This window comes from Streptomyces sp. NBC_00224 (assembly GCF_041435195.1).
In the GTDB taxonomy this organism is placed as follows: domain Bacteria; phylum Actinomycetota; class Actinomycetes; order Streptomycetales; family Streptomycetaceae; genus Streptomyces.
In genome coordinates, this window is record NZ_CP108106.1 from 4463874 (window position 1) to 4520191 (window position 56318).

54 protein-coding genes, 1 tRNA gene and 1 riboswitch (2 of these 56 cut by a window edge) are annotated in these 56318 nt (G+C 71.5%); of the genes, 24 read left to right on the plus strand and 31 right to left on the minus strand.

The window, feature by feature from the left end:
• The 4 genes from groL to thrC all read right to left on the minus strand — a co-directional run.
• Positions 1-65, minus strand: partial view of a chaperonin GroEL gene (groL, locus tag OG965_RS19705; protein ID WP_371653405.1) — the 5' portion only. The gene continues 1561 nt to the left of window position 1, outside the view; only the first 65 of its 1626 coding nucleotides appear in the window; it begins with the start codon at positions 63-65; its stop codon lies beyond the left edge, outside the window.
• Between the two features lie 328 nt (positions 66-393).
• Positions 394-597 carry a cold-shock protein gene (locus OG965_RS19710; protein WP_005315736.1) on the minus strand — a complete coding sequence of 68 codons (204 nt, stop codon included), beginning with the start codon at positions 595-597 and terminating at the stop codon, positions 394-396.
• Between the two features lie 423 nt (positions 598-1020).
• The gene (locus OG965_RS19715) at positions 1021-1296 is read right to left on the minus strand and encodes a MoaD/ThiS family protein (protein WP_371653406.1); all 276 of its coding nucleotides are present in this window, start codon (positions 1294-1296) and stop codon (positions 1021-1023) included.
• 34 nt (positions 1297-1330) lie between these two features.
• Positions 1331-2617: a threonine synthase gene (thrC, locus tag OG965_RS19720; protein WP_371653407.1), complete on the minus strand. Its 1287-nt coding sequence runs from the start codon at positions 2615-2617 to the stop codon at positions 1331-1333.
• 17 nt (positions 2618-2634) lie between these two features.
• A riboswitch (SAM riboswitch) is annotated at positions 2635-2762 on the minus strand.
• Positions 2763-2927: 165 nt separating this feature from the next.
• Between thrC and OG965_RS19725 the strand changes: the two genes are divergently transcribed.
• The gene (locus OG965_RS19725; RefSeq protein ID WP_371653408.1) at positions 2928-3875 is read left to right on the plus strand and encodes a glucosyl-3-phosphoglycerate synthase; all 948 of its coding nucleotides are present in this window, start codon (positions 2928-2930) and stop codon (positions 3873-3875) included.
• A gap of 75 nt (positions 3876-3950) precedes the next feature.
• Positions 3951-5351, plus strand: a complete 1401-nt coding sequence (locus OG965_RS19730) for a trehalose-6-phosphate synthase (RefSeq protein ID WP_371653409.1) — start codon at positions 3951-3953, stop codon at positions 5349-5351.
• A 114-nt stretch (positions 5352-5465) separates the two neighbouring features.
• Here OG965_RS19730 and otsB read toward each other — a convergent pair whose 3' ends face one another.
• The 3 genes from otsB to OG965_RS19745 form a co-directional block, all read right to left on the minus strand.
• On the minus strand, positions 5466-6308 hold the full coding sequence (gene otsB / locus OG965_RS19735) for a trehalose-phosphatase (protein ID WP_371653410.1): 843 nt from the start codon (positions 6306-6308) through the stop codon (positions 5466-5468).
• 49 nt (positions 6309-6357) lie between these two features.
• Positions 6358-6594, minus strand: coding sequence for a DUF3263 domain-containing protein (locus tag OG965_RS19740; protein ID WP_371653411.1), 237 nt, complete (start codon positions 6592-6594; stop codon positions 6358-6360).
• Between the two features lie 159 nt (positions 6595-6753).
• Positions 6754-7971, minus strand: coding sequence for an extracellular solute-binding protein (locus tag OG965_RS19745; protein ID WP_371656994.1), 1218 nt, complete (start codon positions 7969-7971; stop codon positions 6754-6756).
• A gap of 304 nt (positions 7972-8275) precedes the next feature.
• On the opposite strand from OG965_RS19745, the gene OG965_RS19750 reads away from it, so the two are divergent.
• The 3 genes from OG965_RS19750 to OG965_RS19760 all read left to right on the plus strand — a co-directional run bounded on the left by OG965_RS19750 (position 8276) and on the right by OG965_RS19760 (position 11404).
• The gene (locus OG965_RS19750; protein WP_371653412.1) at positions 8276-9259 is read left to right on the plus strand and encodes an ROK family protein; all 984 of its coding nucleotides are present in this window, start codon (positions 8276-8278) and stop codon (positions 9257-9259) included.
• On the plus strand, positions 9259-10404 hold the full coding sequence (gene nagA / locus OG965_RS19755) for an N-acetylglucosamine-6-phosphate deacetylase (protein WP_371653413.1): 1146 nt from the start codon (positions 9259-9261) through the stop codon (positions 10402-10404). Before OG965_RS19750 ends, nagA begins: the two co-directional genes overlap by 1 nt.
• A gap of 79 nt (positions 10405-10483) precedes the next feature.
• Positions 10484-11404 carry a 1-phosphofructokinase family hexose kinase gene (locus OG965_RS19760; RefSeq protein WP_371653414.1) on the plus strand — a complete coding sequence of 307 codons (921 nt, stop codon included), beginning with the start codon at positions 10484-10486 and terminating at the stop codon, positions 11402-11404.
• Between the two features lie 139 nt (positions 11405-11543).
• On the opposite strand, the gene OG965_RS19765 is transcribed toward OG965_RS19760, so the two are convergent.
• Positions 11544-12551, minus strand: coding sequence for a CBM35 domain-containing protein (locus OG965_RS19765; protein ID WP_371653415.1), 1008 nt, complete (start codon positions 12549-12551; stop codon positions 11544-11546).
• Positions 12552-12681: 130 nt separating this feature from the next.
• Entirely contained in the window at positions 12682-14352 is a 1671-nt protein-coding gene (gene cdgB / locus OG965_RS19770) for a diguanylate cyclase CdgB (RefSeq protein WP_371653416.1), read from the minus strand.
• A gap of 557 nt (positions 14353-14909) precedes the next feature.
• On the opposite strand from cdgB, the gene OG965_RS19775 reads away from it, so the two are divergent.
• A complete protein-coding gene (locus OG965_RS19775) occupies positions 14910-15383 on the plus strand; it encodes a flavin reductase family protein (RefSeq protein ID WP_371656995.1) in 474 nt (157 codons plus the stop codon).
• A gap of 236 nt (positions 15384-15619) precedes the next feature.
• On the opposite strand, the gene arfB is transcribed toward OG965_RS19775, so the two are convergent.
• The gene (gene arfB / locus OG965_RS19780) at positions 15620-16060 is read right to left on the minus strand and encodes an alternative ribosome rescue aminoacyl-tRNA hydrolase ArfB (protein WP_371653417.1); all 441 of its coding nucleotides are present in this window, start codon (positions 16058-16060) and stop codon (positions 15620-15622) included.
• Positions 16061-16271: 211 nt separating this feature from the next.
• Here arfB and OG965_RS19785 point away from each other — a divergent pair, with 211 nt between their 5' ends.
• Together OG965_RS19785 and OG965_RS19790 are read left to right on the plus strand one after the other, a co-directional pair.
• Positions 16272-16847 (plus strand): TerD family protein, encoded by a 576-nt coding sequence (locus OG965_RS19785; RefSeq protein ID WP_371653418.1) that lies wholly within the window; start codon positions 16272-16274, stop codon positions 16845-16847.
• A gap of 378 nt (positions 16848-17225) precedes the next feature.
• Positions 17226-18731, plus strand: coding sequence for a M4 family metallopeptidase (locus tag OG965_RS19790; RefSeq protein WP_371656996.1), 1506 nt, complete (start codon positions 17226-17228; stop codon positions 18729-18731).
• A 19-nt stretch (positions 18732-18750) separates the two neighbouring features.
• On the opposite strand, the gene OG965_RS19795 is transcribed toward OG965_RS19790, so the two are convergent.
• Complete coding sequence (locus OG965_RS19795) at positions 18751-20148, minus strand: M1 family metallopeptidase (protein ID WP_371653419.1); 1398 nt, start codon at positions 20146-20148, stop codon at positions 18751-18753.
• Positions 20149-20245: 97 nt separating this feature from the next.
• Positions 20246-20821 (minus strand): heme-binding protein, encoded by a 576-nt coding sequence (locus OG965_RS19800; protein WP_371653420.1) that lies wholly within the window; start codon positions 20819-20821, stop codon positions 20246-20248.
• Between the two features lie 289 nt (positions 20822-21110).
• Here OG965_RS19800 and OG965_RS19805 point away from each other — a divergent pair, with 289 nt between their 5' ends.
• The 3 genes from OG965_RS19805 (at position 21111) to OG965_RS19815 (ending at position 23790) form a co-directional block, all read left to right on the plus strand.
• The gene (locus OG965_RS19805; RefSeq protein ID WP_371656997.1) at positions 21111-22274 is read left to right on the plus strand and encodes a sensor histidine kinase; all 1164 of its coding nucleotides are present in this window, start codon (positions 21111-21113) and stop codon (positions 22272-22274) included.
• On the plus strand, positions 22271-22885 hold the full coding sequence (locus OG965_RS19810) for a response regulator (protein ID WP_371653421.1): 615 nt from the start codon (positions 22271-22273) through the stop codon (positions 22883-22885). The genes OG965_RS19805 and OG965_RS19810 overlap by 4 nt, the downstream gene beginning before the upstream one ends.
• 401 nt (positions 22886-23286) lie before the next feature.
• Positions 23287-23790, plus strand: a complete 504-nt coding sequence (locus OG965_RS19815; protein WP_371656998.1) for a hypothetical protein — start codon at positions 23287-23289, stop codon at positions 23788-23790.
• Positions 23791-23852: 62 nt separating this feature from the next.
• Here OG965_RS19815 and OG965_RS19820 read toward each other — a convergent pair whose 3' ends face one another.
• Positions 23853-24521: a pentapeptide repeat-containing protein gene (locus OG965_RS19820; protein ID WP_371653422.1), complete on the minus strand. Its 669-nt coding sequence runs from the start codon at positions 24519-24521 to the stop codon at positions 23853-23855.
• Between the two features lie 111 nt (positions 24522-24632).
• On the opposite strand from OG965_RS19820, the gene OG965_RS19825 reads away from it, so the two are divergent.
• Both OG965_RS19825 and OG965_RS19830 read left to right on the plus strand, forming a co-directional pair.
• The gene (locus OG965_RS19825) at positions 24633-25790 is read left to right on the plus strand and encodes an FAD-dependent oxidoreductase (protein WP_371653423.1); all 1158 of its coding nucleotides are present in this window, start codon (positions 24633-24635) and stop codon (positions 25788-25790) included.
• Between the two features lie 84 nt (positions 25791-25874).
• Positions 25875-26882, plus strand: coding sequence for a zinc-binding dehydrogenase (locus OG965_RS19830; RefSeq protein WP_371653424.1), 1008 nt, complete (start codon positions 25875-25877; stop codon positions 26880-26882).
• 20 nt (positions 26883-26902) lie between these two features.
• On the opposite strand, the gene OG965_RS19835 is transcribed toward OG965_RS19830, so the two are convergent.
• The 4 genes from OG965_RS19835 to OG965_RS19850 form a co-directional block, all read right to left on the minus strand.
• The gene (locus OG965_RS19835) at positions 26903-27751 is read right to left on the minus strand and encodes a helix-turn-helix domain-containing protein (RefSeq protein ID WP_371653425.1); all 849 of its coding nucleotides are present in this window, start codon (positions 27749-27751) and stop codon (positions 26903-26905) included.
• A gap of 13 nt (positions 27752-27764) precedes the next feature.
• Positions 27765-28280, minus strand: coding sequence for a DUF6879 family protein (locus OG965_RS19840; protein WP_371653426.1), 516 nt, complete (start codon positions 28278-28280; stop codon positions 27765-27767).
• A complete protein-coding gene (locus OG965_RS19845; protein WP_371653427.1) occupies positions 28252-28506 on the minus strand; it encodes a hypothetical protein in 255 nt (84 codons plus the stop codon). The genes OG965_RS19840 and OG965_RS19845 overlap by 29 nt, the downstream gene beginning before the upstream one ends.
• A 456-nt stretch (positions 28507-28962) precedes the next feature.
• Positions 28963-30360 carry an NAD(P)/FAD-dependent oxidoreductase gene (locus OG965_RS19850; protein WP_371653428.1) on the minus strand — a complete coding sequence of 466 codons (1398 nt, stop codon included), beginning with the start codon at positions 30358-30360 and terminating at the stop codon, positions 28963-28965.
• A gap of 209 nt (positions 30361-30569) precedes the next feature.
• Here OG965_RS19850 and OG965_RS19855 point away from each other — a divergent pair, with 209 nt between their 5' ends.
• Positions 30570-31307 (plus strand): DsbA family protein, encoded by a 738-nt coding sequence (locus OG965_RS19855; protein ID WP_371653429.1) that lies wholly within the window; start codon positions 30570-30572, stop codon positions 31305-31307.
• Here OG965_RS19855 and OG965_RS19860 read toward each other — a convergent pair.
• Entirely contained in the window at positions 31285-31971 is a 687-nt protein-coding gene (locus OG965_RS19860) for a rhomboid-like protein (RefSeq protein WP_371653430.1), read from the minus strand. The genes OG965_RS19855 and OG965_RS19860 overlap by 23 nt on opposite strands.
• On the opposite strand from OG965_RS19860, the gene OG965_RS19865 reads away from it, so the two are divergent.
• Together OG965_RS19865 and OG965_RS19870 are read left to right on the plus strand one after the other, a co-directional pair.
• Complete coding sequence (locus OG965_RS19865; RefSeq protein ID WP_371653431.1) at positions 31970-32890, plus strand: aminoglycoside phosphotransferase family protein; 921 nt, start codon at positions 31970-31972, stop codon at positions 32888-32890. The two genes, OG965_RS19860 and OG965_RS19865, sit on opposite strands and share 2 nt — an antisense overlap.
• 85 nt (positions 32891-32975) lie before the next feature.
• Positions 32976-33452, plus strand: a complete 477-nt coding sequence (locus OG965_RS19870) for an N-acetyltransferase family protein (RefSeq protein WP_371653432.1) — start codon at positions 32976-32978, stop codon at positions 33450-33452.
• Between the two features lie 30 nt (positions 33453-33482).
• Here the strand turns inward: OG965_RS19870 and OG965_RS19875 are convergent, their stop codons facing one another.
• Both OG965_RS19875 and OG965_RS19880 read right to left on the minus strand, forming a co-directional pair.
• Complete coding sequence (locus OG965_RS19875) at positions 33483-35630, minus strand: restriction endonuclease (protein WP_371653433.1); 2148 nt, start codon at positions 35628-35630, stop codon at positions 33483-33485.
• A gap of 91 nt (positions 35631-35721) precedes the next feature.
• A tRNA-Thr gene (locus OG965_RS19880) sits at positions 35722-35798 on the minus strand.
• A gap of 207 nt (positions 35799-36005) precedes the next feature.
• Here OG965_RS19880 and OG965_RS19885 point away from each other — a divergent pair.
• The 3 genes from OG965_RS19885 to OG965_RS19895 all read left to right on the plus strand — a co-directional run bounded on the left by OG965_RS19885 (position 36006) and on the right by OG965_RS19895 (position 38549).
• Positions 36006-37142: an ABC transporter ATP-binding protein gene (locus tag OG965_RS19885; RefSeq protein WP_371653434.1), complete on the plus strand. Its 1137-nt coding sequence runs from the start codon at positions 36006-36008 to the stop codon at positions 37140-37142.
• 220 nt (positions 37143-37362) lie between these two features.
• Positions 37363-37773 carry a hypothetical protein gene (locus tag OG965_RS19890; RefSeq protein WP_371653435.1) on the plus strand — a complete coding sequence of 137 codons (411 nt, stop codon included), beginning with the start codon at positions 37363-37365 and terminating at the stop codon, positions 37771-37773.
• A 38-nt stretch (positions 37774-37811) separates the two neighbouring features.
• Positions 37812-38549, plus strand: a complete 738-nt coding sequence (locus OG965_RS19895; RefSeq protein ID WP_371653436.1) for an NDP-sugar synthase — start codon at positions 37812-37814, stop codon at positions 38547-38549.
• Positions 38550-38855: 306 nt separating this feature from the next.
• On the opposite strand, the gene OG965_RS19900 is transcribed toward OG965_RS19895, so the two are convergent.
• The 6 genes from OG965_RS19900 to OG965_RS19925 form a co-directional block, all read right to left on the minus strand.
• Complete coding sequence (locus OG965_RS19900; protein WP_371653437.1) at positions 38856-40388, minus strand: DoxX family protein; 1533 nt, start codon at positions 40386-40388, stop codon at positions 38856-38858.
• Between the two features lie 103 nt (positions 40389-40491).
• Positions 40492-41451, minus strand: a complete 960-nt coding sequence (gene rlmB / locus OG965_RS19905; protein ID WP_371653438.1) for a 23S rRNA (guanosine(2251)-2'-O)-methyltransferase RlmB — start codon at positions 41449-41451, stop codon at positions 40492-40494.
• Between the two features lie 119 nt (positions 41452-41570).
• A complete protein-coding gene (gene cysS / locus OG965_RS19910; protein WP_371653439.1) occupies positions 41571-42968 on the minus strand; it encodes a cysteine--tRNA ligase in 1398 nt (465 codons plus the stop codon).
• 146 nt (positions 42969-43114) lie between these two features.
• Complete coding sequence (ispF, locus tag OG965_RS19915; RefSeq protein ID WP_371653440.1) at positions 43115-43633, minus strand: 2-C-methyl-D-erythritol 2,4-cyclodiphosphate synthase; 519 nt, start codon at positions 43631-43633, stop codon at positions 43115-43117.
• Positions 43623-44360, minus strand: coding sequence for a 2-C-methyl-D-erythritol 4-phosphate cytidylyltransferase (gene ispD, locus OG965_RS19920; protein WP_371653441.1), 738 nt, complete (start codon positions 44358-44360; stop codon positions 43623-43625). The genes ispF and ispD overlap by 11 nt, the downstream gene beginning before the upstream one ends.
• A gap of 246 nt (positions 44361-44606) precedes the next feature.
• Complete coding sequence (locus OG965_RS19925; RefSeq protein ID WP_003953493.1) at positions 44607-45089, minus strand: CarD family transcriptional regulator; 483 nt, start codon at positions 45087-45089, stop codon at positions 44607-44609.
• Between the two features lie 629 nt (positions 45090-45718).
• Between OG965_RS19925 and OG965_RS19930 the strand changes: the two genes are divergently transcribed.
• Positions 45719-46399: a DUF461 domain-containing protein gene (locus OG965_RS19930; RefSeq protein WP_371653442.1), complete on the plus strand. Its 681-nt coding sequence runs from the start codon at positions 45719-45721 to the stop codon at positions 46397-46399.
• 76 nt (positions 46400-46475) lie between these two features.
• Here the strand turns inward: OG965_RS19930 and OG965_RS19935 are convergent, their stop codons facing one another.
• Together OG965_RS19935 and OG965_RS19940 are read right to left on the minus strand one after the other, a co-directional pair.
• Positions 46476-47156, minus strand: a complete 681-nt coding sequence (locus OG965_RS19935) for a response regulator transcription factor (protein WP_017242433.1) — start codon at positions 47154-47156, stop codon at positions 46476-46478.
• Positions 47153-48430: a sensor histidine kinase gene (locus tag OG965_RS19940; RefSeq protein WP_371653443.1), complete on the minus strand. Its 1278-nt coding sequence runs from the start codon at positions 48428-48430 to the stop codon at positions 47153-47155. Before OG965_RS19940 ends, OG965_RS19935 begins: the two co-directional genes overlap by 4 nt.
• A gap of 225 nt (positions 48431-48655) precedes the next feature.
• Here OG965_RS19940 and phoU point away from each other — a divergent pair, with 225 nt between their 5' ends.
• A complete protein-coding gene (gene phoU, locus OG965_RS19945; RefSeq protein WP_371653444.1) occupies positions 48656-49333 on the plus strand; it encodes a phosphate signaling complex protein PhoU in 678 nt (225 codons plus the stop codon).
• A gap of 335 nt (positions 49334-49668) precedes the next feature.
• Here the strand turns inward: phoU and OG965_RS19950 are convergent, their stop codons facing one another.
• Positions 49669-50427: a phosphoglyceromutase gene (locus OG965_RS19950; RefSeq protein ID WP_371653445.1), complete on the minus strand. Its 759-nt coding sequence runs from the start codon at positions 50425-50427 to the stop codon at positions 49669-49671.
• Between the two features lie 221 nt (positions 50428-50648).
• Between OG965_RS19950 and OG965_RS19955 the strand changes: the two genes are divergently transcribed.
• Entirely contained in the window at positions 50649-51941 is a 1293-nt protein-coding gene (locus OG965_RS19955; protein ID WP_371653446.1) for an MDR family MFS transporter, read from the plus strand.
• 465 nt (positions 51942-52406) lie between these two features.
• Here the strand turns inward: OG965_RS19955 and OG965_RS19960 are convergent, their stop codons facing one another.
• Together OG965_RS19960 and mshA are read right to left on the minus strand one after the other, a co-directional pair.
• Entirely contained in the window at positions 52407-52901 is a 495-nt protein-coding gene (locus OG965_RS19960; protein ID WP_371653447.1) for a YbjN domain-containing protein, read from the minus strand.
• Positions 52894-54237: a D-inositol-3-phosphate glycosyltransferase gene (gene mshA / locus OG965_RS19965; protein WP_371653448.1), complete on the minus strand. Its 1344-nt coding sequence runs from the start codon at positions 54235-54237 to the stop codon at positions 52894-52896. Before mshA ends, OG965_RS19960 begins: the two co-directional genes overlap by 8 nt.
• A 171-nt stretch (positions 54238-54408) precedes the next feature.
• Here mshA and OG965_RS19970 point away from each other — a divergent pair, with 171 nt between their 5' ends.
• Positions 54409-55197 (plus strand): class I SAM-dependent methyltransferase, encoded by a 789-nt coding sequence (locus OG965_RS19970; protein ID WP_371653449.1) that lies wholly within the window; start codon positions 54409-54411, stop codon positions 55195-55197.
• 427 nt (positions 55198-55624) lie between these two features.
• Positions 55625-56318 carry the 5' portion of an NlpC/P60 family protein gene (locus OG965_RS19975; RefSeq protein WP_371656999.1) on the plus strand. The gene runs 323 nt beyond the window's last position, so 694 of the gene's 1017 nt are visible here — the first part of the coding sequence; its start codon is at positions 55625-55627; its stop codon lies beyond the right edge, outside the window.

Here is a 56318-nt window from a genome sequence, read left to right on the forward strand (position 1 = left end):
AGCTGGTTCATCCCGCGCTCGAGACCGCGCCGTGCCTCCTCGTCGAACGCGATGATCTTGGCCATGTGAAGTGGTCCTCCCGGACAGGGGTGGATTCTCCGGATCGAGCAAGCGCCCGCGACGGACGGCCTGCATGCCTTGTGGTTCCTTGCCCCACCCGGCTTGCGGACCTCACCGACCCGATCCTGGTTCTGTCACTCTCACTGGGAGAGTGCTAACGCCAATGATTAGCACTCGACCCAGGAGAGTGCAAGGCCGTCCCACCGCCCCGGCCGGGTCCCGGACACGTCCATGCCAGGCCCCGGGCCCGGACACGCACGTGGGGCCCGCATCCTTTTACAGAGGATGCGGGCCCCACGTGCGTGAGTGCGTCGGTGGCCGATCGCGCCGAGATCAGACGGCGAGCTTGACCATGTCCGCCTGCGGACCCTTCTGGCCCTGCGAGATCTCGAACTCGACTCGCTGACCTTCTTCAAGGGTGCGGTACCCGTCCATCTGGATCGCGCTGTAGTGGACGAAAACATCCGCACCACCGTCGACCGCGATGAAGCCGTACCCCTTCTCCGCGTTGAACCACTTGACGGTGCCCTGAGCCATGCCTAACTCCCCTATTACTGGCCCTTGCACGGGACCGCACTTCGCGGACCCGGGTCAGACCTCCACCCTCCGACAGGAGAGGGTGTGCGCCGGAACGCGTCGACCGCGGCTGAATGTATCTGCCCAACTGCCCTCTGCAACAGGTCAATCGGACGAGAATTCCGGGCAGGGGTGAAGAGCGGAATGCCGCGAAATTCAGCATTCCGGGGCAAGTCGGGCCGGGCAAAGCGCACTTAAGGAGCAATATGCTCGAACACTTTGACTGCTTCTCGACGCCGGTTCGTCGCGTTCTCATATGCATGCGGCACGCGCAACGAAGGGGACTTCCCCACTGTACCGCGCTCAACCACACTGAATTGCCCCCTCCGCTTAGCTTGCGGAGGGGGCAATTCAGGTAACTCAGCGTGGACTACGAACCTATGTTCAGCCTCCGGCGACGGCCGGAATGATCGAGACGCCCGCGCCGTCCGGCGTCGCCGTCTCCAGGCCCTGCTCGAAGCGGACGTCGTCGTCGTTGACGTACACGTTGACGAAGCGGCGCAGCTTGCCCTGGTCGTCCAGGACCCGGGCGGCGATCCCGGTGTGGTTCTTCTCCAGGTCGGCGATGACCTCGGCGAGGGTGGCACCCTCGGCCGCGACCTCGGACTTGCCGCCCGTGTACGTACGGAGAATGGTGGGGATGCGGACGTTGACGCTCATGGTGTTCTGCCTTCCGTCTTCCGAAGCGAGGTAGTCAGCCGGCCAGGCCGGCGTCGCGGAACGCGTCCAGGCTCGGGCGGATGGTCGCGGACGGTCCAGTGGTCGGCGCCACCGCGTCCAGGGTCTTGAGGCCGTCACCCGTGTTGAGGACGACAGTAGTCAGGGTCGGGTCCAGGAGCCCGTTCTCGATGAGCTTCCGTGTGACGCCGACCGTCACGCCGCCCGCCGTCTCGGCGAAGATGCCCTCGGTCCGGGCGAGCAGCTTGATCGCGTCCACGATCTGCTCGTCGTTCACGTCCTCCACCGCGCCGCCGGTGCGCCGGGCGATGTCCAGGACGTACGGGCCGTCCGCCGGGTTGCCGATGGCCAGCGACTTGGCGATGGTGTCCGGCTTCTGCGGCCGTACGACGTCGTGGCCCGCCTTGAAGGCGGTGGAGACCGGAGAGCAGCCCTCCGCCTGAGCACCGAAGATCTTGTACGGCTTGTCCTCGACGAGGCCCAGCTTGATCAGCTCCTGAAGACCCTTGTCGATCTTCGTGAGCTGGGAGCCCGAGGCGATCGGGATGACGATCTGGTCCGGCAGCCGCCAGCCGAGCTGCTCGCAGATCTCGTACGCCAGCGTCTTGGAGCCCTCGCCGTAGTACGGGCGCAGGTTCACGTTCACGAAGCCCCAGCCCTCGCCGAGCGGGTCCCCGATGAGCTCCGAGCAGAAGCGGTTGACGTCGTCGTAGTTGCCCTCGATGCCGACCAGCTCGCCGCCGTACACCGCGGCCATGACGACCTTGCCCTGCTCCAGGTCGTGCGGGATGAACACGCAGGAGCGGAATCCCGCCCGGGCGGCGGCCGCGCCGACCGCGCCCGCGAGGTTGCCGGTGGAGGAGCAGGAGAGCGTGGTGAAGCCGAAGGCGCGGGCGGCCTCGACGGCGATGGCGACGACGCGGTCCTTGAAGGAGTGCGTCGGGTTGCCGGAGTCGTCCTTGACGTAGAGGCCACCGGTGACGCCCAGCTCACGGGCGAGATTGTCGGCCTTGACGAGCTTGGTGAATCCCGGATTCAGGTTCGGCTTTTCAGCCACATTGGCTGGAACAGGCAGCAGGGGCGCATAGCGCCAGATGTTCTCCGGGCCCGCTTCGATACGCTTGCGCAGCGCCTCGGGGTCACCCGTCGGAAGGTCGTACGCGACTTCGAGCGGACCGAAACACAGGGCGCAGGCGAAGATCGGGCCGAGGTCGAACCGCTCGCCGCATTCCCGGCAGGAAAGCGCGACGGCGGGACCGAGGTTCACAGTGTTGGCGGCATTGGCGACGGTGTGCACAGCCATGATGGCGAGGCCCTTTCTCCTCATCTTCCCCATGGCGCATTTCGCCATGAGACGGAATTGGCACCTTCCCCACCGTGACCTCGCGGTCGGCAGGAGGGTTGCCGGGACTTCAACGGGCCGTTCCCTCAGTCCCTCTGGATGAGCGCTGTGGCACTGGGTCCAGGACCCAGGCATTTGTTCGCGCGACGACCCCCGACATGCGACGGTCATCCGCGTTGTTCAAGACTGTAACCGAAGGCCCGGACGGTTGAGATAGTCGTCCGAACCGCGAGATGGATCACACGACGACCGCACAAGGAGGCTTCCGATCGTGCTGGAAGAGGTGGAACGCTGGCTGAGCAGGCGTTCCTGGTCGGCGGCCGACCGCCCGCTGGACGGGATCCTGGCCGCCAAGCGCCGCGGCACCACCACGGTCAGCGTCGTCCTGCCGGCGCTCGACGAGGAGGCCACGGTCGGGCAGATCGTCGCCGCGATCCGGCGTGATCTGATGACCGCCGCCGTACCGCTGGTGGACGAGCTGGTGGTGATCGACTCCGGCTCCACCGACCGTACGGCCGAGGTCGCCGCCGCCGCGGGCGCCCGGGTGGTGCACCGGGACGCGATCCTGCCCCGGATACCGGCCCTGCCCGGCAAGGGCGAGGTCCTGTGGCGCTCCCTGCTGGTCACCACGGGTGACATCGTCTGCTTCATCGACGCGGACCTGAGGGACTTCGACCCCGCCTTCGTCTCCGGGATCGTCGGCCCACTCCTGACCGACCCGGACGTGGACTTCGTCAAGGCGATGTACGACCGGCCGTTCGGCGACGCCCCAGGTCAGGGCGGTCGGGTCACCGAACTCGTGGCCCGGCCCCTGCTCAACCTCCACTGGCCGCAGCTGGCCGGGTTCGTCCAGCCGCTGGGCGGCGAGTACGCGGCCCGGCGCACGCTCCTGGAGCGGCTGCCGTTCCCCGTCGGTTACGGAGTGGAGCTGGGGCTGCTCGTCGACGCGCTGCACACGGTGGGCCTGGACGCGCTGGCCCAGGTCGACGTGGGCGTACGCAAACACCGCCACCAGGACGGCCAGGCCCTCGGCCGGATGGCGGCGGCGATCTACCGCACCGCCCAACTCCGCCTCTCCCGGGCCCACTTGGTGCGCCCGTCCCTGACGCAGTTCGAGCGGGGCGAGGACGGATTCGTCCCGCGTACGTACGCGGTGGACACCGAGGAGCGGCCGCCGATGCGTGAAATCGGCGAGTACGCGGTGCATCGGGCGGCGTAAGCGGGCGCGACCATCGGGGGTCCGCGCCTCCATTCGTACGTTTGAGGCAATCCGCTACGGGCTAGGTTCGTCTCCATGGTCTCCGCGCGCGCTGCCCAGGTCGCTGCCCAGGTCCTCGTCGCCTCCAACCGCGGCCCGGTCTCGTACGCCCTGGACGCCGACGGGACGCTCACGCCCCGCCGCGGCGGGGGCGGCCTCGTCTCGGGCCTCTCCGCGATCGGGTCCGAGGCGGACACCCTGTGGGTGTGCTCGGCGCTCGGCGACGGCGACCGGGAAGCCGTGCGGCGCGGGGTGGGCGAGGCGGGCGTACGGATGCTCGACATCGACGCGGGGGTGCACGCGGACGCGTACAACGGCATCGCGAACTCGGTGCTGTGGTTCGTCCACCACATGCTGTACCAGACGCCTCTGGAGCCGGTCTTCGACGCGGAGTTCCGCCGCCAGTGGGGTGCGTACGAGGCGTACAACCGGTCCTTCGCGCAGGCGCTCGCGGAGGAGGCGGCGGACGGGGCCTCGGTGGTGGTTCAGGACTACCACCTGGCGCTGGTGCCGGGCATGCTCCGGGAGCTCCGCCCCGACCTGCGGATCGGCCACTTCTCGCACACGCCGTGGGCGCCGCCGGAGTACTTCCGGATGCTCCCGGACGACGTGGCCCGGCAACTGCTGCGCGGGATGCTCGGCGCGGACCGTCTCGGCTTCCTGACGCACCGCTGGGCGGACGCGTTCACGCGCTGCTGCGACGAGGTGGTCGGCGGGCTCGGCTCCACCCGGATCGGGGTGCACGGCCTGGGCGCGGACGCGGAGTTCCTGCGGCGGCGCGCGCACGAGCCGGACGTGGAGGAGCGTCTGGGTGTGTTGCGGGAGCAGATCGGTGCGGGCCGGAAGGCGATCGTGCGGGTCGACCGGACGGAGCTCTCGAAGAACATCGTGCGGGGTCTGCTGGCGTACCGGCAGCTGCTCGCCGACCACCCGGAGTGGCGGGAGCGGGTGGTGCACGTGGCGTTCGCGTACCCGTCGCGGCAGGACCTGACGGTGTACCGGGACTACACGGCGGAGGTGGCCCGGACGGCCGCCGCCATCAACTCGACGTACGGCACGCCCGGTTGGACCCCCGTGCTCCTCCACGTCGAGGACGACTTCGCGCGCTCGCTGGCGGCGTACCGGCTGGCGGACGTGGCCCTGGTGAACCCGATCCGGGACGGCATGAACCTGGTGGCCAAGGAGGTCCCCGTGGTGTCGGACGAGGGCTGCGCGCTGGTCCTGTCCCGGGAGGCGGGGGCGTACGAGGAGCTGCGCGAGGATGCGGTGTCGGTGAACCCGTACGACGTGATGGGCACGGCGGCCGCGCTGCACGAGGCGCTGTCGATGCCGCGGTCGGAGCGGGCGGAACGCACGAAGCGGCTCGCCGCGGCGGCGACGGCGCTGCCGCCCCAGCAGTGGTTCCTGGCCCAGCTGACGGCTCTGCGCGAGGGGTGATCCCCCACCCCGCCCCTTCCCGAAAGCCCTCTGGCGGGCGGCCTGGTTCTTCGGCTGCGGGCCGGTGGGGGCTGGTCGCGCAGTTCCCCGCGCCCCTAGGTCGTTAGGGGGGCTCTACAGGCAGGCCGCCAAGGCCGTCAGGAGCGACACCACGCCCGCCGGGCCCGCCACCGCCACATCCGCGCGCTCCGACACCTCCGGCACCTCCGACGACCCGCTGCACACCAGCAGCCCCGGCACCCCGTCCGAGCGGAGTTTTTCGACGGCGGCGAACGCGGGCAGGTCACCCAAGTCGTCACCCGCGTACAAAACAGAACCCGCCCCCACCTCCCGCAGGTACTCCGCCAGCGCCACCCCCTTGTCCATGCCGGGAGGACGCAGCTCCAGGACCAGGCGGCCGGGCTCAAGGATGAGGCCGTGGCGGGTGGCGAGGGCGGCGAGGGGGTCCCGCAGCGCGGCGTACGCGGCCGAAGGGTCCGTGGCGCGCCGGGTGTGGACCGCGACCGCCTGGCCCTTCTCCTCGATCCAGGTACCCCGCCAGGCGCCGTGCGCATCCAGCACCCCCGGCAGCTCGGCCCGCGCGGCGGTGACGCCGGGGTGCGGCGCGGGGGCGGCCACGGTCCCGGTCACCGCGTCCCAGCGCTCGGCCCCGTAGTGGCCGAGGACCACCAGGTGCTCCAGGCCGGGAACGCCCGCGAAGCCCCCGTACCGTACGGCCACTCCCGCCGGGCGCCCCGTGATCACCGCGACCGAGGCGACCTTCGGGGCGAGGGCGGCGAGGGCGGGGACGGCGCCGGGGTGGGCGCGCGCCAGCTCGGGGTCGGGGACGATCTCGGCGAGCGTGCCGTCGAAGTCGAGGGCGATCACGGCCCGCTCGGGCGCGGCCAGGATCGCGGCCAGCGCTTCGCGTCCGGCGGAGGTGGCAGGGGTCGGCAGGGGGTGCGGTTGGCTGCCCATGGCACGACCCTAGCGGCGCGGACCGGATCACAGCCATGGCGGGGGACGGTCAACCTCGGCGTTCGCGCCGGCCCTCGCGTATCCGTCGGAGGCGGTTCACCGTGACGGGGTCGTGGGCCAGCGCCCGCTCGTCGTCGAGCAGGGCGTTGAGGAGCTGGTAGTAGTGCGTCGGCGAGATCCCCAGCTGCTCGCGCACGGCCCGCTCCTTGGCCCCGGGCCCGGCCCAGGACCGCCGCTCCAGCGCGAGCACGGCCCGCGCCCGCTCCCCGAGGTCGTCGTCAGTCATACAAGCCAACGTATCGTCGGGGCGCGGGGTTCGTCTGCGGGTGGGTGGGTGGCATGCCGCTGCGCGGCAACCCCCTGGGCGCCCCGAAGGGGCGCATTCAGGGGCGCGGGGAACTGCGCGACCAGCCACCCACCGGCCCGCAGACGAACCCCGGGCCAACTACTCCGCGTTCTCCGCCTCCGTCGCGACCTTCGCGATCCCCTCCAGCACCGACCGCGGGTCCCCCTCCGGGGACACCGCCCCGCCGATCCGCTTCTTGATCGTCTCGCTCACCTTCGGCCACGACGTCTTGCCGACGGGCGGCAGCTCCGACGTCGGCAGCGCGGCCAGGAACTCCTTGAGCTCCGGGTGCTTGCCGTTGTTCTGCATGGCCTGCGACGCCGTACGGGTCGTGGGCAGCAGGTCGTACTTGTCCGCGAAGGCCAGCACGTTCTCGTCGTTGAACGCGAAGTCGAGGAACTTCCCGATCTGCTCGCGGTGGCCGTTCTGCTTGAAGCCCATGATCCAGTCGGCCACGCCCATCGACGCCTTGGCCTTGCCCTCGGTGCCGGGCAGCGGGACCATCCCGTACTTCACGCCCTTCTTCTTGGCCTGCTCCATCAGCGACGGGTGCCCGTTGAGCATGCCGACCTCGCCCTTGGCGAACGAGTCGAAGGCCGCCTGCCGGTTCAGCTTCCCCGGTGCGACGGGCCCGGTCAGGCCCTCCTCGACCAGGTTCTTCTTCAGCCAGTTCAGGGTCTTGATGTTCTCGGGCGAGTCGATGTCGTACCCGGAGATCTGGTTGACGTACGAGCCGCCGCCACTCAGCAGCCACATCATCGTCTCGGCCTGGGCCTCCTCGCTGCCCAGCGGCAGCGCGAAGGGAGTCTTGACCCCCTTGGCCTTCAGCGCCTTCGCGTCGGCCTCCAGCTGCGCCCAGGTCTGCGGCGGCTTGATGTGCGCCTTGTCGAAGAGCGACTGGTTGTAGAACAGCAGGCGCGTGGAGGCGACGAAGGGGATGCCGTACTGGACGCGCTTCATCTCGCCCGCGTCCGCCAGCGGCCCCAGGAAGTTCGCCTGGACGGGGATGGAGAGCACCTGGTCGACGGAGTAGAGCTTGCCGGCCGCCGCGTAGTCGGAGTACGCGCCGATCTGCGCGATGTCGGGGGCGTTGCCCGCCTTCACCATCTCGGCGACCTTGGCGTCGACGACGTCCCACGAGTAGACGGAGACGTCGACCTTGATGCCGGGGTTCTTCTTCTCGAAGTCGTCGGCGACGTCGTGCCAGTACGCCTTCGTGCTGCTGCCGCCCGCGATGTCGTAGTCGGCGGCGACCAGCTTGAGGGTGACGCTGCCGGAGCCGCTGTCGCTGCCGCAGCCGGTGAGACCCGCCGCCATGCCGAGTGCGGCCACAGCCGCCGTCAGACCGATGAAGCGCCGCTGCACGTGCTCTGTCCCACCCTCGTTGTTCGCCAGTCGGTCCCCCGTGAACGTCCTGTTCGCAACGTCCTGTCTACATGAGCTGCGATCTTCCCTTGCGGCCGGGGCTGAGGTCTACACCAATTGGGTATCACTTCCGCAACTTCTGCCGCCGCTGCCCCACCCGTACGGCCGTAATCCGGGCGGCACTTGGGAAAACGCTTACCCGCCGCCCGGTGAGTGGACTAGACCTTTCATGGGTGAACGCGCGAGACTGTCCCCCGTGAGACACGTCATCGCCCTGGATGTGGGCGGCACCGGGATGAAAGCCGCCCTCATCGGGGTGGACGGCGGGCTGCTGTACGAGGCGCGCAGGCCCACCGGCCGCGAGCGCGGCCCCGAGGCCGTCGTCGAGACCATCCTCGACTTCGCCGCCGAGCTGCGCGCGTACGGCGAGGAGCACCTCGGCGAGAGCGCCGTCGCGGCCGGAGTCGCCGTGCCCGGCATCGTCGACGCCGAGAACGGCATCGCGGTCTACGCGGCCAACCTGGGCTGGCGCGACGTCCCCATGCGGCGGCTGCTGAGCGAGCGGCTCGACGGCGTGCCCGTCGCCCTCGGCCACGACGTGCGCACCGGCGGCCTCGCCGAGGGCCGGATCGGCGCGGGCAAGGGCGCCGACCGCTTCCTGTTCATCCCGCTCGGCACCGGCATCGCCGGGGCCATCGGCATCGACGGCCGCATCGAACCCGGCGCCCACGGCTACGCGGGCGAGATCGGCCACATCGTGGTGCGCCCCGGCGGCATCCCCTGCGGCTGCGGCCAGCGCGGCTGCCTGGAGCGCCTCGCCTCCGCGTCCGCCGTCACCCAGGCGTGGGCCGAGGCCAGCGGCGACCCGGACGCGGACGCGGCCGACTGCGCCAAGGCCGTCGAGTCCGGCGACCCCGAGGCGGCCGCCGTGTGGCAGAACGCCGTCGACGCGCTCGCGGACGGCCTGGTCACCGCGCTCACCCTGCTCGACCCCCGCACGCTGATCATCGGTGGCGGACTCGCCGAAGCCGGGGAAACCTTGTTCGTACCGCTGCGGGCGGCCGTCGAGGAGCGCGTCACGTTCCAGAAGCTGCCCGCGATCGTCCCGGCGGCCCTCGGCGACACGGCGGGCTGCCTGGGCGCGGGCCTGCTCGCCTGGGACCTGCTCGACACCACCGGCACCCGCTCCTCTCCCGGCACCGACGCCGGCACCACCCACTCCACGGAGGTAACCGCCTGATGGCCACCAGCAAGGTTCTCTCCGGCGCCCGCGTCGTCCTGCCGACCGGGGTCGTCGAGAACGGACGCGTGATCGTCGAGGGCGGGAAGATCGCCGGAAGCGCGCCCGAGGCCGCCGAGCGCGTCGACCTGACCGGCCACTGGGTCGTACCCGGCTTCGTCGACATGCACGTGCACGGCGGCGGCGGCGCCTCCTTCACCAACGGCACGGTCGACGACGTCCTCAAGGGCGTCCACACCCACCGTCTGCACGGCACCACCACGATGGTCGCCTCCACCGTCACCGGCGAGATGGACTTCCTGGCCCAGCGGGCCGGGCTGCTCTCCGAGCTGGTCGAGCAGGGCGACCTGGCGGGCATCCACTTCGAGGGCCCGTTCATCTCGCCGTGCCGCAAGGGCGCCCACAGCGAGGACCTGCTGCGCCACCCGGACCCGGCCGAGGTCCGCAAGCTGATGGACGCGGCCCGGGGCACCGCCAAGATGTTCACGCTCGCCACCGAGCTCCCCGGCGGCCTCGACTCCGTACGCCTGCTCGCCGAGCACGGTGTGATCGCCGCCATCGGACACACCGACGCCACGTACGAGCAGACCGTCGAGGCGATCGACGCGGGCGCCACCGTCGCCACCCACCTCTACAACGCGATGCCCGCGCTCGGCCACCGCGCGCCCGGCCCGATCGCCGCCCTCCTGGAGGACGAGCGGATCACCGTCGAGCTGATCAACGACGGCACGCATCTGCACCCCGCCTCGCTCGAACTCGCCTTCCACCACAAGGGCGCCGACCGGGTCGCGTTCATCACGGACGCCATGGACGCGGCCGGGTTCGGGGACGGGCTGTACCACCTCGGGCCGCTGGAGGTCGAGGTCAAGGAGGGTGTCGCCCGGCTCGTCGAGGGCGGCTCGATCGCTGGCTCGACCCTGACCCTGGACCGCGCCTTCCGACGCGCGGTGACCGTCGACGGCCTCTCCGTCGAGGACACCGTCCGCGCGCTCAGCGCCAACCCGGCGCGGCTGCTCGGCGTGTACGACAAGGTCGGCTCGCTGGAGCCGGGCAAGGACGCGGACCTGGTGGTCCTGGACGAGCGGTTCGTGCTCAAGGGCGTGATGCGGCGCGGCGAATGGATCGTGGCGCCCGCGCTGAGCTGAACCCCGATGACGGGACGGTGTCCGGATTCCGGGGCTGTGGGGTCTGGGCCGGCCGCCGTCCGTTTGGCATGATCACCTCGTGATCCTGACCGTCACGCTGAACACGGCACTCGACATCACCTACCGGGTCCCCGAGCTCGTCCCGCACGCCGGCCACCGCGTGGACGAGGTCACCGAGCGCCCCGGAGGCAAGGGCCTCAACGTCGCCCGGGTGCTGGCCGCGCTCGGCCACGAGAGCGTCGTCACGGGCTTCGTCGGCGGCCGCACCGGCGCGGTCCTGCGCGAACTGCTCGCCCCGCTCGCGCCCGTCGACGCGCTGGTCCCGGTCGCCGGGACCACCCGCCGTACGATCGCGGTCGTCGACACGGCCACCGGTGACACCACCCAGCTCAACGAGCCCGGCCCGCAGATCACGGCCGACGAGTGGGAGGCGTTCCTCACGGCGTACGAGCCGCTGCTGCGCCAGGCGGACGCGGTGGCGCTCTGCGGCAGCCTGCCGCCCGGGGTCCCGGTCGGCGCGTACGCGGACCTCGTACGCCGAGCCCGCGCGGCGGACGTCCCCGTGCTCCTGGACACCAGCGGCGAGCCCCTGCGGCGCGGCCTGGCGGCCCGCCCCGACCTGATCAAGCCCAACCTCGACGAACTGGCCCGCCTCACCGGCTCCCGCGAGCCCCTGCGCGCGGCCCGCGACGCCCGCCGCCGGGGCGCGCACGCGGTGGTCGCCTCACTGGGCCCCGAGGGCATGGTCGCGATCACCCCGGACGGCACCTGGCAGGCGACCCCACCGGCCCCGGTCCGCGGCAACCCCACGGGCGCGGGCGACTCGGCGGTGGCGGCCCTGCTGTCGTCCCTGGTGGAGGGCGCACCGTGGCCGTCCCGGCTGAGGCGGGCGGTGGCCCTGTCGACAGCTACGGTGCTGGCGCCGGTGGCGGGGGAGTACGACGGGGTGGCGTACGAGGACCTACTGCCCCGGGTCCGGGTGAGCGCTCTGCCGACCTGAGACGTCATCCGCGGACCGTGCTGGGTTGCTCGCGCCCGCGCGGCGGAGCCGCAAAATGTCAGAGCCCCGCGCCCCTAGGCAGTTAGGGGCGCGGGGAACTGCGCGCTCAGCCACAGACGGCCCGCACCCAAAGACGCGCCTAGTACGACTTCTTCGTCTTGCTGATCTCGACCCAGTCGAACACCGCGTCGCACTGGTTCCCCTGCTCACAGGAGAACTTGATGGTGTTCTGCCCCTGCTTGAGCGTGACCTGGGTCCAGGTGGTCTGCCAGTTCTTCTCCAGGTTGGGGTCCGAGGACCCTATGAAGTTCCCCAGGCGGACCGGCTGCGCGTTCGGCTTGCCGTTGACCGTGACCGTGGCGTTCGCTTCCTTCGCCGGGGTGGCGTACCGCACATAGAGGTAGTAGCCCCCGGACGACGGCAGGTCGGCCTGCCACGTCAGCGACGCGCCGATCTGGTTGAAGCCACTGACGTACGCGCCGTCCGTCCCCTGCGCACCCTTGACGTCCTTGGCCAGTACCGAGCTCCCGCCCAGCTTCAGCGTCGCCGCGTCCTGCTTGGGGAGCTCCGCCGCCGGGGAGGGCGTCGAGTCGGAGGGCTTGTTCGACGGCTGCTGCGAGGCACCCGTGGAGCCGCCGCCCGCGGGCTTGCCCGCGTCGTCGTCCTTCTTGCCGTCACCGTTGCTGAGCAGCGCCACGCCGATGCCGATGACGACCGCCGCGACCACCGCGACCGCGCCGATCAGCAGGCCCTTGGTGTTGGGGCCACGGCTGCCGCGCCCGCCGCCGCCGTCGGCCGGGGGGCCGGGCCGGTTGGGGGCGCCGCCGTAGGTCTCGGGCGCCGCGTACTGGGCGGCGGGCTGCCCGTACTGCTGCTGTCCGTACTGCTGCGGCTGCTGTCCGTAAGGGGCCTGCGGCGGCTGACCGTACTGCTGCTGCGGGACCTGCCCGTACTGGCGCTCGCCGACCGTCCGCACCTGGTTGTACGAGGTTCTGGGCACGCCGGGCTGCTGCGGGGCGCTCGGGCCCGGGTAGCCGTAGCCGCCGGAGCGGGGCGGGGTGGCGCCGGAGGCCTGCCCGTCCTCGTACAGATAGCCGAACGGATCGTCGTCCTCGGGCGTGCTCGCGCCGTTGTTGCCGGGCGTCATCCGGGGTCACTCCTCACTGTTCGCCAGCCGTCGCCGACCGGCCGAGCCTACCCCGAACGGCCGACACCATGGCCGCGACCTCGTCCCGGAGCCCGGGAGCCGGCCGGGGCGCACAGGAGTGGGCGGGGGGCTATCCGGCCCGCCGGTGGACCTTCGCACGCGACCGCTTCTCGATGTACATCCGCTGGTCGGCGGAGCGCAGGACCTCTTCGACGGACATCCCGCAGCTGGCCCAGCTGATACCGAAACTCGCCCCCACCCGGACCGCCCGGCCGTCCACCCGGATCGGCGGGATGATCGCGTTGCGCAGCCGGACCGCGAGATCGGCCGCGTCGGCCGCGCCCAGGCCGTCGGCGAGGACGACGAACTCGTCGCCGCCGAGCCGGGCGACCGTGTCCCCGTCCCGTACGCCGGTGGTGAGCCGGCGCGCGACCTCGATGAGGACGGCGTCGCCGGTGTTGTGGCCGAACCGGTCGTTGATCGACTTGAAGCCGTCGAGGTCGCAGAAGAGGACCGCGAGGCCCTTGGTGCCGTCGTCGACGTCGCCCTCGGGGGCGACCATGTGCACGTGGTGGTCGAAGGGGCCGCCGCCCGGCACCGGGTCGAAGTCGAAGCCGCCGGGGGCGCAGACCGCGTGCCCCGGGGTCTCGCCGCGCCCGTCGTGCGCCCCTCCGTACGCCGCGTCCAGCGCCTCCACGGCGCTCGGGCCCACCGCGTACGGCCGCTGACAGAGCCGGGCGGAGAGCCGGGCGCGCAGCTCGGCGCTGTTGGGCAGGCCGGTGAGCGAGTCGTGCGAAGCGCGGTGGGCGAGCTGGAGCTCGTGCCGCTTGCGCTCCTCTATGTCCTCGACATGGGTGAGCAGAAAACGGGGACCGTCGGCGGTATCGGCGACGACGGAGTTGCGCAGGGACACCCATACGTACGAGCCGTCGCGCCGCCCTAGCCGCAGCTCAGCGCGGCCGCCCTCGGCCGAGGTGCGCAACAGGAGCCCGATGTCCTCGGGGTGGACGAGGTCCGCGAACGAGTAGCGCCGCATCACGGCGGCGGGCCGGCCGAGCAGCCGGCAGAGCGCGTCATTGGTGCGCAGCAGGCGTCCGTGCTGGTCACCGCCCATTTCGGCGATGGCCATGCCGGACGGCGCGTACTCGAAGGCCTGCCGAAAGCTCTCCTCGCTGGCCCGCAGCGCCTGCTGCTCCCGCTCCAGGCGGACGAGCGCGCGCTGCATGTTTGCGCGAAGCCGGGCGTTGCTGATCGCAATGGCCGACTGCGAGGCGTACATCTGAAGCGCTTCGCGCCCCCACGCGCCGGGGCGCCGCCCGTTGCGCGGCTTGTCGACGGAAATGACGCCGAGGAGCTCCCGCCCGCCGCCCGAGGCGTACATCGGCGCGTAGAGGCGGTCCTGGGGGTGCCACTCGTCCTCGAAGCGCGGCTCGGGCCCCTCGGTGTACCACTGCGGGACGTCGTCCTCCAGGAGCACCCAGCCCTCGGTGTGCGGGATGAACCGCAGGTCGCCCCAGCCCTCGCCCATGGTGAGCCGACGCTCCCAGGAGGCGCGGGAGCCGACGCGCCCGGTGATGAGGGCCTCGGCGGCGGCGTTCCCGGCGAAGGCGGCGACCACGAGATCGCCGTCAGGGCGTACGAGATTGACGCAGGCCAGTTCGTAGCCGAGCCCGGCGATGACGCCGTCGGCGACGGTCTGCAGCGTGTCCGCCAGGCTGCGGGCCGTGTTCAGGTCGGTGACCACCTGATGCAGCTGCCGCAGGGTCGCAAGACGGACGTACGGCTCCGACTCGGTCTCCATTGCTCGCTCTCCCCGAGACCTCGACAGCAACTCCAGGATCCTGATTCGGCGCGCTTCTTCTCCGGCTTCCGGCCCGGCTTCTGGCTTCCATGTGGACGCTTTTTGTGCAGCGTCCCCGTCACTGAATCACAGCGAGCTGCTCACTCGGTACACAGGGTCAACAATTACTGCGCTCTGTGACTCAAGTCACACGGGGTGATGATAGGCAGTCCACAGGGGGTGGGAGCGCTCCGCGAAATTACGGAATGCAAACAGGCATTAATGCCGGTTTTTCGGCCGGGTGGGGGGTGGTCCGGCGAGGGAGTTTGCAGTGCGTCCGGTGTGGCCGGACGGGCCGCGTCGGCGCGGGAAACGGGACGCGGACCCTGATCACGGCCCCGGACCCGCCACCTGCCCCGGTCCTAGGACCTTTCTGGTCCCAGGGCCCGATGTACGGCGTTGTCCCGGAGACTAGCGTTCTGTACGTGTTGCAGACAGACGTTCTCCGAGCTCTCCCATCCCTGCCGTCGCAGACCCCCCATGCTGAGGGGGTGAGCAATGACGAATTCCGCGCCGCGATGTCCCGGCTGGCCGGCGGGGTGGTGCTGGTGACCGCCCACGACGAGGACGCCGGCCCGCGCGGTGAGGACGTCGGCATGACGGCCACGGCATTCCTGTCCGTCTCCATCGACCCGCCCCTGGTCCTGGTGAGTGTGCGCAACGGCTCCCGCATGGACGACCTGCTCGCCGAGCAGCCCCTGTGGGCGGTGTCGGTCCTCTCGGAGAGCCAGCGCCACATCGCGGGCCGCTTCGCGATGAAGGGCCGCATCAGCGACCGCCTACTCTTCGACGACATCCCCTACAAGAGGGGCCCCCGCAGCGGCGCCCCCTTGGTGGGCGGCGCCCTGTCGACCCTGGAATGCCGCACGGAACAGCGGGTGGAGGCGGGCGACCACACACTGGTGATCGCCCGAGTGCTGGGGGTGGACCTGCCGAGCGCGGAGGGCGGACCGCTGACGTACTTCCGGGGGCGGTACAGGCAGGTGGGGTGAGGGGGGCCCCGGTGAAGACGGCTTTCCCGGGGGCCGCACCCCCGGACGCCCCGGGTTCGGCTGCGTTGTCGGGCGCGGGCCGGTGGGGGCTGGCCGCGCAGTTCCCCGCGCCCCTAAAGGCGGATGCCGCGCAGCGGCACTTGAGGGGCGCGGGGAACTGCGCGAGCAACCACAGACGGCCCGCAGCCAAACAGGGGTCTGGGGCGAAGCCCCAGTAGCCCGACCACCTCACCCCACTACCAGTCCCGCCCCGCGCGCCCGCGACCCCGCTTCGTCTCCGCCCGCGCCTTCTTCTCCCGCAGCCGCCGCTCATTGATCCCGCGAGGGATCTTCGTCGCCCGCCGCGGCTTCGGCGGCGGCGCTGTGGCCTCCGCGAGCAGCGCCGCGAGCCGCACCGCCGCCGTCTCCCGGTTCCGCCACTGCGACCGGTGCTCCGACGCCCGTACGGTCACGACCCCGCCCACCAGCCGCGACGCGAGCCGCTCCAGTGCCCGCGCCTTCCAGACCTCCGGCAGCGCCTCCGTACGCCCCAGGTCGAACCGGAGCTCCACCTGTGAGTCGCTGGTGTTGACGTGCTGCCCGCCGGGCCCGGAGGACCGCGAGAAACGCCACATGAGCTCGGCCTCCGGGAGGGAGACGGAGCCGCGGATGAAGTAAGGCCCGGACATGCGCTCCATGGTCCCCTGCGCGAGGGACGACGTCACCCGCTTTTGCACACGCCTGTGCACACACCTGTGCCCACACCCGCTGACACAGGCCGGGCGAAGAAAGTGCCGGGCAAAGAAAGTAAAGCCAACTGGAACCCGCCGTCCCCTGCCGACGTTATGAGGGGTGACGGTAGCTTCGGGAACGGCCGTAGCCCGCAGATCACGATGAAAGGCACTTCCCATGGCTGTAAGCCTGTCCAAGGGTGGCAACGTCTCGCTCACCAAGGAGGCCCCGGGCCTGACCGCCGTCACGGTGGGCCTCGGCTGGGACGTCCGCACGACCACCGGCACCGACTTCGACCTCGACGCCTCCGCGATCGCCGTCAACCCGGCGGGCAAGGTCTACTCGGACGCCCACTTCGTCTTCTTCAACAACAAGGCGACCCCGGACCAGACCATCGTCCACACCGGTGACAACGTCACGGGCCAGGGCGAGGGCGACGACGAGCAGATCAACGTCAACCTGGCCGGCCTCCCCGCCGACGTCGACAAGATCGTCTTCCCGGTCTCGATCTACGACGCGGAGAACCGCTCGCAGAACTTCGGCCAGGTCCGCAACGCGTTCATCCGCATCATCAACCAGGCCGGCGGCGCCGAGATCGCCCGCTACGACCTGAGCGAGGACGCCGCCACCGAGACCGCGATGGTCTTCGGCGAGCTGTACCGCAACGGCGCGGAGTGGAAGTTCCGCGCGGTCGGCCAGGGCTACGCCTCGGGCCTGGTCGGCATCGCCCAGGACTTCGGCGTCAACGTCTGAGTCCTCGGCACCTGCTGCCAAGACCACCCGAAGCCCCCGGCGCTCCAGCGCCGGGGGCTTCGGCGTGCCCGCACGAGCACAGCCCGCTTCACGCCAACCCGCCCACCCCGCAGGGCGATTCGCATCGCTTACCGGACACCCAGCACCCCCTGACGGACACATTCCAGTCAAATACTTGTCGGTACCCTGTCAAAAAGTAGTCATCTGCTGGCACGCTCCCCCCACGCACCCCACGCAGATGCACCCCACGCACCTGTACGGGCGCCACCCACTCGCACCACCCCCCACCGCGCACCCCCACCGCGCAACGGATCGAGTGAAGGAGACCCATCAGTGACAACTTCCCTGCGTGCTGCCGCTCTTGTCGCCACCGCCGCCATGGTCGTCGTCGGCGTTCAGTCCGGCACCAGTGCCGGTGCCGCCGACCGCGAGGCGGGCGCGAGCGCCCGCGTGCTCGGTGTGGCCGAGCGCGCCGGCGCCGTCCAGGAGGCCCAGGCCGCCGCCCCCGCGGCCGCCCGCCAGATCGGGCTCGGCGCCAAGGAGGCGCTGGTCGTACGCGATGTCGTCAAGGACGTGGACGGCACCGTGCACACGCGGTACGAGCGTACGTACGACGGTCTGCCCGTCCTCGGCGGCGACCTCGTCGTCCACACCAAGAAGGACGGCGGTCTGAAGGGCGTCAGCAAGGGCACCGAGGCCCGCATAGCCGTCGCCACCTCCGGCGTCTCGCTCAAGGGCGCCCCCGCCCACGCCCGCAAGGTCGTCTGGGCCGCCAGCGGCACGCCCGTCCTGGCGTACGAGGCCGTCCTCAAGGGGACCCAGCGCGACGGCACCCCCAGCGAGCGCCACGTCATCACCGACGCCGCGACCGGGGCCGAGCTCTACTCGTACGAGGCCATCGACACCGGGACCGGCACCAGCGAGTACTCGGGCAAGGTCACCCTCGGAACGTCCAAGTCCGGCTCCACGTACAGCCTCACGGACGCCGGCCGCGGCGGGCACAAGACGTACGACCTCAAGCACGGCTCCTCCGGCACCGGCACCCTCTTCACCAAGGCCACCGACACCTGGGGCGACGGCACCCCGCAGAACCGCGAGACCGCCGGTGTCGACGCGCACTACGGCGCCGCCGTGACCTGGGACTTCTACAAGGCCGAGCTCAACCGCAACGGCATCGCGGGCAATGGCAAGGCCGCGTACTCCCGCGTCCACTACGGCAACGCGTACGTCAACGCGTTCTGGGACGACAGCTGCTTCTGCATGACGTACGGCGACGGCGAGAACAACCTCAAGCCGCTCACCGCGCTCGACGTCGCGGGCCACGAGATGAGCCACGGCCTCACCGCCGCCACCGCCAAGCTCAACTACAGCAAGGAGTCCGGCGGTCTCAACGAGGGCACCAGCGACATCTTCGGCACGTCGGTGGAGTTCTTCGCGAACAACGCCAACGACGTCGGTGACTACCTCATCGGCGAGAAGATCGACATCCGCGGCAACGGCACCCCGCTGCGCTACATGGACAAGCCGAGCAAGGACGGCCAGTCGGCCGACTACTGGTCGAGCACGGTCGGCAACAAGGACGTGCACTACTCGTCCGGCGTCGCCAACCACTTCTTCTACCTGCTGTCCGAGGGCAGCGGCGCGAAGGTCATCAACGGCGTCAGCTACAACTCGCCGACGTCCGACGGCTCCAAGGTCACCGGCATCGGGCGGGCCAAGGCGTACAAGATCTGGTACAAGGCCCTGTCCACGTACATGACGTCGACGACCAACTACGCGAAGGCGCGCACCACGACCCTCCAGGCCGCGGCCGACCTGTACGGGGCGAGCAGCACCGAATACAAGACGGTGGCGGCCGCCTGGACCGCCGTCAACGTGAAGTAACCGGCCACCGAGCGGTGCTCTACGGGGACTTGGGCTTGCCGTCCCCGTAGAGCCAGGTGTCCCACAGATCCGTCAGGTCCTTGCCGGACTCCTCCTCCACGAACCGGGTGAAGTCCTCGGTGGAGGCGTTCGCGTGCCGGTGCTCCTTCGTCCAGCCCTGCACGATGTCGTAGAACATGTCGTCCCCGACGGCCCGGCGGATCTTGTGGACCACCATCGCACCGCGGTCGTACACCGGCTTGTCCGAGATCTCGGCGGCCGACGGCGGCTCGGCGGGCGGGAACGCCCAGAGCTCGGCGTCGGCCGCCTTGGCGTACTCCTCGTCGAAGTGCGCCTGCGCCGACTTGCCGCCGTGGTCCTCGCTCCAGAGCCACTCCGCGTACATCGCGAAGCCCTCGTTGAGCCACATGTCCTTCCAGCGCTTCGGCGTGACCGAGTCCCCGAACCACTGGTGGGCGAGCTCGTGGACGAGGGTCTCCTCGTCGAGCTGGTCGGCGGGGATCACCGGGCGGTTCTGGGTCTCCAGGGCGTACTCGGCGGAGCCCTCGGGGGCGACGATCACGCCGGTGGAGGAGAAGGGGTAGGGCCCGAAGTTCTCCTTCTCCCACTCGACGATCTCCGGAAGCCTGCCGACCACATCGGCGGTCTCCTTCCGGGCGGCGGGGTCGACTGCCGTGTAAACAGGCAGTCCTGACGGTGTCTTGGCTTCCTTGACGATGTCGTACTTGCCGATCGCCACCGTCGCCGCATAGCTCGCCATCGGCTCGCCGGTGTGCCAGGTGAAGGTGGTGCGCCCGCCCGCCGTGACCGTCGACTTCAGCTCGCCGTTGGAGACCGCCGTCAGCCCCCGGGGCACGGTGATCCTGATGTCGTACGTGGCCTTGTCGCTGGGGTGGTTGTTGGAGGGGAACCACGCCATCGACCCGGCGGGCTCGCCGAGCGCGAGCGCGCCGCCGTCGGCGGTCCGCAGCCAGCCCTCGTGCGAGTCGTCCTGGTCGGTGAGGGTCTTCGGGGTCCCGGAGTAGGCCACGCTCGTACGGAACCGGGCGCCCTTCTCGATCTCGTCCGCCGGACGCAGGGTCAGCTCGTCGCCCGCCCGGTTGGCGTCCGCGCGCTCGCCCCCGACCGTCGCGGAGGTCACGTCCATCCCCGCGAAGTCGAGGTTGAAGGCGCTGAGGTCGCGGGTGGCGCGGGCGGTGAGGGTGGCGGTGCCGGTGAGGTGGTTGCGGGCCGGGTCGTAGTCGAGGGCGAGGCTGTAGTGCTCGACGTCGTAGCCGCCGTTGCCCAGCTTGGGGAAGAGCCCGTCCCGCAGCCCCGCCGCCCCGGGCTTGCCCTCCACGCCGCCGGTGCAGCCACCGAGGGCCAGCAGGACGGCCCCGGGGAGGGCGAGTCGGCGTATCGCGCTGCGATGATCCACAGGGCGATCCTACGGGCGGGGCGCGCGGGGGGCCCGGGGATGCGGGGGCGAGGCCGGAAACAGCCACCGCGCCGGCGCCGCCGCCCTCGGACAGGCGTTACTTCGTCAGCGCTGCCACGCCCGCCTGCGCGAACTTCTCGTCGAGGTCGCCGCTCGGGGCGCCGGCGACACCGATGCCCGCGATCGGGGCGCCCTGGGCCTGGACGGGCGCGCCGCCCGCGAGGAAGAGGGTGCCGGGGATGTCCTTGAGGTTGGGCGCCTGGGCGAGGCGGCCGGCCAGTACGGACGTGGGGGCGTTCCAGGAGACGGCCGTGTACGCCTTGCGCTCCGCCGACTCGTACGACTGCGGGCCCGCGCCGTCGCCGCGCAGGGTGACCACGGTGTTGCCGTTGCGGTCGACGACGGCGACCGAGACGCGCTGGTTCTCCTTGCGGGCGGCCTCCAGGGCGGCGGTGGCGGCCTTGGTCGCGGCGGCGACGGTGAGGTGGGTGGAGTGGGTGAGGGTGCGGTCGGCGGCGTCCGCCTGCTGGGCGGCGGGCTTGGCGGCCGGGGCGGCCGCGCTGGCGCCGACCGCGCCGAAGGTGCCGGCGGCGAGGGCGGCCGCGGCGACGGCGCCGATGACGATCTTCTTGGTGCGGCGGGTGGCCGTGGGGCGGTGCGTGTTCGTGTCCATGACTCGATCGTGGGCCCGCCCGCGCCCTCGTAGGGTCGGCGCACCGGCTGCTCCCCGCGCCCGGACCGGTGGACCCGGCCGTCATCCGATCGGCTGATGCGGGGGTGGGCGGGCCGGGTGAGGATGAGTACGGAGACGTACGTACGCGCAGGTCAGGAGCTGGACAGTGGAAGCGGAGGAGGCAGGGGAGGCAGCGGCAGGGCGGCCCGCCGGGCGGCCCGCGGCGGAGACAGGGGCAGGGCATCCCGCCGAGCGGCCCGCGGCCGACGAGCGGTGGCTGCCCGTCGTGATGCACGCCGCCTTCTTCCTGCTGCTCGGCGCCTCCCTCGCGCGATTCCTGATCCGCCACCCCGGCGACGGCCGCACCCCGTGGATCGTCGCGCTCTCGGCCGCCCTCGCCCTGCTGTACGTACTCGGCCCCGCCCTGGGATCGCGGCCCACCCCCCGCCGGCTCGGCTGGCTCGGGGTGGTGGTGGCGGTGTGGATGGTGCTCGTGGTGCTCGCGCCGAGCTTCGCGTGGTGCGCGGTGCCGCTGTTCTACACCGGGCTGCGGACACTGCCGACGCGGGCCGCGCTGGTGCTCGTCGCCCTGCTGACCGCGTTCGTGGTGGCCGCGCAGCTGATGCTGGCCGAGGGGATCGACCCGAACCTGGTGGTCGCGCCGCCCGCCGTCGCGGCTGTCGCCACCGCCGTCTTCGTCCATATGCAGCGCCAGGCGGACCGGCAGCGCCACCTCATCGACGACCTCATCCGCACCCGGCGCGAACTGGCCGCCACCGAGCGGCGCGAGGGCACGCTCGCGGAGCGCCAGCGCCTCTCCATGGAGATCCACGACACGCTCGCACAGGGCCTGTCCAGCCAGCAGATGCTGCTCCAGGCGTCCGAGCGGCTGTGGGAGTCCGACCCGGCGGCGGCCCGCCGCCACGTCCGTACGGCCGAGTCGATCGCGGAGCGCAACCTGGCCGAGGCCCGCCGCTTCGTCCACGATCTCGCGCCCGCGGAGCTGGCGGCGGGCGGCAGCCTGGCGGAGGCGCTGCGGGCGCTGGCGGCCCGGGCGTCGGCGGAGTCCTCCCTGGACGTACGGCTGCACGTGGACGGGGTGCCCGTCGCCCTGCCCGACCGGGTCGAGTCGGCGCTGCTGCGGATCGCGCAGGGGGCGCTCGCGAACGTACGCGAGCACGCCGGGGCGCGCACGGCGGCGCTCACCCTCACCTATCTGGGTGACCAGATCGTGCTGGACGTCGCGGACGACGGGCGCGGGTTCGCGGTCGCGGAGGCGGGTGTACGAGCCCGGGGCGGCCGGGGCCACGGGCTGCCCGCGATGCGGGCGCGGGTGCGGCAGCTCGGCGGAACGCTGACGGTGGAGTCGGCGCCCGGGGAGGGTGCGGTGCTGACGGCGGCGGTTCCGTTGGATTCGTTGGATCCGTTGGATTCGTTGGAGGAAGTCCGATGAAGGTGCTGTTGTGCGACGACCACGCGGTCGTACGGGCCGGACTGCTCGCGCTGCTCGGCAGCGAGCCCGACATCGAGGTGGTCGGGGAGGCGGGCACCGGCGAGGAGGCGGTCGCGGCGGCGGCCAAGGTACGGCCCGACGTCGTGCTGATGGACCTCCAGCTCGGCCCGGGCATCGACGGGGTCGAGGCGACCCGGCGGATCGCGGGGACGGGGGTGCGGGTGCTCGTCCTGACCACGTACGACACGGACGCGGACATCACACGGGCGATCGCCGCCGGAGCGACGGGGTACCTGCTGAAGGCCGAGCGCCCGGAGGAACTCTTCGCGGCGATCCGCGCGGCCGCCCAGGGCCGCACCGCCCTGTCGCCCCCCGTGGCGAGCCGCGTCATGGAACGCATGCGGGGCACCGGCCGCCCCACGCTCACCGACCGCGAACTGGACATCCTGGCGCAGCTCTCCCGCGGCCTGGGCAACCGCGAGATCGCACGGGCGCTGTTCATCAGCGAGGCGACGGTGAAGACGCATCTGGGCCGGATCTACGAGAAGTTGGGGGTGGAGACGCGGGCGGGGGCGGTGGCGGAGGGGAAGGAGCGCCGCCTGCTCCCGTGAGGTTCAGCCCCCACCCCGCCCCTTCGCCTAAACCCTCCGGGGGTGGGTGGGGGTAGAGGTGGCTTCCCGGGGGCTACGCCCCCGGACCCTGTTCGTCTGCGGGCCGCCTGTGGCTGGTCGCGCAGTTCCCCGCGCCCCTGAAGGGGCCCGCCCGTCGCACGCCGGAGGGACTGACCTTCGTGCCGCCTGGGCTGGAGTTACCTAAGGGGCGCGGGGAACGGCGCGAGCAACCACAGCCGACCCGCAGACAAACACCGGGCCAAAAAGGGGCGCGGGGAACGGCGCGACCAGCCCCCACCGAACCCGCAGACAAACACGGGGTCTGGGGGCAACGTGCGGCCCGGACCCGATGACCGGGGGCTCAGGACCCGCCCCCCGCCCCCGCCATGGGACCATCGAGCGTGCTCGACATCGGCTACTCCCTCTCCAACCGCTTCCCCGACCCCCCACAAACCGACTACCGCCGCGCGGACGTACACGCCCTCCGCCACGACCTCTTCTGCGGAGACGTCTACCTCGCCGACACCAAGGCGGACCGCGAAGTGTCCACAGCCTGGGGATGGGTGCCGGTGCTCGACTTCGCGTGGGCGCTCTGCGACACCGTGGAGGCGCTCGACCGCGACCCGCGCGGCAGCCGCTCCTCCCGGAGCCAGTACGCCGAGATCGACTTCACCGAGTCGACCGACCGCATGCTCTTCGAGCGCCGTTTCGGCTGGGTGGACGTCGAGGCCGACTGGATGCCCGGCGACGAGGCCCCGCTCACCTTCAGCCACCGGCTGCTGCGCCGCGAGGCCCGCGACTTCCTGCACGACGTGATCGCCGACCTCAGCGACATGCACGACGACCTCGCCGAGAACCCGGTCGTCTGGACCCTCCAGTCCCGCTTCCCCCGCTTGACGGACTAAAGGGACCCGGGGGCCAGGGGGCCAAGGGGGTCCGGCCCCCGGCGGTCGCGGCCGGCGCCCCCTCACGTCACCACCCGCACCCCCACCTGCGCCGCGAACGCCGGCGCCAGGTCCACCAGCTGGGACGGCGTGATCACCGCCCCCGCCAGGCGGTCCACGCCCCGCGCGATGTCCAGGAGCGCCGCGCCCCGCAGGTCCACGTCCTTCATACGGGCGCCCGTGAAGTCCGCCCCCCGCAGCTCGCAGCCCGCGAACGCCACCCGGTCCAGGCGCGCCGCCGCGAAGTCCGGTTCGGCCAGGACGACGTTCTCGAAGACCACGTCACGTAGATCCGTATCGCGCAGATTGAGGTAGTCGATCTTGCCGCCGCGGATCAGGACCCGCTCCAGGACCGCGCCGTGGAGCTGCACGCCGCCCATGCGTACGTCGTGGATCTCCACATCGCGCAGGGACGCGCGCGACAGGTCCGTGCCCACGCCCCGTACGCCCGAGAGCACCGTGTCGATGAAACGGGTGCCGGGCAGGCGGGTCTCGTCCAGCACGCAGCCGTACACCCCGCAGTCCATGAAGCGGGCGCCGGTGCCCTCCTGGCCGGACAGGTCCAGGTTCCGGAACTCCAGACCGTCGTAGTCGCCCTCCGGTTCCAGTTCCGCCGGTCCGTGTGGTGCCAGCGGGGGCAGCCGCACCTCCGGACGCCGCACCGTCGTCACTTCGCTCGCCCTCTTCGCCATGACTCCATGCTGGACCACGCCACTGACAACCGCCCCACCCCTACCTGTCACATTCCACCCTCCTTACTCCGTCTCTAACGATGAGTGCCCGTACAGCGACAGGAGAGCAGCATGGACCGGATCACCGTCATCGGCGGCGGCCTCGCCGGGCTCACCGCGGCCATCACCGCCGCCGAGTCCGGCGCCCAGGTGAACCTGTACGAGTCGCACCACACGCTGGGCGGACGCGCGCGTACGGCCGAGGGTCCGTACCTCACCAACGACGGTCCGCACGTGCTCTACAACGGCGGCCCGCACTGGGCCTGGCTCAAACGCCGCGGGCTGCTCGGGCAGGTCGTCTCCGTACAGCCGCTCGAAGCCGCCCGGTTCCGCTTCCACTGGGACGGCTCGCTGCGCCACACTCCGCCTCTGGCCCTGCTCAAGCTGGCCCGGCAGAGTCCGGAAACCGCCCCGGCGGACCGTGACTTCGCCTCCTGGGCCGCCGGTGTCGTCGGCCCCAAGGCCGCGCGCGCCGCCGCCAACTACGCCGCCGTCGTGCTCTTCCACCACGACCCGGGCTCGCTCTCCGCCGCGTTCGTCCAGGAGCGGCTGCACCGCGCCCTCGCGCTGCCGCCCGAGGCCCGCTATCCGGTGGGCGGGTGGGGGGCGCTCGTCGACCGGATGGCCACGCGCGCGTGGGAGCTGGGGGTGCACGTGGAGACCACCGCGCGCGTGGACGCGCTCCCCGAGGACCACGGGCCCGTCGTCGTCGCCACCTCCCTGGACGCCGCCCGGCGTCTGCTCGGCGACGACTCGCTGCGCTGGACCAGCGGCCGCACGGCCCTGCTCGACCTGGGGCTCCGTACGCGCCGTGGCGACCCGTTCGTCGTCTCCGACCTGGAGACACCGGGCTGGATCGAACGTTTCACCGCCGCCGGCCGCACCCTCGCCCCGGCCGGGCACCAGCTGCTCCAGGCGCAGTTCCCGATCGCCCCGCACGAGTCGAAGGCCGACGGCGTCGCGCGCGGGGAGCGGCTGCTCGACGCCGCGTTCGCGGGCTGGCGCCAGCGGGTCGCCTGGCGCCGCGACGCGCTCGCGGCCGGGCGTACGGGGGCGGTGGACCTGCCCGGCACCACCTGGCGCGACCGCCCGGCGGTCGACCGGGGCCAGGGCGTGTTCCTCGCGGGCGACCAGGTGGCGGCGCCGGGCGTGCTGTCGGAGGTCGCGTTCGCGAGCGGGATCGAGGCGGCGTCACTGGCGGTACGGAGCCTGCGGCTGACCCGGGCTTGACCTCAAGGGAACTTGAGGTCGGAGGCTGACGGCACGACCGGGACGCACCCGGTACCCGCGACGCCGCAAGGAGCTGCCGCCACCATGCACGCCATCCGCCTCCACGCCTTCGGCCCCGCCGAGAACCTCACGTACGAGAAGACCGAGGACCCCGTGCCCGGCCCCGGCCAGGTGCGGATCGCCGTCGCCGCGGCCGGGGTGCACCTGCTCGACACGGCCCTGCGGGAGGGCCTGACGGGCCCGTACCCGGCCCCGGCCGTACTGCCCACGATCCCCGGCCGCGAGGTCGCGGGCACGGTCGACGCGCTCGGCGAGGGCACCGACCCCGGCTGGCTCGGCAAGCGGGTGGTGACCCACCTGGGCATGGCCCCCGGCGGTTACGCCGAACTGGCCGTCGCGGACGCCACCCGCCTCCACGAGATCCCGCCGTCCCTCGACCCGGCCGAGGCGGTCGCGATGATCGGCACCGGCCGTACGACGATGGGCATCCTCCAGTTCACCGACCTCGGCCCCGACACGGTGGCCCTGGTCCCGGCCGCCGCGGGCGGCATCGGCACACTGCTGGTGCAGTACGTGAAGAACGCCGGCGGCACGGTCGTCGGCCTCGCCGGCGGCCCCGCCAAGACCGCCCGCGTCCACGAGAACGGCGCGGACCTGGCCGTCGACTACCTGCGCCCCGACTGGCCCGACGCCGTACGGGAGTTCCTCGGCGCCGACCGCCGCGCCACGGTCGTCTTCGACTCGGTCGGCGGCACCACCGGCCGCGTCGCGGTCGACCTCCTCGCCCCCGGCGGCCAACACGTCGTCTTCGGCTGGTCGGAGTCGGGCCTGCACGACGGCGAACCGCTGACGTTCACGGCGGAGTACCTGCGGGAGCGCGGCATCACGTCGAAGAACGTCCTGGGCCCGGTGATGCTGTCCCGCGCCGAGGGCCCCGATCCCCTGCGCACACTGGAAACCCGCGCCCTGGAGGAGGCGGCAACAGGCCGCCTCCGCCCGGCGGTCCAGCGTTTCCCCCTGGCCGAGGCGGCCGCGGCGCATCGCGCGCTGGAGACTCGGGGGACTGTGGGGAAGGTGGTGCTGGTTCCTTGAGGGGGCGGGGCCGCGCCCGCTCAGTCGAGGGCTGCCAGCGCATCCGTCACGAGGATGCGCGCCGCAGCACCCCGTACGGCCTCCTGGGAAAGCCGCTCGAACGCCCGGGCGTACAGCTCGACCTGGCTGGGCTGCGTGAGCGTGGAGGCGGATTCCAGCGTGTCCGCGTGCACCCTGTTGCCGTCGAAAATGGTGAAGGTCGGCATGGGCCAGAGAGTCCGCTGGGCGGCGAGCGGGATGACGCCCACGGCGACATGTGCGAGATCCATGGCCCCCAGCACGTGGCCCAGTTGTGCGGCCATGGCCTCGGCGGTACACAGCCGATGGCGCAGGACCGACTCCTCCAGGACGAACGAGAACCGGCGCGCGCCGGTCGTCAGCACCGCATTCCGCCTCATACGGGCCGCGACCGCGTCCTTCACGTCATCCCGCGTCCCCCGGAATTCCACGATGGAGGACAAGAGGGCGGTGGCGTATCCGGGCGTCTGGAGAAAACCGGGAATCACGTCGGACACATAGACCCGGAACACCTTGGTCCGTCGATACAGGTGCTCTGTGGATTCCTGCAGTTGGCGCAGACCGGTCCGCTGGAGCCGTCGCCACTGGACATGGGCATCGGCGGACTGCCGATTGGCCGCGATCAGGTCAGGAGCTTGATCGTCGGCTCCGCAGGCCCTGCACCACGCCCGGAGGTCCGCGTCGGACGGTGGGGTCCTGGCATTCTCGATCCGGGACGACTTCGACTCCGACCAGCCGCACCTGGCGGCCAGCTCCCGACCGCTGATCTCCGCGTCCCTCCGAATGTCGCGCAGGCGGCCGGCGAGGGATTCGCGGGCCGCCTGAACGCTCGACGAGGGGTGCGGGGGCACAGAACAGGCCTCGTCAGACTCTGTATTGGTGGTGCGGGACCGCTCGTTCCCAGACGGCGTCGAAGGTGGTGGAGCACAGCTTCACGATGTCCGGGTCCTCCGTGATCTCGTCCTCCACCACCACGCCTTCACCCGAGAAGTGGTGCACCCGGAGCGCAAGCCCGTCGAACAGCCAGAAGTCGTTCCCCGGCAGCGGGATGCCCGTGGCGCGTCGCCGTGGCAGCCAGCGGACCTCTTCGCCCGCCGTGACGTTGGCATGGGTGACGTAGTGCTCCCACCGGATGTACTCCGACACGGGCTCGGATACGACTCGGGCCTGGCGAACCACTACGCCCCGGGCCACCGTGTCCGAGATCAGCTGGTCATAGGGATGCCACCAGGAATCCCGGTCCGCCCAATCGATCCGCTCACCACGTTTCCAGGCATAAAACCGCTCCGTGGGGGCATAGGCGTCCCGCAACTCCAGGTGGGCAGCGGACCGTTCGCACTTTCGAAGCAGGTCAGCGAAGCTGGGCACGCTCGACGGCATCACACGCCTCCCTGATCATCGGGATCATCCGAGCCGGAATCCTGACGATGGCTTCACTCGCGGGGACCGGGCCGTGCGCGGGGCTGCTTCCCTCGCACCATGCCTGGGTGTCGGCATCCGGCTTCCAGCCCTGCAACAAGATCTTTTGAGCCGCTGCGTCCGCCCACACGGTGGGGCAGTGGTCCCGGTCCGTGTCGGGGTCGATGCCGACGAATTCGACAGCCATGGCTGGCTCCCTTGTGTAGACGCTGGCACGCGTTTGCACGAGCTTCGCTGACCGGTGATGAAGGCGTCAATACCGCCATCAACTCTACGAATCAATGTGCAAGCCAGTGCAAGTTCGTAGAGATCCGACGGAGTCGGCTCCTAGCGTCGGCATCCGTCAACAGCGGCAAAACAGCGGAAGGGGACTCGCTCCTCATGTGCACAACTCCAGTGGTGACGATCTGATGTGGGCGCTCCAACCCGGCATGCCACACGTGGCCCAGCCCCCTCACCCCCTCGACCTGACACCCGCCGCCCACCCCAAGTAGTCGGCAAAGGAGGGCCCCTCATGGGCAAGGACGAAGCGAACGGGTATGACCTGGGCGAGAACCAGACCGTCAGCCCGGCCGATCCGTGAGGGCAACCACCCCTGAGCCGGGGCGCGGGGGCTCAGCCCCCGCCTGGGGCGGGCTCCCCCTCAGTGCCGCCCCGACACCCGGTCCGCCACCACCGCGATCCGATGGGTCGTCGCCGAGTGGGTGGACAGTTCGCGGCGGTCCGCCTCGCGGTACGCCGCGTACATCCCCTGTACGCCCAGCCAGCGGAAAGGTTCCGGCTCCCAGCGGCGGACCTTGTGGTTGACCCAGGGGAGGGTGGTCAGGTCGGTGGGGCCGGACTGGCCGGAGTCCTGTTGGACCAGGTCGCGCAGGGTGCGGGCGGCGAGGTTGGCGGTGGCCACGCCCGAGCCGACGTAGCCGCCCGCCCAGCCGAGCCCCGTCGAGCGGTCCAGGGTGACGGTGGCGCACCAGTCGCGCGGCACCCCGAGCACCCCCGACCAGGCGTGCGTGACCGCGACCCCGGCGAGCTGGGGGAAGAAGCGGATCAGGATCTCGCGCAGGGCCTCGATCGTCTCCGGCTGCGTACGGCCGTCGTTGTCGGTGCGGGAGCCGAAGCGGTACGGCACGCCGCGTCCGCCGAGCGCGATCCGGCCGTCGGCGGTGCGCTGCGCGTACATGTACGCGTGCGCCATGTCGCCCAGCGTCTCGCGGCCCTCCCAGCCGATCGTCTCCCACAGATCAGCCGGCAGCGGCTCGGTGGCGATCATGGACGAGTTCATCGGCAGCCAGGCGCGGCGCCGGCCCTTCAGGGACGCGGTGAACCCCTCGGTGCAGCGCAGGACGTACGGGGCGCGGACCGTGCCGTACGGAGTGACCGCGTGCTTGGGACGGATCTCCGTCACCGGGGTCGACTCGTGGACGGTCACGCCCAGCGCCTCGACGGCCGCCGCCAGGCCCTTGACCAGCTTGACGGGGTGGATGCGGGCGCCGTGCGGGGTCCAGGCGGAGCCGACGGCCCCGGCGACCCGGATGCGCTCGGCTGTCTCGCGGGCCCCGAGCAGCAGCCGGTCCTTCTCGCCGAATTCGAGCTCGGTGGCATGGAAGGCTTTCAACCGCCCCAACTGGGCCGGGGTGTAGGCCACTTCGAGCACACCGCCCTGGTGGACGTCCGCGTCGATCGACTCCTCGGTGGCGGCCCGCACCACCTCGTCGACGGTGTCGTTCATGGCCCGCTGGAGGCGTACGGCGGCCTCGTGGCCGTGCAGCTTCGTGTACCGGTCGCGGCCCGCTATGCCGTTGTAGAGCCAGCCGCCGTTGCGGCCGGAGGCGCCGTAGCCGCAGAAGCGGGCCTCCAGGACGGTGATGTTGAGGAAGGGGACGGCCTTCTTGAGGTAGTACGCCGTCCACAGCCCCGTGTAGCCGCCGCCCACGATGACGACGTCCGCCGTCGCGTCGCCGGTCAGGGGCTCGCGGGGGGCGGGGATGCCGTCCTGCGCGTACCAGAAGGAGATACCGCCGTTGATCGTGCGCGTGCTCATGGGGCTTGTTGGTACACCGCCGGATGAGACCTGTCCAGATGCGGAATCCGCAGGTACGGAATCCGAAGGCGGGGAGCGGGGTCGCGCGGGACCTTCGGCCCTGCCGATCGGGACCTTCGGCGGGTCGGGCCGCCCGGTGGGGCAATTAGCTTCAATATGAACAGGTTTGGTACGGCATCGAAATCGACATCATGGGAGAGCTGGCTCGTATGACGGGACGTACGTCCGCACGCAAGGTCCGTCGCGCGGCGGTGGCGCTCGCCCTCGCCGGGGCGCTCGGCGTCTCGGTCGCCGCGTGTTCCTCGGGGTCCGGTTCGAGCTCGTCCGCCCCGGCGGAGCTGGACGTGAAGGCCGCACCGCACGCGGCGACGCTCGCCAAGCTCCCGGCGAAGGCGGAGGGTGCGGAAATCGTCGTGGGCAGCCCGTCGGCCGTGCACACCGTGACCGTGTACGAGGACCCGCGCTGCCCGTACTGCGCCAAGTTCGAGGCGTCCGGCGCGGTGCCGCTCGCGGAGCTCGCCGCGCAGGGCAAAGTCAAGATCCGCTACACGCTCGCCTCCTTCCTCGACCGCAACCTCGGCGGCGGCGGTTCGGCGCGGGCGGCGGGCGCGCTGCGGGCGGCGGTGGACGCGGGCAAGTTCGCCGAGTACCACGCGGCCGTCTTCGCCAGCCAGCCCGAGGACGAGGGCAGCGACGGCTACACCGCGGACAATCTGCTCAGGATCGCGGACAAGGTGCCGGGCCTGCGCGGCGCCGCCTTCGACAAGGCGGTGCGCGAGAACACGTACAAGAGCTGGGTGGCGTCCGCCGAGAAGGCCTTCGAGGACTCCGGCGTGAACTCCAGCCCGACCGTCCTGATCGACGGCAAGCGCCCGCCGGGCGACGGCTCGGCCATCCTCGACGCGGACGCCTTCGCGAAGGTGCTCAAGGACGCCGGTATCTCCTGACGGCCGTCGCCGCCTCCGTCACCGGATTCCAGGGCGCGCCCCGCCCCCGTACGAGCGGGTAGCAGGCGAGCCCGACGAGTACGGACGTGAAGTGGCCCAGGTCCGTGAAGGTGCGGCCGGTCAGGAGCGGGGTCCCGTACAGGACGAGGACACAGGCGGCGTACGCGTATCGCCAGGGAGCCGCGATCCGATAGGTCAGCACACCGACGACCCCCGCCAGGGCGTAACTGACGCCCACATCAAGGGTGTTGACGGCCGAATGCGGGGCGACGCCGTGGTGCACCGCCCACAGCAGCGCGCCCTCGCTGAAGTAGGTGGCGAGCACGTGCGCGAGGACGACGACCGCGAGCCAGCGGCGGGTGCCGAGCCAGCGCTCGGCCTGCGCGTGGAAGACGGAGTAGAGGACGGCGTACGGGAGCCAGTGGCCGCCGTCGATCCACAGGGCGCTGGTGATCAGGACCCGGACGGGGTTGGTCGACAGCTCGTGGATGTTGGTGGAGCGCTGCCGCAGGAAGTCCTCCTCGAACTCCGGCGACATGTGGTGCAGGGCGATGGTGGTGACGAACAGGACCGCCAGCCAGAGGTACGTGCCGGGGGCGCTGCGGACGTAACGCCGCACGGCACGTGCCGCTTGCCGGGGGCGCGTCCGAAGGAATCGGCTCATGGACCGATTCACGCACGCGGGTAGGGTCGGGCGGGTGATCGACATCCCGGACGAGCTGATCGCGACGCAGACGGAGTTCAACGGCGAGGCGGGCCGCGCCTTCGCGGCCGCGCTGCCCGGCCGGGCGGAGGAGTTCCTGGATCGCTGGGGGCTGCGGCCGGATGCCGGGCCCGCGATGTACGGGATGTGCGCGCTGGTGCTGCCGGTGACGGCGGACGACGGCACCCCGGCGGTCCTCAAACTCCAACTCCTCGACGAGGAGAACGCGGGCGAGCCGGTGGCGCTGCGGGTGTGGGACGGTTCGGGCGCGGCACGCCTGCTGCGCCACGACGCGGCGACGGGCACGATGCTGCTGGAACGCCTGGACTCCTCCCGCGAGTTGACGACCATGCCCTCCCGGTCGGCGGTCCTGGTGATCGCGGACCTCCTGTCCCGGCTCACGTCCGTACCGGCCCCGCCGGAGATGCGCCGGCTGGCCGATATCGCCGCCGGGATGCTGGAGGAGACACCCCGGGCGGTACGCGAACTCCGCGACCCGGCCGACCGGCGGCTCCTGGAGGACTGCGCGGCGGCCGTCCGCGAGGTGGCCGCCGAGCCGGGCGACCGGCTGCTGCACTGGGACCTCCACTACGAGAACGTGCTCGCCGCCGACCGCGAGCCGTGGCTCGCCATCGACCCCAAACCGCTGGCGGGCGACCCGGGCTTCGAGCTGCTGCCCGCGCTGGTCAACCGCTTCGACGCGACGCAGCTGCGGTGGCGCTTCGACGCGATGACGGAGGTACTGGGCCTGGACCGCGCCCGGGCGCGCGCGTGGACGCTGGGCCGGGTGCTGCAGAACTGCCTCTGGGAGATCGAGGACGGCGGCCGCGTGCTGGAGGCGGAACAGGTGGAGGTGGGGAGGCGGGTACGGGGCTGGTGAGGCGCTCCTGGCGGGCCGTCCCGGGGGCATCCCGGGGAGCGGAATGCCCGCGACCGCTCCACCGCCCCCGGGCTACCCTGCGGCCATGATTCGTACCGCAACGCCCGAAGACGTCCCCGTCATCCACGCCATGGTCCGCGAACTGGCCGAGTACGAGAAGTGCCCGGACGAGGCGCGGGCGACGCAGGAGCAGCTGCACGAGGCGCTGTTCGGCGAACACCCCGCGGCGTACGCGCACATCGCCGAGACCGACACCGGCGAGCCCGCGGGCTTCGCGCTCTGGTTCCTCAACTTCTCGACCTGGCGCGGGGTGCACGGCATCTACCTGGAGGACCTGTACGTACGCCCCGAGCAGCGCGGCGGCGGCCACGGCAAGGCCCTCCTGACCGAACTGGCCCGCATCTGCGTGGCCCGCGGCTACGGCCGCCTGGAGTGGTCCGTCCTGAACTGGAACGCCCCGTCCATCGCCTTCTACGAGTCGCTGGGGGCGCGGCCGCAGGACGAGTGGACGGTTTATCGGCTGACGGATGGGGCGTTGGGGGAGTTGGGGCGGGTGGAGTAGCCGCGGCCGGGCAGGGCCCCGGAGGGAGCCCTACTCCACCTCGATCCCGAAGTCCCCGATCAGCTCCTCCAGGCCGCCCCGGTACCCCCGTCCGCCCACCACGAAGTCCCAGTCGTCGCCCGACCGGCGTCGGAACGAGCCCAGGACCAGGGCCGTTTCGCCGGTGCGGCCGTCCGAGACCTCCAGGCGGTCCAGTTCCGTGCCCGCCGCGTCGCGCAGGCGGATGCCCGCGTCCGTGAAGCCGGCCAGGTCCGCGTCCGGGTTGGCCTCGGGGTCGACCGAGGCGACCAGGACCAGGCGGTCCGCCCGGGGCGGCAGGGCGTCGAACTCCACCCGGACCGCCGCCCGGTCGCCGAGCGCCCCGGGCACCATCCGCACCGAACCCCCGGGAATCTCGCGGTTGTTGAAGAAGACGAAGTGGTCGTCGTCGAGCACCCGACTCCCGGCGCAGACCAGCGCGCACACGTCCAGGGCGACGGACCCGGTCCACGTCATGCCCAGGACGTTGAAGTCGGCGTCGGCGGCGTCGGCGGACTCGTCCGCCACCGGTACGTCCACCAGCGTGTCCGGAACCATGTCCGGGACCGTGTCCGAGGGGCCCCGCTGGGCCGGCACCGGGCGCTCCCCCAGCCGGCCCCGCAGCCCGCACTCGTGCAGCAGGTCCACCAACTCCGCCCCGGACACCAGCGTCAGCGGCTTGCCCTGGGCGAAGGCGTACGAGCCGGGCCCGAAGCCCGATGTCGTCACCAGGACGCCCTTGTTGGCCCCGGCGCCCTGGACCGTTCCATACAGGTCGCGGACGGCCGTCGGCGGGACCGTGTTGCGGTAGCGCTTGACCTGGACGATGATCCGGCCGCCGCTGATCGGGTCGGGGTCCACCGCCTCCACGTCCACCCCGCCGTCGTTGGAGCGCTGCGTGGTCACCGCCCCCATCCCGCGCGCCCGGAACAACTCCGCCACCAGGGACTCGAATTCGATCGGGTCCATCATGAACAGGTCCGGTTCGGTGGAGTGCGAGGAGTCCGCGCCGTGCGAGAGGACGCCCGAGCCCACGTCCTCCGGGCGGCGCACCGGGCGTACCGCCGTCCGCTGGTCGGGGCGGGCCGACAGCTGACCGCGCACCGCCTCCACCAGGCAGTCCACCGCACTCACCTGCGTCAGGTTCAGGCCCTGGAACGCCGGCCGGTCCACCATCACCGTCGCCAGGAAGATCTCCGCCCGGCGGCCCGTCGCCGGGTCGACGTCGTCCACGAAGCCGTTGAGCGCCACCGACTCCAGTACGCCGAACTCGTCCGCCGCGAACAGGTCCCGCACCACCAGCAGCACACTCTGCGCCAGCGCGTCCCGGTACAGCGCGCGCCGCTGGGACACCGGGCGGGCGGACTCGCGCTCCTCGTCCGTACTGGCCACGTACCGCACGGACTTGGCGGCCGGGACCACGTCGAGGGCGGGCAGCTCCCAGTCGAGCACCAGCTGCCGGGCACCCCGGTCGTACGCGCACGACACCTGACGGGGGAAGCCCTCCGGCCACGCCGATGCCGCGTACAGGGCCGCCGAGAAGTACGCGACGACCGCGTCGGGCTCGCCCGCCCGCAATCCGCTCACCAGGTCGGCCACGCCCGCGTTGTGGCCCCGGACCTCGGCGAGCTGCCCCCGCGCCCACGACTCGTACCGCGCCCGGTAGTCGGCGAGTTGGCGGCGCCGTTCGTTCTCCGCCAGCTGCGCCGCGTCCCAGTCCCGCTGGTAGGCGGCCTGTGCCTCCTGCTGGGCGCGGCGGCCCGCGGTCCAGCCGCCCTGGGCCTGGTAGCGCGCCGGGTCCGGCATAGGCACCGGCTGCGCCAGCGCCCCGGGCGCGAACGGCTCGACGCTCTCCTCGCGCAGCAGACCCGCCGTACGGAACGGCGGCTCGGCGCACCCCGCCGCCAGCAGCCCCGTCAGCACCTCCACGCGCGCGTCCAGCTCCTGCGAGCGCCCGCGGGCATCCGCCTCCCGGCTCTGCCGATAGGCCGCCCGCTGCTCGCGGTGGACCCGCGCGGCATCCCGTTCGTACTCCCGCTGCTGGCGCTCCCGCTGCCGCTGCTGCTGGACCGACGCCCGGTGCTGGGCCTCCTGCTGGCGCTGCTGCTGCCGCTGCGCCTCCGCCCACACCCCGACCAGCCCGCTGGAACGACGACTCATACGGCTCCCCGACCCCTTTCCCGCACACCCCTTGAAACACAATTGTCCCGGACCAGGAAGGTCCGGGACACGGTGTTACGCGGTGTTTCGGTGGAGCCGCCTGTCGGAATCGAACCGACGACCTCAAGATTACAAGTCAAGCGCTCTAGCCAACTGAGCTAAGGCGGCAGCGTGTGCGATCGCACCCCCACGCGAGGGCTCCCTCACTCTACACAGAGCACGATCGGGAGCTCCACGAAGTTCCCCTCTCCCACCTGCTGACAGATCGGACATCGCCGGGTAGCGTCTCCGGCAGCCCACCCAGGTGGACTACACCACTTCTCCCTCTACTCGGATCGTCCGGCACGTTCCTGCCGGTGAAGGGACAGGTCTCCCATGGCCACTGTCACGTTCGACAAGGCGACCCGGATCTACCCGGGCTCCACCAAGCCCGCGGTCGACGGGCTTGAGATCGAGATCGAGGACGGCGAGTTCCTCGTCCTCGTCGGCCCCTCGGGCTGCGGAAAGTCCACCTCCCTGCGGATGCTCGCGGGCCTGGAGGACGTCAACGGCGGAGCCATCCGCATCGGTGACCGCGACGTCACCCACCTCCCGCCGAAGGACCGGGACATCGCGATGGTGTTCCAGAACTACGCGCTGTACCCGCACATGTCCGTCGCGGACAACATGGGCTTCGCCCTGAAGATCGCGGGCGTGAACAAGGCGGAGATCCGCAAGAAGGTCGAAGAGGCCGCGAAGATCCTCGACCTCACCGAGTACCTCGACCGCAAGCCGAAGGCGCTCTCCGGCGGTCAGCGCCAGCGCGTGGCGATGGGCCGCGCGATCGTCCGCGAGCCGCAGGTCTTCCTGATGGACGAGCCGCTGTCGAACCTCGACGCCAAGCTCCGCGTCTCGACCCGTACGCAGATCGCCTCGCTCCAGCGCCGCCTCGGCATCACCACGGTGTACGTCACCCACGACCAGGTCGAGGCCATGACCATGGGCGACCGGGTCGCGGTCCTCAAGGACGGCCTCCTCCAGCAGGTCGACTCGCCGCGCAACATGTACGACCGCCCGGCCAACCTCTTCGTCGCGGGCTTCATCGGCTCCCCCGCCATGAACCTCGTCGAGGTCCCGATCACCGACGGCGGCGTGAAGTTCGGCAACAGCGTGGTCCCGGTGAGCCGTGAGGCGCTGTCCGCGGCCGCCGACAAGGGCGACCGCACGGTGACGGTCGGCGTGCGCCCCGAGCACTTCGACATCGTCGAGCACAACGGCGGCGTCGCCAAGACCCTCTCGAAGGACTCCGACGCGGAGCCCGCGGGCCTCGCGGTCACCGTGAACGTGGTGGAGGAGCTCGGCGCCGACGGCTACGTGTACGGCACGGCCGAGGTCGGCGGCGAGCAGAAGGACCTCGTGGTCCGCGTGAACGGCCGCTCGGTCCCCGAGAAGGGCAGCCAGCTCCACGTGGTCCCGCGCCCCGGCGAGACGCACGTCTTCTCGACCTCGACGGGCGAGCGCCTCAGCGACTGACGTACGGCGGCACGTCAGCCGGCCCCGCACCCACCTACCGGGGTGCGGGGCTTTGTACGTACGGCCTGGCCCAGGGGTTTCAGCTGTCGACAAATACCCCGGCAGACCGCCCATTTCGAACTGTGTTCGTCAACACGGGATTCGAAACGCCGCCTCGAACCATCCCCCGACCGGGTGACTAAATGTCGCCAAATCATTACCCCCCGCTACGCTCGCCTCCGTGACGCACACAGCCCGCCGAATCGGCCGCACCCTAGCTCTCGTCCTGCCCGTCGTCCTCGTCCTCTCCGGGACGCTCGCGGTCACCCGGGTCAACTGGGCCGGGACCAGCGACTCGCAGCTGCTGACCGCCTCCTCCGAGGACGTCTCCGTACGCGCGAAGCCGCGCACCCCACAGGACCTCCTGCGCGACGCGCTCCTCGTCGAACTCCAGGAGAAGGACCCCGGAACCGCCCTCACCCACCTCCAGCGCGAGGTGGAGAGGCGTCCCTCGCTCGCCCAGCACTGCATGTCGATCGCGCGGGCGCTCGGACGGGCCGCCGTGGAGCAGTACGGCCCCGTGAAGGCCCAGTCGTACTCGCGCCCCGTCTGCGACACGTCGTTCGCGTCGGGCGTCGCCCAGGAGTCCTGAGCGACCCCGGCTCCGCGGTAGCGCATATCGTTCACCGCATGACTGCGAGCACGACTTCGACCTTCCCGACGCAGGCCGTGGTCCTGGCGGGCGGCCAGGGCTCACGACTGCGTCCGTACACCGACGACCGCCCCAAGCCGATGGTCGAGATCCCGGGCACCGGGACCCCGATCATCGGCCATCAGCTCGCCTGGCTGGCCGCGGAGGGCGTCACCGACGCCGTGATCTCCTGCGGCCATCTCGCGGGTGTGCTCCAGGAGTGGCTGGACTCGGCGGATCTGCCGCTGCGCGTCACGACGGTCGTCGAGAACGAGCCGCTGGGGCGGGGCGGCGGCCTCAAGTACGCGGCCGCGCACCTGCCGCACCCCGATCAGCCGTGGTACGCCACGAACGGCGACATCTGGACGCGCTTCTCCCTGCGCGAGATGGCGTCCTTCCACGGCGAGCGCGACGCCACGGCCACGCTGGCGCTGGCGCGTCCGCGGATCCCGTGGGGCGCCGTCGAGACGGACGCCTTCGGCCACATCACGGACTTCATCGAGTCCCCGCCGTCGCCGTACCTGATCAACGCGGGCGTGTACGTCTTCTCCTCGGCGTTCACCGCCCTCCTCCCCGACCGGGGCGACCACGAGCGCACCACGTTCCCGCGCCTCGCCCGCGAACGCCGCCTGGCCGGCTATCCGCTGCCGCACGGGGCGTACTGGCGCGCGATCGACACGGCGAAGGACCTGACGGAGGCGGCGAAGGAACTGGCGACGGGCGGCCACGGGGGCTAGCCACCGGACCCCCTGTTCGTCTGCGGGTTCGGTGGGGGCTGGTCGCGCAGTTCCCCGCGCCCCTTAGGTAACTCCAGCCCCGGCGGCACGAAAATCAGCCCCTCCGGCGCGCAAGGAGCAGGGCCCGGGAAAATCCAGCCCCTCCGGCGTTTGAGGAGCGGGGTCCGGGGCTGAGCCCCGAAGCGGGGTGCAGGGGCCGCAGGCCCCGCAAAAGGGGTCCGGGGGCGCAGCCCCCGGGAAAACACCTCCGCCCCCTCCCACCCCCGGAGGGTCTAGGGAAGGGGCGGGGTGGGGAAACAACCCCCGTCAGCCCAGCAGCCCACCGATCGGGTTCCGGTTACCCCCCGTAGAGCCCGTACCCCCCGACGGAGTCGACGCCCCACCCGTGGACGTCGGCCCCGAACTCGTCGCCGGCGGCGCCGCCGGCGCCTGGTGGCGGGACACCGGCGGCTTGTGGCCCGTCGTGCCCTGGGACGTCTGGCTCGGCACACCCCCGACCGTCCCGGACTCCCGTACGGCCTTGGACGACGCCCGCTTCGACGGCTTCGCGGACGGCTTGGCCGACCCGCTCACGGACGGCTTGGGCGAGCCGGGGCGCCGTACCAGCGGAGCGTGCGGCGCGGGCGCCAGCGGGGTGCCCGGCAGGTAGTTGGTGGGGTCGGAGTCGGGGCCCGGGACCGTCACCATCTCGGTGGAGCGGACCGCCCCGCCGAGCAGCGAGCCGATCAGCAGTGTCAGGCCGACCAGGACCGTGGCCATCACCGTGCCCCGTCGCAGCACCCGGCGCCGCAGCTCCCACAGCGTGGAGCGCGGGCCGAGGCGCCGCCAGGCCTCGCCGGCGAGGCGGGCGTCCAGCGAGTAGACGGGCGCGCCCGCCGTGATCAGGGGGGACCAGGCGGCGAGGTAGATGAAGTCCGGCGCGTCGTACGCCGGGACCGTCTGCCAGCTCACCGTCAGGAGCAGCGCCGCCGACAGCAGCGCCCCGAACACCGCCGCGACCCGCTGCCACAGGCCCATCATGGTCAGTACGCCCACCACGATCTGGAGGAAGGCCACCGACAGGCCCGCCCCGACCGGATGCTGGAGCGCGAAGTCGCGCAGCGGCCCGGCGAGGCCCCAAGGGTGCAGCGAGTTCAGCCACTTCATCATCGAGCCGCGCTCGCCGCCGTCGAAGTAGACGGGGTCGCAGAGCTTGCCCATCCCCGCGTACACGGAGATGAAGCCGAGGAAGACGCGCAGCGGGAGGAGGACCACGCCGAGGTTCATCCGGCGGCCCGGGTAGTACGCGTGCCGCACCTGGTCCGCGCCGTGCCGCTGCCCGCGCGCGTCGGAGTCGTCGGGCCCGTCGAAGTCGTCGCCCTCGTAGCCGCGCTCGAACTCGTCGAAGTCGCCGTCCCCGTACGCCCCTTGGGCGTATCCGTGCGGGCTCTGGCGGACCGCCTGGAGCAGTGCCGTCTCCGCACCGCCGGAGTCCGCGAGCGGCGAGCGCGGGCCCACCACGACCGGCGTCGGCATGGTGTCCTCGTCGATGCGCGGGATGACCTGGGTGGCGCCCACGTCGCCCGTCGCGCCCGGCGCGTCGAGGCCGCGCACCGCCTGCAGCAGGCCGGTCGCCCCGGGCGCCGCCCGGCCGCTCCACACCACCGGAGCCCGGCGGCGGGCCGCCCCCTGCCCGGCCGGCATCCTCGCCAGGCGCTTCGGCTGGGCCTTCGGGGCGAAATGCACCCGGAAACTGGCGTGGTTGACGATGACCTGCGCGGGGTCCGAGTCCACCTTGACCATACTCAGGGCAGGCTGATCGTCGAACCCGGGCCGGGGCGTTCTGGTGTCCACACTCATCTAACCGAGTGATGGAGGTTTAGGACACTGCCTTGACGGGCCCGATCTGTCCGAGGCCCGTCAAGATCACCTACGCCGGACGGGCGTCAGGCGTACGAGGGTGTCAGCCCTTGCGGCGGCGCGCCGCCTCGTACAGCACGATGCCCGCCGCGACACCGGCGTTCAGCGACTCGGCGCCGCCCGGCATCGAGATCCGCACCCGGTAGTCGCAGGTCTCGCCGACGAGGCGGCCCAGGCCCTTGCCCTCGCTGCCGATGACGATGACGACCGGGCCGCCCAGCGCCTCCAGCTGCTCGACCGTGTGCTCACCGTCGGCCGCCAGGCCCACGATCGTGACACCGGCCTTCTTGTACTCCTCCAGGGCGCGGGTCAGGTTGGTGACGCGCGAGACCGGCGTACGGGCCGCGGTGCCCGCCGAGGACTTCCAGGCGCCGGCCGTCATACCGGCCGCGCGGCGCTCGGGCACGACCACGCCGTGGCCGCCGAAGGCGGAGGTGGAGCGGACGATCGCGCCGAGGTTGCGCGGGTCGGTGACGCCGTCGAGGGCGACGATCAGCGGCTCGTCGTGGTTGTCGTACGCCGCCTCCAGGAGGTCCTGCGGGTGCGCGTACTCGTACGGCGGGACCTGGAGGACGAGGCCCTGGTGGTTGAGCCCGTTGGTCATCCGGTCGAGCTCGGCGCGCGGGGCCTCCATCAGGTTGATGTTGCCGCGCTCGCCCGCGAGCTGGAGCGCGTCGCGCACCCGCTCGTCGTTGTCGATGTACTGCTGCACGTACAGCGTGGTCGCCGGGACGCCGTCGCGCAGCGCCTCGAAGACCGGGTTGCGGCCGACGACCATCTCGGACGTGCCCTTGGGGCCGCCGCGGCGCGGGGCCGGGCGGCGGGTCGCCGCCTGCTTGGCCTTGGCGGTGGCGATGCGGTTCTTCTTGTGCTTCTTGCGGTCCTCCGCGGGCGGCGTGGGGCCCTTGCCCTCCAGACCCCGGCGCCGCTGGCCACCGCTGCCGACCGTCGCGCCCTTCTTGTTGGACGTGCGGCGGTTCCTGCGCTGGCTGTTCCCGGCCATGACCTACCTGTTTCCGTGATTCTGCGACCTACGGGGCGTCGTGGCGTCCGTGGGTCCTGCGTACGTACGTATATGAAGTGTGCCGCCCAGTCGCCCGGGCGGCACATCGCGCTTCCCCGTCAGCGGGGGCCGAGGGTCCAGCGGGGGCCGCTGGGGCTGTCCTCGATGACCAGGCCGGACTGGGTCAGCTGGTCGCGGATGGCGTCCGCGGTGGCCCAGTCCTTGCGGGCGCGGGCCGCCTCGCGCTGTTCGAGCACCAGCCGTACGAGCGTGTCGACGGCCCCGTGCAGGTCCTCGCCGCGGTCGGCCTCGCCCGCCCAGTGGGCGTCCAGCGGGTCCAGGCCGAGGACGCCGAGCATCGCACGGACCTCGGCGAGCCGGGCGACGGCCGCTTCCTTGTCGTCGGCGGCCAGTGCGCTGTTGCCCTGGCGGACCGTGGTGTGGACGATCGCGAGGGCCTGCGGGACGCCCATGTCGTCGTCCATCGCCTCGGCGAACGCGGGCGGGACCTCGGCCGCGGGCTCGACCGCGCCCCCCGCCTTCTCGACGACGCGCTGGACGAAGCCCTCGATGCGCGCGAACGCCGACTCGGCCTCGCGCAGGGCCTCCACGCTGTACTCGATGGTCGAGCGGTAGTGCGGGGTGCCCAGGTAGTAGCGCAGGACGATCGGGCGCCACTGCTTGACCATGTCGGAGACGAGGACCGAGTTGCCCAGCGACTTGGACATCTTCTCGCCGGACATGGTGACCCAGGCGTTGTGCATCCAGTACTTGGCGAACTCGTCGCCGTACGCCTTGGCCTGGGCGATCTCGTTCTCGTGGTGCGGGAAGATCAGGTCGCGCCCGCCGCCGTGGATGTCGAAGGCGCTGCCCAGGTACTTGTGGGCCATCGCCGAGCACTCCAGGTGCCAGCCGGGACGGCCGCGCCCCCAGGGCGTCTCCCAGTCGGGCTCGCCCGGCTTGGTCGCCTTCCACATGGCGAAGTCGCGGGGGTCGCGCTTGCCCGCGACGCCCTCGTCGGGCTGGCGCAGGTCGTCGATGTCCTGGTTGGACAGCTCCAGATAGCCGGGGAAGGAGCGCACGTCGAAGTAGACGCTGCCGTCCGCCTCGTACGCGTGACCGCGTTCGATCAGGCCGCGCATCATCTCGATCATCTCGGGCACGTGCCCGGTCGCGCGCGGCTCGTACGTGGGCGGAAGGCAACCCAGGGCGTCGTAGCCGTCGTTGAAGGCGCGCTCGTTCTCGTATCCGATCGACCACCAGGGGCGGCCCTGCTCTGCCGACTTCGCGATGATCTTGTCGTCGATGTCGGTGACGTTGCGGATGAACGTGACGTCGTAGCCGCGGTACTCGAACCAGCGGCGCGCGATGTCGAAGTTGAGGCCCGACCTGATGTGCCCGATGTGCGGGGCGGCCTGCACGGTCGCGCCACAGAGGTAGATCGAGACACAGCCCGGCACGAGCGGGGTGAAATCACGGATCTGCCGGGCGCTGGTGTCGTACAGGCGAATAGTCACCACACCAGGGTAGTGGGCCCGTAGCAGTGCCCCGCGACCCTTGGGCCACGGGGCACCGAAGTGTGACAGAAGCTTTTCCGGCGGGGTTTCCGGCGAGCTTTGCGGTGCGTATTCGTCGAGCTTTTCCGGCCGCCGCCGGAAGATGTTCATCCGGTCCGGTACACCAGCGCCGTGGCGATCGCGGCGAGGCCGTCGCCGCGGCCGGGGAAGCCCAGGCCGTCGGTGGTGGCGCCGGAGACCGAGACGGGCGCGCCGACCGCGTCCGAGAGCACCTTCTGCGCCTCGTCGCGCCGCTTGCCGATCTTGGGGCGGGGGCCGACCACCTGGACGGCCACGTTGCCGATGCCGAAGCCCGCGTCCCGCACGATCCGCGCGGCCTCGGTGAGCAGCGTGACGCCGGACGCGCCGGACCACTCGGGGCGTCCGGTGCCGAAGTGGGCGCCGAGGTCGCCGAGGCCGGCCGCCGAGAACAGGGCGTTGCAGGCGGCGTGGGCGACGACGTCGGCGTCGGAGTGGCCCGCGAGGCCGGGGCCCTCGTCCTCCCAGAGCAGGCCCGCGCACCACAGCTCGCGGCCCTCCTCGAAGGCGTGGATGTCGGTGCCGATGCCGACCTGCGGCAGTACCAATGCCGGGCTGCCGCCCGGGGCGGGTGCCTCAGAAGCCATCGTTCGCCCTCCTGCGGGCCAGGACCGCCTCCGCCAGGACCAGGTCCAGCGGGCGGGTCACCTTGAAGGCCTCCTCGTGGCCGGGGACGACCACGACCTTCAGACCGAGCCGCTCGACCATGGACGCGTCGTCCGTGACGTCGCCGGTGACGCTCTCGTGGGCGCGCACCAGGGTGGCGTGGTCGAAGCCCTGCGGGGTCTGCACGGCGCGCAGCCGGGCGCGGTCGGGCGTGGCGAGCACCGGCTCGGGGGTGCCGTCGGCGTGCGGCTCGACCTCCTTGACGGTGTCGGCGAGCGGCAGCGCGGGGACGACGGCCGGAGCCCCGTCCCGTACGGCCTCGATGACCGCGTCGACGGTGTCGACCGGCACCAGCGGGCGGGCCGCGTCGTGGACGAGGACCACGTCGATGCCCTGCGGCAGCGCGTCCAGGCCGAGCCGGACGGACTCCTGGCGGGTCTCGCCGCCGGGCACCACGACGAAGTCGGTGCGGTCCGGCAGCGCGTGCTCGGCCAGCAGGTTCTTCACCTCGGTGGCGCCGTCGGGCGGGGCCACGACGACGACGAGCGAGACGGCGCGGGAGGCGGCCATCGCCCGTACGGCGTGGATGAGCATGGGCGTGCCGTTCAGCGTGCGGAGCGCCTTGGGGGCGCCCGGGCCGAGCCGCACGCCGCGGCCGGCCGCGGGAATCACGGCGGCGGTGCGGAAAACGCGCGTTTCCTCAGACAAGGTTTGTGTCCTTCGGCGACATGGGTATGGCCTCAGCAAGCTGGGCTCGACGCCCTGACCGGCCCCTTCCGTGACGACCGGTCGGGCGCTCCACCCGGCCCGGCACGCCGGTGCGGGTGCCGTGCGTACGAATGATGTCCGAACATGCCGCAGCGCCCGGCGACACAGCAGTAGGATCACTGCTGGTCAGCGGGCACCGCGGCAATGCTGGTCCTCCGGGAGGCGAAGCCCCCGGACCTACCAGTGTCAGGACGCGAGGACCTCGTCGAGGAGGGCCTCGGCCTTGTCTTCGTTGGTGTTCTCAGCGAGTGCCAGCTCGCTCACCAGAATCTGGCGCGCCTTGGCGAGCATGCGCTTCTCACCTGCGGAGAGTCCGCGCTCGCGCTCACGACGCCACAGGTCGCGCACTACTTCGGCGACCTTGATGACATCGCCGGAGGCGAGCTTTTCGAGATTTGCCTTGTAGCGACGGGACCAGTTGGTGGGCTCTTCCGCATACGGTGCGCGAAGCACCTCGAAGACCCGGTCCAGCCCGTCCTGCCCGACCACATCGCGTACGCCTACGAACTCCGCATTGTCCGCGGGCACGCGCACCGTCAAGTCGCCCTGGGCGACCTTGAGCACCAAGTAGGTCTTGTCCACGCCTTTGATCTGGCGAGTTTCGATGGCCTCGATCAGCGCGGCCCCGTGATGGGGATAGACCACGGTGTCGCCAACCTTGAACGTCATGTGACAGGTACCCCTTCCGTGGCTATCCAGGGTAACACGAGAACAGCCTGTTCTGAATGGCGTTTTCGCAGGTCAGGGCATATCTCGGGGCTTGACAACAGCAACAGGAACGTGCTGCGGAGGGCTCACGGGAGGGGGTATTCGCAGGTCGGAGCGGCTGTTCGGGGGCAGGGAAACATGCCCGCCACACTCTCCGCAACCCCCCTCAACTGGTCTGAACATCCCGTTTTGTCGGGTTCCAAGCGGTGAACTTCCACTGCTCCGTTCGGTGATCGGTCACCCGTTCGGAGTGAGCGGGGCCCTTTTCGTGAATTGATCAACGGACCCGGGCCGGGGGTTTTCGGTAAGGAATACGTGGCGGTCCGGAGAATTGATCACCGGCGATATGTGAACGGCGCGCGAAACACCGAGATCAGAGCGGGTGCGGACGTCTCACGGGGGTTCTGGGGAGGGTTCTGGGAGCGCGCTCGGCGGATGCGGGGGGAACGGCGCACGGGTCCGGGCGCGGCGGACCCGCGCCGAGGGGCGGGTCGGGTGCGGGCTCGCGGGGACGGCTCGGTAACCTAAGCCAGCTGACACAGACTTAGCCGTCCTTTAGATGTCCTTACGTCCAAGGAGTTGCCGCCGCCGTGAGCCGCAGCCTTCGACGCGGCGCCCTCGCCGCCTCTGCCATCGCGTTCTCGCTCGCCTCTCTCGCCGCATGCTCGGCGGGCAACGACGCGCAGACGCTCGAAGTGAAGCCGGACAACGCCGCCGTCAAGGTGGGTGACATCAAGATCCAGAACGCGACCGTCCTCACGCAGCCCAAGGCCGACGCGGCCGGGCCCGCCGTGATCACGGCGACCGTGTTCAACAACGGCGACAAGCCGCAGACGCTCGACGCGGTCAAGCTGGCGGCCTCGGGCGCCACCGTGAAGCTCTCCCCCGGCAAGGGCCAGAGCGGCCTCACCGTGCCCGCGCACGGCTCGCTGATCCTCGGCGGCAAGGACAACGCGTCCGCCGTCGTCGAGAACGGCAAGGAGGCCGCCAAGAACGGCGACGCCCAGCCCGTCACCTTCCAGCTGAGCAAGACCGGCGACGTGACGCTGCGCGCGTTCGTGGTCCCGTCGACCAGCTACTTCGAGGGCTACGGGCCCAGCGCGGCCCCCAAGCCTCCGGTGGCGCCGGGCGAGCCGGGCGCGAGCACGTCGCCGGGCGCCTCCACCGCGCCGGGCGCCCCGGCGAGCGGCAAGCCCTCGGGCAAGCCGTCGCACACCCCCGCCAAGGGCGGCAAGCCGTCGGGCACGGCGAGCACGGGTGCGGGTCACTGACGTACGCAGCTGTACGAGGAGGGGCCCCGGACGATGTCCGGGGCCCCTCCTCGTATGTCCGCGTATGTCCGCCGGTTTACGGCTCGAACTTGTAGCCCAGGCCTCGCACCGTGACGAGGTAGCGGGGCGCGCCCGGGTCCGGCTCGATCTTGGCGCGGAGGCGCTTGACGTGGACGTCGAGGGTCTTGGTGTCGCCGACGTAGTCCGCGCCCCAGACTCTGTCGATCAGCTGCATACGGGTCAGCACGCGGCCCGCGTTGCGCAGCAGCATCTCCAGCAGGTCGAACTCCTTCAGCGGCAGGTCGACCTTGCCGCCGGAGACGGTGACCACGTGGCGGTCCACGTCCATGCGGACCGGGCCGGCCTCCAGGGCCGCCGGGGTGACCTCCTCCGGCTCGCCCCGGCGGCGCAGCACCGCGCGGATGCGGGCGACGAGCTCACGGGACGAGAAGGGCTTGGTCACGTAGTCGTCGGCTCCTATTTCGAGGCCCACGACCTTGTCGATCTCGCTGTCCTTGGCGGTGACCATGATCACCGGGACGTTGGAGCGGCCGCGCAGCTGGCGGCAGACCTCCGTGCCGGGCAGCCCCGGCAGCATCAGGTCGAGCAGCACGAGGTCGGCGCCGTTGCGCTCGAACTCGTCCAGCCCGTCGGGCCCGGTGGCCGCCACGGCGACCTCGAAGCCCTCTTTGCGGAGCATGTAGGACAGGGCGTCGCTGAACGATTCCTCGTCCTCGACGACGAGCACTCGGGTCACGGAAGGACCTCCGGGGCATGGGGCACAGTGGTGGAGTCGTGCGCGGTGGGGAAGGTGTCGTACGGCGGCTCGTCGACGGCGTCGTCGTCCGGGCCTGCGGGGTCGGGTGCGGCGCGGTCCCGTACGGCGCCGGCCTCCGGCAGCCTCAGGGTGAAGGTGGAGCCCTGTCCCTCGGAGCTCCAGACGGTGACCTCCCCGCCGTGCGAGGCGGCCACGTGCTTGACGATGGCCAGGCCCAGGCCCGTACCACCGGTGGCGCGGGAGCGGGCCGGGTCGACGCGGTAGAACCGCTCGAAGACGCGCTCCCGGTCCTTCTCCGAGATGCCGATGCCCTGGTCGGTCACGGCTATCTCGATCAGGTCCCCGCCGGGCGCGGCGACGCGGCGGCCCGCGATGCCGACCCTGGTCCTGGCCGGGGAGTAGTTGACCGCGTTCTCGACGAGGTTGCCGAGCGCGGCGGCGAGCTGGCCCCGGTTGCCCCAGACGTACAGATCCGCCGTGCCGCCCGCGGCCATCGTGATCTGCTTGGTGGACGCGGGGTGGCGGGAGCGGTCGATGGCCTCGGCCACCAGCTCGTCGACCCGGACCGGCTCGGCGTCCTCCAGCGGGTCGTCGTTCTGCACCCGGGACAGGTCGATGAGCTCCTGGACCAGATTGGTCAGCCGGTTGGCCTCGATCTGCATCCGGCCCGCGAAGCGGGTGATCGCCTCGGGGTCGTCCGAGGCGTCCATGACGGCCTCGGAGAGCAGGGAGAGCGCGCCGACCGGCGTCTTGAGCTCATGGCTGACGTTGGCGACGAAGTCGCGCCGGACCGCCTCGATGCGCCTGGCCTCGGTCAGGTCCTCGACCAGGAGCAGTACGAGGCGGGAGCCGAGGGGGGCGACCCGGGCGGAGACCGCGAGGGCCTCGCCCCGGCCGGTGCCCCGGCGCGGCAGATCCAGCTCCACCTGCCGTATCTCACCGTCGCGGCGGGTGTCGCGGGCCATGTGGAGCATCGGCTCCACGGCCAGCTTTCCGCCCCTGACAAGCCCCAGTGCGTACGCCGCGGAGCTGGCCTTGACCACCGAGTCGCTCTCGTCGAGCACCACCGCCGAGGAGCGGAGCACCGACAGCACGGTGTCCACGCCGGGCGGCAGGACCGCGTCCGTGTGCAGGGATGTCCGGGTGGGCCGCGCCTGGTCGCGCTCGCTCCAGCGGAACGCCAGCATGGCGATGACGCCGGTGCACAACCCGGCGATCGCTGCAGCTGCGGCGACCGCCGCGTTCACGTCCATGCATCCAGGTTATGCGGGCGCACCGACACTCTCCCAGCCATCCGGGTGCCTGCTCGAACGTTCGTCGCCCAGAGTTCACCATGGTGATAGTGCTGGTTCACTTGGTGTGGCCGAATCGGACGCGTAACCGACGGAACGTGGGAGCGTGGGGGTCACGACATCCCCTGCCTCCCCCGGAGTCACTTTCCGGAGTCATTGCCCGGAGTCATTGAAAGAGGGACACCCATGCGGGACGCGTACCACGAGGAACTTGACTCGATCGGCGAGGGCCTGGTCGAGATGGCCCGCCTTGTCGGGTCGGCGATCGGGCGCGCCACGACGGCCATGCTCGACGCCGATCTCAAGCTCGCCGAGAGTGTGATCGCCGCCGACCAGAAGGTCGACGATCTGCAGCACGACCTGGAGGCGCGGGCGATAGCCCTGCTGGCCCGCCAGCAGCCCGTCGCGACGGATCTCCGCATCGTCGTGACGTCCCTGAGGATGAGCGCCGACCTGGAGCGCTCGGGCGACCTGGCCCAGCACGTCGCCAAGCTGACCCGGCTGCGCTACCCGCAGCGGGCGGTCCCGCACGACCTGCACGCCACCATCCTGGAGATGGGCCAGCTGGCCCAGCGCCTGATGGCGAAGGCCGCCGAGGTGATCATCACCAAGGACGTCGACCTGGCCCTCCAGCTGGAGCAGGACGACGACGAGATGGACCTGCTGCACCGCACGCTCTTCCAGCACCTGATGGACGACCGCTGGAAGCACGGCATCGAGACGGCCGTCGACGTGACGCTGCTCGGCCGCTACTACGAGCGGTTCGCGGACCACGCGGTCTCAGTCGCCAAGCGGGTCGTGTACCTGGTCACCGGCGAGCACGCGGACGAGCTCCAGCAGCCGGCGCAGGTCGAGGGCGCGTAGCGGGCGTCACGGGCGCGCGGGGCGGCTCGGAGCGCGGGGTGCGGCCGGCGCCTTGGAGCGCGGGGGCGCGCGAACATGGTGGCGCGCGCCGTTGATGCGCCCGCCCCGGTGGGCATCCAATGGGGGTGAGGTACGCGTACCCCCAACCCCGGGAGGGACCATGACCGAGACCCCGACTCCGAACGCCTCCGGCTGCCAGTGCGGCCCCGGCTGCAGCTGCGGCTGCCAATCGGGCGGCTCGTGCCAGTGCGGCGGCGGCTGCGGCTGACACGTATACGAGAGGGGCCCGCCCGGAATCCGGACGGGCCCCTCTCGTACGTATACGTACGTAAGGCTTACTTCTTGCCCTGGTTCTTGACCGCCTCGATCGCGGCGGCGGCCGCGTCCGGGTCGAGGTAGGTGCCGCCCGGCTTGACGGGCTTGAAGTCGGCGTCGAGCTCGTAGACGAGCGGGATGCCGGTCGGGATGTTCAGGCCCGCGATGTCGGCGTCCGAGATGCCGTCGAGGTGCTTGACCAGCGCGCGCAGCGAGTTGCCGTGGGCGGCGACCAGCACGGTGCGGCCCGCGAGCAGGTCCGGGACGATGCCGTCGTACCAGTACGGCAGCATGCGGACGACGACGTCCTTGAGGCACTCGGTGCGCGGGCGCAGCTCCGGCGGGATGGAGGCGTAACGCGCGTCGTCGGACTGCGAGAACTCGGTGCCGTCCGCGAGCTCCGGCGGCGGGGTGTCGTACGAGCGGCGCCACAGCATGAACTGCTCCTCGCCGAACTCGGCGAGCGTCTGCGCCTTGTCCTTGCCCTGGAGCGCGCCGTAGTGCCGCTCGTTCAGGCGCCAGCTGCGGTGCACCGGGATCCAGTGGCGGTCCGCGGACTCCAGCGCGAGCTGGGCGGTGCGGATGGCACGCCTCTGGAGGGAGGTGTGCAGCACGTCGGGGAGCAGGCCGGCGTCCTTGAGCAGCTCACCGCCGCGCGCCGCCTCCTTCTCGCCCTTGGGCGTGAGGTTGACGTCCACCCACCCGGTGAACAGGTTCTTCTCGTTCCACTCGCTCTCGCCGTGGCGGAGGAGGATCAGCTTGTACGGTGCGTCGGCCATGCGTCCGAGCGTAATCGACGTTCGCGAGCCCTCGCGCGCGCGGGGAGCAAGGTGCCGGGAGCGTCTCGGCACGTGGACGATTGACGGACGGCGTCAATTGAGTAGCGGGTGAGAGCCGCTGGATCGTAAGTTGCGGCTATTGCCAGCACCACTTACACGGCTGTGCGCCGCGTGGGTGTGGCGGGCGCTCGTAGCCAGCTTGCCGTTCCGGGGGGAAACCGATGTCCGTCGCCAGTCTCAGACGCGCCGCACGAGAGAGCGTCTCGGGTCTGCCCCGGGAGTTCTGGTGGCTGTGGACGAGCACGCTGATCAACCGACTCGGGGCGTTCGTCGCCACGTTCATGACCCTCTACCTGACCCACGAGCGCGGCTACTCGGCCTCGTACGCGGGCCTGGTGGTCTCCCTGCACGGCCTGGGCGGCGTGATCTCCTCCCTCGGCGCGGGCGTCCTGACCGACCGGCTCGGCCGCCGCCCCACGATGATGGCCGCCCAGACGGCGACCGCCTTCTCGGTGGCACTGCTCGGCTTCATGACCGACCCGGCGGCGATCGTCGCCGTCGCCTTCCTGGTCGGCATGGCGTCCAACGCCTCGCGCCCGGCCGTCCAGGCGATGATGGCGGACATCGTGAAGCCCGAGGACCGGATGCGGGCGTTCTCGCTCAACTACTGGGCGATCAACCTCGGGTTCGCGGTCTCGGCGGCGGGCGCCGGCTTCGTCGCACAGCACAGCTATCTGGCGGGCTTCCTCGGCGAGGCGGCGCTGACCCTGACGTGCGCGGTGCTGGTCTTCCTGAAGCTGCCGGAGTCGCGGCCGGAGCGGGTCGCGACGGGCAAGTCGCGCGGGCGGGGGACGGGCACGGCGTCGGCACCGGAGCCGGAGGTCGGCCTCGGGACGGTGTTCCGCGACGGCCGCTTCATGGGCGTCGTCGGCCTCTCCTTCCTCATCTCCCTGATCTTCCAACAGGGTTACGTGGGCCTGCCGGTCGCCATGGGCGCGGACGGCTTCTCCAGCGCGGACTTCGGCATGGCGATGGCGGTCAACGGCGTACTGATCGTCGCCCTCCAGATCCCCGTCACGCGGGCCATCGAGCACCGCGACCCACGCCGGCTGCTGATCGTGTCGTCGCTGCTGGCGGGGTACGGGTTCGGGCTCACCGCGTTCGCCGGTTCGGTGGCCGTGTACGCGCTGACGATCTGCGTCTGGACCCTCGCCGAGATCGTCAACTCGCCCACCCAGACGGGTCTGGTGGTACGCCTCTCCCCCGTCCACGGGCGGGGCCGCTACCAGGGCGTGTACACGATGTCCTGGTCGGTGGCGGCGCTGGTGGCCCCCCTGATGTCGGGCTTCGCCGTCGACCACTTCGGGGCGGACTGGTTGTGGGGGGCTTGTGCGGTGCTGGGGAGTGTGGCGGCGGGGGGTTATTGGCTGCTGATGCGGGGGTTGGGGCTGGGGGATGGGGAGGATGTCGTGGTGGGTGGTGTGGTGGAGCGGCGCGCGAAGACGACGGCGTGACTCCGCCAGGTTTTTTGCCCCCCGCCCCGCCCCTTCCCTAAACCCTCCGGGGGTGGGTGGGGGCGGAGGCTCGCTTACCTGGGGCTGCGCCCCCGGACCCCCTGTTTGTCTGCGGGTTCGGTGGGGGCTGGTCGCGCAGTTCCCCGCGCCCCTTCTCGGCCCGGTGTTTGTCTGCGGGCTGTGTGTAGCTGGTCGCGCCGTTCCCCGCGCCCCTTAGGTAACTCCAGCCCAGGCGGCACGAAAGTCAGCCCCTCCGGCGTGCGAGGGGCGGGCCCCTTCAGGGGCGCGGGGAACTGCGCGACCAGCCACAGCCAACCCGCAGACGAACGGAGTCCGGGGCGGAGCCCCGAAGCGGGGTGCAGGGGCCGCAGGCCCCGCAAAAGGGGGTCCGGGGGCGTAGCCCCCGGGAAACCACCTCACCCCCCACCCACCCCCGGAGGGTTTAGGGGAACGGGCGGGGTGGGGCTAATCCCGGTGTGGGCGTTGCGTCAGCGTCGTGAACGCGTCCAGGTTTCGGGTCGACTCCCCACGCGACACCCTCCACTCGTACTCCCGCCGGATCGCCGACGCGAAGCCCAGTTCCAGGAGGGTGTTGAAGGAGCCGTCCGCCTCCTCCAGGACCGTGCCCAGGAGCCGGTCCAGTTCCTCGGGGGTGATCGAGGAGAGCGGGAACTTGCCCGCCAGGTAGACGTCTCCGAGGTTGTCGACCGCGTAACCCACCCCGTAGAGGCGGAGGTTGCGCTCCAGGAGCCAGCGGTGGACGCCCGCGTCGTTCTCGTCGGGGTGGCGGACCACGAACGCGTTGACCGACAACGAGTGGCGGCCGACCCGCAGCGAGCACGTCGTGGACAGCTTCCGCGTGCCCGGCAGCTTCACCACGTACGAGCCCGGTTCAGGGGACTCCCACTCCAGCTCGGCGTCCTTGAGGTACGCGTCGATCACAGCCAGTGCGTCAGCCATGGTGCGAGCGTACGCGACGGCGGTGTTCGTGCATCGCGGCGGTGTAGACGTCCGCCGTGGCCGACGCGGCCGTCCCCCAGCCGAAGGACTGGGCGTGCCGGGCGGCCGCCGCGCCCATCCGGTCCGCCAGCGACGGGTCGTCCAGGAAGCGGCGCAGGGCGCGCGCGTAGTCGCCGGGGTCGTGGCCGGGGATCAGGAAGCCGGTCTCGCCGGACCGCACCGCGACCGGCAGGCCGCCGACCGCCGCCGCCACCACCGGCGTCCCCGCCGCCTGCGCCTCGATCGCCACCAGTCCGAAGGACTCGCTGTACGAGGGCATGACCAGCACCGACGCCGCCCGGAACCAGTCCGCGAGCCGGTCCTGGCCCACCGGCGGGTGGAACCGGACCACGTCCGAGATGCCGAGCCGGGCCGCCAGCTTGTGCAGCCCCTCCGGCTTGGCCAGACCGCTGCCCGACGGGCCGCCGATCACCGGGACCACCAGCCGCGAGCGCAGCGACGGGTTCTCGGTGAGCAGCACCGCCACCGCCCGGAGCAGGATGTCGGGCGCCTTCAGCGGCTGGATGCGGCCCGCGAAGAGCGGGATCACGGCGTCCTGCGGCAGGCCGAGCCGGGCCCGGGCCGCCGCCCGGCCGTCGGCGGGGCGGAAGCGGTCCAGGTTCACGCCGGGGTGGACGACCGCGACCTTGCCGGGGTCGGCGTCGTAGAAGCGGACGAGCTCGTCGGCCTCCTCGGCGGTGTTGGCGATCAGCCGGTCCGCCGCGTTGACGATCTGCGTCTCGCCGATCACCCGGGCCGCGGGCTCGGGCGTGTCGCCGTCGGCGAGCGCGGCGTTCTTGACCTTGGCCATGGTGTGCATGGCATGGACGAGGGGGACGCCCCAGCGCTCGGCGGCGAGCCAGCCGACGTGGCCGGAGAGCCAGTAGTGGGAGTGGACCAGGTCGTAGTGGCCGGGCCGGTGGCCCGCCCAGGCCTGCATCACGCCGTGGGTGAAGGCGCACAGCTGGGCCGGCAGCTCCTCCTTGGCCAGGCCCTCGTACGGCCCCGCGTCGACGTGCCGGACCAGGACCCCGGGCGCCATCTCCACGGTCGGGGCGAGCCCGCCCGTCGTCGCCCGGGTGAAGATCTCGACCTCGATGTTGATCGCGGCGAGCCGCTTGGCGAGCTCCACGATGTAGACGTTCATCCCGCCCGCGTCACCGGTGCCCGGCTGGTGCAGCGGGGAGGTGTGGACGCTGAGCATGGCGATCCGCCGCGGCCTGCGGTGGCCCCCGGGGAGCCTGAGCCGGGGCGGCCCCGCCAGGGTGCCGGTGAACCGGGACACGTACTGGCTCACGTCGACGTCCTCTCGGCCGGGGGGCAGGGCGGGGCATGGCTTGCGGAGGGCACGTACGCACCCTCAATGAGCGGTAACCACCGGAACCCTTCCTTTCATTTCCGCTTCCCCGCACTTTTGCCGAAAACTTGCCCGCCACCACCTCTCACCAGGGGCGCCTACCCTCGTCGTATGGCTCCACCCAAGCGACCCGTCGGCACCGTCACGCGCGGCACCACCAATCCCAATCGGCTGCGCCGCATGGACCGCTGGATCGCCGAGGTCCACGGGCCCGCGCTGCGCCGCGCCGACGCGCCGGTCGCGGTGGACCTGGGGTACGGGGCGGCCCCCTGGACGGCCGTCGAGCTGCTGCAGCGGCTGCGGACCGCCGCGCCCGCCGTGTCGGTGGTGGGGATCGAGATCGAGCCCGCCCGGGTCGCGGCCGCGAAGCCGTACGAGAGAGAGGGCCTCACCTTCCTGCACGGCGGCTTCGAGGTGCCGCTGCCCCATCCGCCGCTGCTGATCCGGGCGGCCAACGTGCTGCGGCAGTACGAGGAGGGCGAGGTCGCGGCGGTGTGGGCGCGGCTGTGCGGGCGGCTCGCGGAGGGCGGGCTGCTGGTCGAGGGCACCTGCGACGAGATCGGGCGGCGGCACGTGTGGGTGGCGCTCGACGCGTCTGGCCCGCGCACGGTGACGTTCGCGACCCGGCTCGGCTCCCTGGAGCGCCCCTCCGACCTGGCCGAGCGGCTGCCGAAGGCGCTGATCCACCGGAACGTGCCGGGCGAGCCGGTCCACGCGTTCCTGCGCGACTTCGACCGGGCGTGGGCGGCGGCGGCCCCGTACGCCTCGCTGGGCGCGCGGCAGCGGTGGATCCGGGCGGTCCGGGACCTGGCGGCGGACTGGCCACTGCGGGACGGGCCGCGGCGGTGGCGGCAGGGGGAGGTCACGGTGGAGTGGGAGGCGCTGGCGCCACGGGGGTGAAGCTGGCGCCATGGGGGGGTGAAGGCGGCGCCATGGGGGTGAAGGCGGGGGTGAGGACCGCGGTGAACCCGGGCCGACGGGGCGGCAGGACGGGTGACTTGCCGGGCGGCTTGACGGGCGGCTTGACGGGCGGCTTTCGGAGTCGGCTGACCTCGCACGGGTGAATACCTGGGTCGGTCGGCGTCGAAGGGAACGCACTGCGCCTGCCGTTCGTCCCACACGCGGGGGGTGACCCGTGAGCTGCCGTCCGCCCCTGTCGTTTTGGGGGACGGCATGGCACCATCACGACGTTGCCAGAATGTTACTGACGGTAAATCACTTACCGTTTTTGCCTGGTGTAGTCCGGTTGTCCGGAGGGGGAGATTTAGTGCAGCCGCGCCGCTTGGCCACCGCGATCACCGTGGTGTGCGCCTTGACCGTGCTCGCGATGCCGGCCACGGCGTTCGCCGCGCCGAATCCGAAGCCGGACCCGACCACGTCGACCGCTCCCCCGGCCCCGCCGGTGTCGTCGAAGAACCTCGACGACGTGCGCAAGGAGATAGACGAGCTCTACCGGCAGGCGGCGGTCGCGACCGAGGCGTACAACCAGGCCCAGGAGCAGACCAAGCTCCAGTCCGCCGAGATCGTGAAGATCGCCCAGGAGATCGTCAAGGGCGAGGAGCGGATCAAGCGCCTGAAGGACCAGGCGGGGGCGGCGGCCCGGCTGCAGTACCGCACGGGCGGGCTGCCGCTCGGCGCGCAGATGATGCTCAGCGGCAACCCGGACGGCTTCCTGGACGGCGCCGACCGGCTGCGCCAGGGCCAGCAGGCCAACCAGGGGATGCTGGCCGAACTGAACCGTACGCAACAGGACTTGGCGCAGTACTCGAAGGACGCCTCCGCCCAGTGGAGGAAGCTGGAGGCGAACCGGGTCAAGAAGGAGACCGCCAAGAAGGAGATCACCGGCAAGATCGCGGCCGCCGAGAAGCTGGAGTCCCAGCTGGAGGCGAAGGAGCGCGAGCGGCTGGCGGAGCTGGAACGGCAGCAGCAGTACAAGGCGCAGACGGAATGGCTCAGTTCGGGGATATTGAAGGAGATCAACGGCAGGGCGAGCGAGCAGGGCCGCAAGGCGGTCAAGTTCG

Bases quoted from the DNA above. Each gene is read 5' to 3' on its own strand.
- OG965_RS19710 (WP_005315736.1), bottom strand. From the start codon at position 597: ATGGCTCAGGGCACCGTCAAGTGGTTCAACGCGGAGAAGGGGTACGGC.
- OG965_RS19715 (WP_371653406.1), bottom strand. From the start codon at position 1,296: ATGAGCGTCAACGTCCGCATCCCCACCATTCTCCGTACGTACACGGGC.
- thrC (WP_371653407.1), bottom strand. From the start codon at position 2,617: ATGGCTGTGCACACCGTCGCCAATGCCGCCAACACTGTGAACCTCGGT.
- OG965_RS19730 (WP_371653409.1), top strand. From the start codon at position 3,951: ATGGTCTCCGCGCGCGCTGCCCAGGTCGCTGCCCAGGTCCTCGTCGCC.
- otsB (WP_371653410.1), bottom strand. From the start codon at position 6,308: ATGGGCAGCCAACCGCACCCCCTGCCGACCCCTGCCACCTCCGCCGGA.
- OG965_RS19740 (WP_371653411.1), bottom strand. From the start codon at position 6,594: ATGACTGACGACGACCTCGGGGAGCGGGCGCGGGCCGTGCTCGCGCTG.
- OG965_RS19745 (WP_371656994.1), bottom strand. From the start codon at position 7,971: ATGGCGGCGGGTCTCACCGGCTGCGGCAGCGACAGCGGCTCCGGCAGC.
- nagA (WP_371653413.1), top strand. From the start codon at position 9,259: ATGGCCACCAGCAAGGTTCTCTCCGGCGCCCGCGTCGTCCTGCCGACC.
- OG965_RS19765 (WP_371653415.1), bottom strand. From the start codon at position 12,551: ATGACGCCCGGCAACAACGGCGCGAGCACGCCCGAGGACGACGATCCG.
- cdgB (WP_371653416.1), bottom strand. From the start codon at position 14,352: ATGGAGACCGAGTCGGAGCCGTACGTCCGTCTTGCGACCCTGCGGCAG.
- OG965_RS19775 (WP_371656995.1), top strand. From the start codon at position 14,910: ATGTCCCGGCTGGCCGGCGGGGTGGTGCTGGTGACCGCCCACGACGAG.
- arfB (WP_371653417.1), bottom strand. From the start codon at position 16,060: ATGGAGCGCATGTCCGGGCCTTACTTCATCCGCGGCTCCGTCTCCCTC.
- OG965_RS19785 (WP_371653418.1), top strand. From the start codon at position 16,272: ATGGCTGTAAGCCTGTCCAAGGGTGGCAACGTCTCGCTCACCAAGGAG.
- OG965_RS19790 (WP_371656996.1), top strand. From the start codon at position 17,226: ATGGTCGTCGTCGGCGTTCAGTCCGGCACCAGTGCCGGTGCCGCCGAC.
- OG965_RS19800 (WP_371653420.1), bottom strand. From the start codon at position 20,821: ATGGACACGAACACGCACCGCCCCACGGCCACCCGCCGCACCAAGAAG.
- OG965_RS19805 (WP_371656997.1), top strand. From the start codon at position 21,111: ATGCACGCCGCCTTCTTCCTGCTGCTCGGCGCCTCCCTCGCGCGATTC.
- OG965_RS19810 (WP_371653421.1), top strand. From the start codon at position 22,271: ATGAAGGTGCTGTTGTGCGACGACCACGCGGTCGTACGGGCCGGACTG.
- OG965_RS19820 (WP_371653422.1), bottom strand. From the start codon at position 24,521: ATGGCGAAGAGGGCGAGCGAAGTGACGACGGTGCGGCGTCCGGAGGTG.
- OG965_RS19825 (WP_371653423.1), top strand. From the start codon at position 24,633: ATGGACCGGATCACCGTCATCGGCGGCGGCCTCGCCGGGCTCACCGCG.
- OG965_RS19830 (WP_371653424.1), top strand. From the start codon at position 25,875: ATGCACGCCATCCGCCTCCACGCCTTCGGCCCCGCCGAGAACCTCACG.
- OG965_RS19840 (WP_371653426.1), bottom strand. From the start codon at position 28,280: ATGCCGTCGAGCGTGCCCAGCTTCGCTGACCTGCTTCGAAAGTGCGAA.
- OG965_RS19845 (WP_371653427.1), bottom strand. From the start codon at position 28,506: ATGGCTGTCGAATTCGTCGGCATCGACCCCGACACGGACCGGGACCAC.
- OG965_RS19850 (WP_371653428.1), bottom strand. From the start codon at position 30,360: ATGAGCACGCGCACGATCAACGGCGGTATCTCCTTCTGGTACGCGCAG.
- OG965_RS19855 (WP_371653429.1), top strand. From the start codon at position 30,570: ATGACGGGACGTACGTCCGCACGCAAGGTCCGTCGCGCGGCGGTGGCG.
- OG965_RS19865 (WP_371653431.1), top strand. From the start codon at position 31,970: ATGGACCGATTCACGCACGCGGGTAGGGTCGGGCGGGTGATCGACATC.
- OG965_RS19860 (WP_371653430.1), bottom strand. From the start codon at position 31,971: ATGAGCCGATTCCTTCGGACGCGCCCCCGGCAAGCGGCACGTGCCGTG.
- OG965_RS19870 (WP_371653432.1), top strand. From the start codon at position 32,976: ATGATTCGTACCGCAACGCCCGAAGACGTCCCCGTCATCCACGCCATG.
- OG965_RS19875 (WP_371653433.1), bottom strand. From the start codon at position 35,630: ATGAGTCGTCGTTCCAGCGGGCTGGTCGGGGTGTGGGCGGAGGCGCAG.
- OG965_RS19885 (WP_371653434.1), top strand. From the start codon at position 36,006: ATGGCCACTGTCACGTTCGACAAGGCGACCCGGATCTACCCGGGCTCC.
- OG965_RS19895 (WP_371653436.1), top strand. From the start codon at position 37,812: ATGACTGCGAGCACGACTTCGACCTTCCCGACGCAGGCCGTGGTCCTG.
- OG965_RS19900 (WP_371653437.1), bottom strand. From the start codon at position 40,388: ATGAGTGTGGACACCAGAACGCCCCGGCCCGGGTTCGACGATCAGCCT.
- rlmB (WP_371653438.1), bottom strand. From the start codon at position 41,451: ATGGCCGGGAACAGCCAGCGCAGGAACCGCCGCACGTCCAACAAGAAG.
- ispF (WP_371653440.1), bottom strand. From the start codon at position 43,633: ATGGCTTCTGAGGCACCCGCCCCGGGCGGCAGCCCGGCATTGGTACTG.
- OG965_RS19925 (WP_003953493.1), bottom strand. From the start codon at position 45,089: ATGACGTTCAAGGTTGGCGACACCGTGGTCTATCCCCATCACGGGGCC.
- OG965_RS19940 (WP_371653443.1), bottom strand. From the start codon at position 48,430: ATGGACGTGAACGCGGCGGTCGCCGCAGCTGCAGCGATCGCCGGGTTG.
- phoU (WP_371653444.1), top strand. From the start codon at position 48,656: ATGCGGGACGCGTACCACGAGGAACTTGACTCGATCGGCGAGGGCCTG.
- OG965_RS19950 (WP_371653445.1), bottom strand. From the start codon at position 50,427: ATGGCCGACGCACCGTACAAGCTGATCCTCCTCCGCCACGGCGAGAGC.
- OG965_RS19955 (WP_371653446.1), top strand. From the start codon at position 50,649: ATGTCCGTCGCCAGTCTCAGACGCGCCGCACGAGAGAGCGTCTCGGGT.
- OG965_RS19960 (WP_371653447.1), bottom strand. From the start codon at position 52,901: ATGGCTGACGCACTGGCTGTGATCGACGCGTACCTCAAGGACGCCGAG.
- OG965_RS19970 (WP_371653449.1), top strand. From the start codon at position 54,409: ATGGCTCCACCCAAGCGACCCGTCGGCACCGTCACGCGCGGCACCACC.